This window comes from Streptomyces sp. SID5469 (assembly GCF_009862865.1).
Lineage (GTDB): Bacteria > Actinomycetota > Actinomycetes > Streptomycetales > Streptomycetaceae > Streptomyces > Streptomyces avermitilis.
In genome coordinates, this window is sequence record NZ_WWIN01000001.1 from 5,608,909 (window position 1) to 5,666,579 (window position 57,671).

Sequence of the window (57,671 nt, forward strand, 5' to 3'; positions counted from 1 at the left end):
CTGCACTACGCGGGCTGGGAGCGCCCCTGGGACCGCGACAAGCAGGTCCCGCTCGACTGGCGCGCATGACAGGGTGGCACCCGTGCTGTGTTTTCCCGGGGGACGCCGTGTCCTCTTGCCGCTGAGCGGCGGGCCGGGCCCCCGGCCGGACGGCGGGGACCGGAATGCGATGAGGCGAGGCTTGAAGCGGTGAACGTGCTGGACATCCTGTTGCTGGTCGCCGCAGTGTGGTTCGCGATCGTGGGCTATCGCCAGGGCTTCGTCGTCGGCATCCTGTCGGTGATCGGCTTCCTGGGCGGCGGCCTCGTCGCGGTCTACCTGCTCCCCCTCATCTGGGGCTGGGCGACCGACGGCACCAAGGTCACTACGACCGCCGCCGTCGTCGCGGTCATCGTGGTGATCGTCTGTGCCTCCGTCGGCCAGGCCCTCACCACCCACCTCGGCAACAAGCTGCGCCGGTACATCACCTGGTCGCCGGCCCGCGCCCTGGACGCGACCGGCGGCGCCCTCGTCAACGTCGTGGCGATGCTCCTGGTCGCCTGGCTGATCGGCTCGGCCCTCGCCGGTACGACGCTGCCGACGCTCGGCAAGGAGGTGCGGGGCTCCAAGGTCCTCCTCGGCGTGGCGCGGGCCCTGCCCAACCAGGCCGACACATGGTTCGCGGACTTCTCCTCGGTCCTCGCGCAGAACGGCTTCCCGCAGGTCTTCAGCCCGTTCGCGAATGAGCCGATCACCGACGTGCAGCCCCCCGACCCGGCGCTCGCGAAGAGCCCGGTCGCCACGCGCGCGCAGAAGTCCATCGTCAAGGTCATGGGCACCGCGCAGAGCTGCGGCAAGGTCCTCGAAGGCACCGGCTTCGTCTTCGGCAACCGCCGGGTGATGACCAACGCGCACGTGGTCGGCGGGGTCGACGAGCCCACCGTCCAGATCGGCGGCGAGGGCAGGAAGTACGACGCGAAGGTCGTCCTCTACGACTGGCGGCGCGACATCGCCGTACTCGACGTGCCGAACCTGAAGGCGCCCGCGCTGCAGTTCACTTCGACGGACGCGGCCAGCGGCAACGGCGCGATCGTCGCCGGCTTCCCGGAGAACGGGTCGTACAACGTCCAGCCCGCGCGCGTGCGCGGCCGCATCACGGCCAACGGCCCGGACATCTACCACCGCGGCACCGTGCGCCGCGACGTGTACTCGCTGTACGCGACCGTCCGTCAGGGCAACTCCGGCGGCCCGCTGCTCACCCCCGAAGGCAAGGTGTACGGCGTGGTCTTCGCGAAGTCGCTCGACGACGCCAACACGGGGTACGCGCTCACCGCGGACGAGGTCCAGAAGGACATCACCCAGGGGCGTAGGGCCAACCAGCAGGTGGACAGCGACAGCTGCGCGCTCTGAGTCTGGGGCAGCCGCCGGCAGGTGTCAGCCGCGAGGGTGGCGCAGACGAACCGAGACCCAGCGGGCCCGGCGGCGCAGAATGCGCGGGATCCCTACCCTGGGGTCCGTGCCCGGCAGCTGCGGAGCGCCCCTCTGGTGGGAGCTCGGACCAGTGGCCGAGCGGCGGTTGCGTGCTGCGTCACTGTAGTCGTGCGTCCAGCCCATACCCCGACGTCTGCCCCTGCCCCAAGGTCGATAACCGCGCTCACGGCCCCCAATTGGCCTATGCGGCAGGCAAGTGGCCGTTCGTAGGACAGGCGTTCGCGTCCCGGACGCCGGGCGTATCGGCGCGGTCACCGACCTGGCGCGGTCACCGGTCGGGTTCGGGGTCCTTCAGCCAGTTGATCAGCTCGGTGGAGAAGGCGACCGGGTCCTCTTCGTGCGGGAAGTGCCCCAGCCCGTCGAACAGCCGCCAGCGGTACGGGGCTTCGACGTACTCCCCGGAACCGGCCGCACTGCGCGTACGCATCACGGGGTCCAGCGAGCCGTGCAGATGGAGTGTCGGCACCCGCACCGGCCGCTTCATGCGCCGGTTGAACTGGATGCCGTCAGGGCGGGCCATCGAGCGGACCATCCAGCGGTACGGCTCGATCGAGCAGTGCGCCGTCGACGGGATGCACATCGCGCGCCGATACGTCTCGACGTCCTCGTCGTCCGGCAGACGCGGGCCCGACCAGTCCCGGATCAGACGGCCCACCAGGGCGCCGTCGTCCGCGGTGAGTTGGCGCTCGGGGATCCAGGGGCGCTGGAACCCCCAGATGTAGGAACCCGCGGTCGTCTGCTTGACGTCGGCGAGCATCGCCGAGCGCCAGCGCCGGGGGTGCGGCATCGAGGCGACCGCGAGGCGTCGTACGAGCTTGGGGCGCATCACGGCCGCCGTCCAGGCGAGATATCCGCCCAGGTCGTGCCCGACCAGCGCGGCGTCGGGCTCGCCGAGGGACCGTACGACCCCGGTGATGTCGAGTGCGAGGTTGGCGGGGTCGTAGCCGCGCGGGGTGCGGTCGCTGCCGCCGACGCCCCTCAGGTCCATCGCGACGGCGCGGAAGCCCGCGTCGGCGAGCGCGACCAGCTGGTGGCGCCAGGACCACCAGAACTGCGGGAAGCCGTGCAGCAGCAGGACCAGCGGTCCGTCGCCCAGTTCCGCGATGTGGAATCGCGCCCCGTTCGCCGCGACGTCCCGGTGGGTCACCTCGCGCCCGCCGGGGAGGTCGAGTCGTACGACCGAGGTGGATTGCGCCGAAGGGGTGGCCGGGTCCGTCATGAGGACGAGCGTGCCACAGCTTCGACCGCGTCACTCACCGGGGCGGTCCGGGGGTGCGGCTTGGCGTGCTGGAGGACGCCCGCCGTCTCCTTCATCGACGCGGCGACCTTCTGCGGGCCCTGGCTCTTCTTGGCCTTCTTCGCGAAGACCGTGCCGAGCAGCGCCAGCGCGCCGGCGACCAGCACGTTCGCGGCGAAGGACAGCAGGAAGCAGACCGCGAGATTCCAGTTGCTCCAGGTCCGGATGCCGTACGCCAGAGCGAAATTCAGCATCGGCAGGGAGAAGATCAGCACCGCGCCGGCCGCCGAGAAGGCCCCACCGGAGACCGCGCCGCGCTTCACGTCCTGTTTGAGCTGGGCCTTGGCCAGCGCGATCTCGTCGTGCACCAGTGCGGACATCTCGGTCGTCGCCGAGGCGACCAGCTGGCCGATGCTGCGTTCGGCGCCGACCGGGCTGCCGTCGGGTGCGCTCATCGCGGACTCCCTTTTCTGCATGTGTTTGTACCGTCTGGTCAGATCATGCCGGACCATCGTTCTCCGCGCCTGCCCCGCCCGTCACTTCGGCAAGCCTTCGGTGCTCGGCGGCCTTGCGCTCGTAGATCTCGGCCATGCGCAGGTGGTACGCCGGGTTGTCCTGCTCGTAGATGTCGGGGATGCCGTCGCTGTCCTCGTCGCGCTCCTCGTCCTCGCACAGGGCACGGTACTTGGCGTTGCGCAGCTTCAGCAGCGTCGTCGCGATCAGCGCCGCCAGAAGGGAACCGGTGAGGACGGCGGCCTTGACCTCGTCGGTCAGCACCGGATCACCGTCGAACGCGAGTTCGCCGATGAGCAGGGAGACGGTGAAGCCGATGCCGGCCAGCGACGCCACCGCGAAGACGTCGGGCCAGGCGAGGTCGTCGCTGAGCGACGCGCGGGTGAAGCGGGCCGTCAGCCACGTTCCGCCGAAGATGCCGATCGCCTTGCCGACGACGAGCCCGAGGACCACCCCGAGGGTCTCCGGCCTGGTGAACACGTCCCCGAGCGCACCCCCGGAGATCACGACACCCGCGCTGAACAGGGCGAACAGGGGCACGGCCAGGCCGGCCGACAGGGGGCGTACAAGATGCTCGATGTGCTCACCGGGAGCGTGCTCCTCACCCTGGTGGCGGTGGCAGCGCAGCATCAGTCCCATCGCCACACCGGCGATGGTGGCGTGGATGCCGCTGTTGTACATCAGCCCCCAGATGACGAGCGCGAGCGGCACGTACACGTACCAGCCGCGTACGCCCTTGCGCAGCAGCAGCCAGAAGACGGCGAGGCCGATCACGGCGCCGGCGAGGGCGGCGAAGTTCAGGTCGGCGGTGAAGAAGACCGCGATGATCAGGATCGCGAAGAGGTCGTCGACGACGGCGAGGGTGAGCAGGAAGGCGCGCAGCGCGGACGGGAGCGAGGTCCCGATGACCGCGAGGACGGCCAGCGCGAAGGCGATGTCGGTGGCCGTGGGTACCGCCCAGCCGCGGAGGGAGCCGCCACCGGTGAGGTTGGTGAGGGTGTAGACGAGCGCGGGTACGGCCATGCCGCACAGGGCGGCGGCCACGGGGAGCGCGGCCGCCTTGGGGTCCTTGAGGTCCCCTGCGACCAGCTCGCGCTTGAGTTCGATGCCGGCGACGAAGAAGAAGACCGCGAGCAGCCCGTCGGCGGCCCAGTGCTGGACGGAGAGGTCCAGGCCGAGGGGGGCGGGGCCGAAGTGGAAGTGGCTGACGCTCTCGTAGCTGTGGTGCAGCGCGGGTACGTTCGCCCAGATCAGCGCGGTGATCGCGGCGAGGAGGAGCAGGACGCCGCCGACGGTCTCGGTGCGCAGCGCCTCCGCGACGAAGTTCCGCTCGGGCAGCGAGAGCCGTCCGAGGAACTTGCGGGTGCTGGTGCGGGGGGCGGCCACGGCGGGAACCTCCGGGTCGGTACGGCTTGCTGACGGCCGTCGCGAAGGATCGCCGACGGCGTTGCCGACCAGACTTCCCGGCACACCCTGAGGTCGCCAGTTTAACCGATCATTACACGGGAAAATCTCGCTTCACGGAAAAAAGGGGCGCCCGGCGCACTGCCGGGCGCCCCTCGGGAACTCGGGTCCCTACTCAGTCCTGGCTACGGGAACTCAGAACTGAGGGCCGTACTCAGTCCTCGCTCGGCGCCGCCGGGAGCTTGGACTGGATCAGATCCATCACCGAGGAATCGGTCAGGGTGGTGACGTCTCCGAGGGCCCGGTTCTCGGCGACGTCGCGCAGCAGGCGCCGCATGATCTTGCCGGAGCGGGTCTTCGGCAGCTCGGCCACCGGGAGGATCCGCTTGGGCTTGGCGATCGGGCCGAGCGTGGTGCCGACGTGGTTGCGCAGGTCGGCGACCAGGTTGTCGTCCTCGGCGTTCGCCGTCCCGCGCAGGATCACGAAGGCGACGATGGCCTGCCCGGTCGTCTCGTCGGCGGCACCGACCACGGCCGCCTCGGCGACCGACGGGTGGGAGACGAGCGCCGACTCGACCTCGGTCGTCGAGATGTTGTGCCCGGACACGAGCATGACGTCGTCGACGCGGCCGAGCAGCCAGATGTCGCCGTCCTCGTCCTTCTTCGCGCCGTCACCGGCGAAGTACTTGCCCTCGAAGCGCGACCAGTACGTGTCGAGGAACCGCTGGTCGTCGCCCCAGATGGTGCGCAGCATCGACGGCCACGGTTCGGTGAGGACGAGATAGCCACCGCCCCCGTTGGGTACTTCCCGGGCCTCGTCGTCCACCACCGTCGCCGAGATGCCCGGCAGCGGGCGCTGGGCGGAGCCCGGCTTGGTCTCGGTGACGCCCGGCAGCGGCGAGATCATCATCGCGCCGGTCTCGGTCTGCCACCAGGTGTCCACGATCGGCGTGCGGTCGCCGCCGATGTGCTTGCGATACCAGATCCACGCCTCGGGGTTGATGGGCTCGCCGACGGACCCCAGAACCCGGAGGGAGGACAGATCGAACTTCGCGGGGATGTCGTCGCCCCACTTCATGAACGTACGGATCGCGGTGGGCGCGGTGTAGAGGATGGTGACGCCGTACTTCTGGACGATCTCCCAGAAGCGGCCCTGGTGCGGGGTGTCGGGCGTGCCCTCGTACATGACCTGCGTCGCGCCGTTCGAGAGCGGCCCGTACGTGATGTACGAGTGGCCGGTCACCCAGCCGATGTCGGCCGTGCACCAGTAGACGTCGGTCTCCGGCTTGAGGTCGAAGACGGCGTGGTGGGTGTACGACGTCTGGGTGAGGTAGCCGCCGGAGGTGTGCAGGATGCCCTTCGGCTTACCCGTGGTCCCGGACGTGTAGAGGATGAACAGGGGGTGCTCGGCGTCGAAGGCCTCGGGCGTGTGTTCGGCGGACTGCTTGGCCGTGATCTCGTGCCACCAGACGTCGCGGCCCTCGGTCCAGGCGACTTCCTGGCCCGTACGCCGCACGACGAGCACCTTCTCGACCCCGTCCCCGCGGCTGACGGCGTCGTCGACGGCGGGCTTGAGCGCGGAGGGCTTGCCGCGCCGGTAGCCACCGTCGGCGGTGATGACCAGCTTGGCGTCGGCGTCCTTGATACGGGCCGCGATCGCGTCGGCCGAGAATCCGCCGAAGACGACGGAGTGCGCGGCGCCGATGCGGGCGCACGCGAGCATCGCGACGACCGCCTCGGGGATCATCGGGAGGTAGACGGCGACCCGGTCGCCCTTCTGAACTCCCAGCTCGGTCAGGGCGTTGGCGGCCTTGGAGACCTCGTCCTTGAGCTCGGCGTAGGTGATGGCACGGCTGTCGCCGGGTTCGCCCTCGAAGTGGATCGCGACGCGGTCGCCGTGGCCCGCCTCGACGTGGCGGTCGACGCAGTTGTACGCGACATTGAGCTTGCCGTCCTTGAACCACTTGGCGAACGGCGGGTTCGACCAGTCCAGCGTTTCGGTCGGCTCGGTGGCCCAGGTCAGCCGGCGGGCCTGCTCGGCCCAGAAGCCGAGCCTGTCAGCCTTGGCCTGCTCATACGCCTCCGCGGTGACATTGGCGTTCGCCGCCAGGTCGGCGGGCGGCGCGAACCTGCGCTCTTCCTTCAGCAGGTTGGCCAGGCTTTCGTTGCTCACGACATCTCCCTTTCCCAGGGTGTCCGTTGTGTCCCAGGCCACAGCTCATCAGACCCGGGCCCCCGATGACAAGGGTCGGCCGGAAATTGGTTTAGACCTGTGGGTGGGGGTGGCCCCCGCGACGGGGGCCACACGTTCTCACGGACGGGGGAGGGGAGCGGTTCAGGCTCGCGGGGTCGCGAGGCCGGTCGGGCTGGTGGGCCGACCTCGAGGATCAGGCCGCGCCTGGCTGCGATGGGGGCAGGGGCAGGGGCGCGGGCGGGGGCCGCCGGGACGCTGGGTGCGGTTCCGGCGGCCGAGTGCGGTCCGGGCGGCCCGGAGGCCGTTCACGCCGGCATGTCGTCCCGGGCCGTCTCGGTGACCCGGGCGAAGACCCCGTCGGCGGCCGGGTCCTCCGACAGGAGGTACGCCTGTGCCTCGCCCACGTGGAAGTACATCCCGTGCAGTTCGAGCGCACCCTCGCGCAGGGCCCGCGCCACGGACTCGTGCGCCCGCAGATGCGCCAACTGCTGCACCACGTTGGTCAGACACAGCTCCTCGACGGCGTCGGCCGCCGCGCGCCCGGCGAGTCGGGCCCGGTCCTCGGCGGCCATCCGCTCCAGGCTCGGCAGCCCGTACCGCAGCCACCGCTTGAGCGGCGTCTGTGAGCTACCGGGATCGCTGCTCAGCAGGGCCTGCATCGCCCCGCACCCGGAGTGCCCGCACACCGTGATGGACCGCACCTCGAGCACGTCGACCGCGTACTCGATCGCCGCCGCCACGGAGTCGTCCCCGCTCTCCTCGCCCGGCGGCGGCACGAGGTTGCCGACATTGCGCACGACGAAGAGGTCGCCGGGACCACTGGAGGTGATCATCGACGTGACGAGCCGGGAGTCGGCGCAGGTCAGGAAGAGCTGCGACGGCCGCTGCCCCTCGCGCGCCAGCCGGGCCAGCTCGCCCCGCACCAGGGGAGCGGTGTTGCGCTGGAACGCACTGATGCCACGTGCCAGTTGATGTCCGCTCGGCCCGGTCGCGGCCGACTCATCCGGGTCTTCGCCGGGTGGCGCTGGCTGCGGGCGCGCGCACTGGTGGTTGCGCCAGGGCGTCCAGGGGCGGCAGCGGCAGGCGGAGGCCTCCCCGAGCCCGGTGCTCCGCTCGGCCGCCGGAGCTTCCATGGCCGGCAGGGAGATACGGGTGCCCGCCCGCCCGGTGAACTCGACGGAGCCGCCCTGCGCGGTGTGCGCGGTCTGCCAGTCCTGCAACGACTCGTACGCCGCGTGGTCCATGAACGACCCGTCCAACTCCACGACGGCGTCCGCCCCATGGGGCACCAGATGCAGCGCACGGCTCAGCCGCGGCACGGCGAGGAACGTCAACTGTCCTCGTACTTGTACGTAATGGACTCCTTCCTGTTCGTCGTGGGTGATGCGGGTGCGGGCGAGGCGGTTCAGAGCGACGGCGACGGCCACGGCGACCCCCAGCGTCACGCCTTCCAGGACGCCGAGCAGGACGACGCCGAGCGTGGTGACGGCGTAGACCAGCACCTCTCGGTGGCGGGTGACCGTGCGGATGTGGTGCAGGGACACCATCTGGATGCCGACGGCCATCACCAGGGCGGCGAGCGATGCGAGGGGGATCAGCTCGAGGATCGGGACCATCAGCAGCGCGGCAACTACTACCCAAACGCCGTGCAGCATCGTGGAGTTCCGACTGACGGCACCGGCTCGCACATTCGCCGAGGTCCGTACGGCCACGCCCGCCACGGGAAGTCCGCCGAGCGCGCCGGAGACGATGTTGGCGGTGCCCTGGCCGAGCAGCTCCCGGTCGAGGTCGGAGCGCCTGTTCGGGAGGGGGCGCCCGGCGGTCAGCTTGTCCACGGCGACGGCGCCGAGCAGCGACTGCACGCTGCACACCAGCGTGGTGGTGAGCACGGCGGCGGCAATACCGAGCACCGGGCCCTCGGGCAGTGAGGCCAGCGCATGGCTGCGCCAGGACGGCAGGTCGACCTTGGGCAGGGACAGTGCGGCGAGCGAGGCGGCCGTGGTGGCCCCGGCGACGGCGACGAGTGCGGCCGGGATCGTGCGCAGGAGTCGCCCGACGCGCCCCGGGAGCCGCGGCCAGGCCAGCAGCAGGGCCAGTGTCAGCGCGCTCATCGACACCGCGGCGGGCTGTAGGTGCGCCAACTGGGCGGGCAGCGCGTGGAGGTTTGCGAGAACGGAGCTCTGCGGGGTGCCGCCGAGCACGATGTGCAGCTGGGCGACGGCGATGGTGACGCCGATCCCGGCGAGCATGCCGTGCACGATCGCGGGGCTGACCGCGAGCGCCGTACGTGCCACGCGCAGACAGCCGAGGCCGAGCTGGGCGACGCCGGCGAGCACCGTGATGGCGCAGGTCGTGCGCCATCCGTAGCGGTGGATGAGTTCGGCGGTGACGACGGTGAGTCCGGCGGCGGGGCCGCTGACCTGGAGCGGGGAGCCGCCGAGGCGGCCGGCGAGGAGCCCGCCGACGGCGGCGGCGACCAGGCCGGACTGGAGTGGCGCGCCGGTGGCGAGGGCGATGCCGAGGGACAGGGGGAGGGCGATCAGGAAGACCGCGATGGAGGCCGACCAGTCGGCGCCCGCGATGCGGAAGCGCCGGGGCTGGGGCGGCGGGGGGCTGTGGGGCTGGTGGATGCGCTTCGTCCGATTCGAGTCGGCGGCGCGGGTGGGGACGCAGGCGGACATGTTTCCCGTCTTCCTCCGGGGCAGCGCGGTCGCGGAACAGGTGGTCCCCCGGCTCGATGGCCGGGGGTCGGGTCGCGGCCGTGGGTCACGGCGTGCAGCGGCGGGATATCTCAACACTCGGTAAATGGATCGTAATGCAGCGTAAAGGATGAATGCGAATAATAACGGCATTTAGGTCAATAAATCACTCTCGCGAGTGAACGGGTATTTTTATCGGCTTGTCATACAAATTCCTTCCGAGGTCGCGTGCAACGTAGACGGCGCTGTCGGCGCCCTGAGCGGCGTTGCCCCGACTGAAGGAAGAAGGTGGGCGGAAGATGGCCGCCACCCACAAGATCGCCGCGGGCGTCGCACTCGCCGCGGCCTGCGCCACCGCGCTCGCCGGTTGCGCGAGCGACACCACTGGCTCCAAGGAAGGCGCGTACGGCCCCGAGAAGGCGGGTGCCCCCGCACCGAAGAGCGCCGTCCGCCTGATCGGCGACGGCTCCACCTCGTACACGGGCGCGCAGCCGCATCTGCCCAGGCCCGAGCGGCTCAAGCCCGGCCAGAAGCCCCCGCAGTTCGTCGTCTTCTCCTGGGACGGCGCCGGAGAGGACAGCCAGAAGCTGTTCTCGCACTTCCGCAAGGTGGCCAAGGCCAACAACGCCTCGATGACGTACTTCCTGAGCGGGGTGTACCTGCTGCCGGAGGAGAAGCGGGACCTGTACAAGCCGCCTGAGCACTCGCCGGGCCGTTCGGACATCGGCTTCAACGACCAGCACGGAATCAAGGAGACCGCGAAGCAGCTGCGTCTGGCGTGGCTGGAGGGCAACGAGATCGGCACCCACTTCAACGGCCACTTCTGCGGCAAGGGCGGCGGCGTCGGCGAGTGGTCGGTCGAGGAGTGGAAGGACGAGATCGCCCAGGCGAAGTCGTTCGTGAAGTCCTGGAAGACCAACGCGGACCTGGCGAAGGCGGCGCCACTGCCCTTCGACTACGACAAGGAGCTCATCGGCGCCCGCACGCCCTGCCTGGAGGGGCAGGAGAACTTCGTGAAGGCGGCCCGTGACCTGGGCTTCCGCTATGACACCTCGGGCGTCAACAATCAGGTCTGGCCCAAGAAGAGGGAGGGCCTGTGGGATCTGTCGATGCAGCTCGTGCCCTTCCCCGGGCACTCCTACGAGCAGCTCACCATGGACTACAACTTCATGGTCAACCAGTCCGGCACCCAGACCCAGGGCGACCCCGCCAAGCGGCAGCTCTGGGGTGACCAGATGCGTGACGGACTGCTCGAAGGCTTCCGCCGCGCCTACGACGGCAACCGTGCGCCGCTGATCATCGGCAACCACTTCGAGTCCTGGAACGGCGGCACGTACATGCGCGCCGTCCAGGAGGTCATCGAGAGCGTCTGCACCATGGACGAGGTGCGCTGCGTGTCGTTCCACCAGCTCGTCGACTGGCTGGACGCGCAGGACCCGCAGGTTCTTCAGAAGCTGCGCAAGCTGACGGTCGGCGAGGCCCCGAGGCAGGGCTGGGCGGCCTTCCTCCCGGGCCGGCCGCCTGCTCCGGCCCCGAAGGGGGTCCCGGGCGCGCCGGCGTTCAAGCCGTAGCCACGAGACCCTCGCTGAGCACGAAACCGGGGTCGACCTGCGCCGCCAGGTCGGTCCCGGTGCGCTCGTTGCCCCAGTTGCCGGCGTTCTTCAGGTGGAAGTGCACCATCTGGCGGGTGTAGGACTCCCAGTCCCGCAGCTCGTACGTGGCGTCGGCGGCGCTTTGCAGCGTGCGCAGCGCGCGGTGGTTGGCGTCCTCCAGAAGCTCGAAGCGGGGCGGGCGCCCCTTCTCCATGGCGCGCACCCAGTTCGAGTGCCCGACCGTCACGAGCAGGTCCTCGCCGACCTCGGCGCGCAGGAAGTCGAGGTCGTCCTGGCCCTGCACCTTGTTGCCGACGACCTTCAGGGCGACCCCGAAGTCACGGGCGTACTCCTTGTACTGGCGATAGACGGAGACTCCCTTCCGGGTCGGCTCGGCGACGAGGAACGTGATGTCGAAGCGGGTGAACATGCCGGACGCGAAGGAGTCCGAGCCCGCCGTCATGTCGACCACCACGTATTCACCCGGGCCGTCGACCAGATGGTTCAGGCACAGCTCCACCGCTCCCGTCTTGGAGTGGTAGCAGGCGACCCCGAGGTCGGCGTCGGTGAAGGGGCCGGTGACCATCAAACGGACGGCGCCGCCGTCGAGTTCCACGGTGCGCGCGCATGCCTCGTACACGGGATTGCTCTCGCGCACCCGCAGCAGCCGGGAGCCCTCGCCGGGCGGGGTGGTCTTGATCATCGTGTCGGCGGACGCGATACGCGGGTTGGAGCCGCGCAGATAGTCCTTGATCAGGCCCAGTCGCTCACCCATGGCGGGCAGCCCGGCGGCCTCGGCCTCGTCGAGGCCGAGCGCGGCCCCCAGGTGCTGGTTGATGTCGGCGTCGACGGCGACGACGGGCGCCGCGGTGGCGGCGAGATGGCGGATGAACAGGGAGGACAGCGTGGTCTTGCCGCTGCCGCCCTTCCCGACGAAAGCAATTTTCATGTTCACCAAGGGTAGTGGGATGATTGCTCTTCGTGCTCGTCCGACGTGAAGAAGACCACTCCTTCGTGAGGGGCGCGGGCGGGTTGCGTAGTGTCGTACTCATGAGTACGACAGGTGCGGCCGCCGATCCGCTCGCGGCCCTGGGGGCGCTGCCCGGTGTGGCCGAGTCCGTGGAGTCCGTGCGCAAGGCCGTGGACCGGGTCTACGGACACCGGGTCATGCGGCGCCGCAGCAACGAGATCACCTCCGAGGCGGCGCTGCGTGGCGCCCGTGGCTCTGCGGCGCTGTCCGGTGCCGACTGGGCCCTGGAGGAGGTGCGCCGGCGTACCGACTTCAGCGGTGACGACGAGGCCCGTACGGTCGGCGCGGCCCTCAGGCTGACGGCCGAGGCGGGGCAGCTCCTGTCCATCTGGCGGCAGTCGCCCCTGCGGGTGCTGGCTCGGCTGCACCTGGTGGCGGCCGCGGGCAAGGAGGACGAGGTCGGCCGGCCCCGGCAGGACGGTGAGCCGGTCGACGAGCCGCTCGTCGAACTGCCGCTGCCGGACGCGCGGGAGGTCGCGGGCCGGCTCGAAGGGCTCTCGCAGCTGATCATCGCGGGCGGCTCGGCGCCGGCCCTGGTGACGGCGGCCGTCGTGCACGGCGAACTGCTCGCGCTGCGCCCCTTCGGCTCCCACAACGGCCTGGTCGCGCGCACGGCCGAACGCATCGTCCTGATCGGCAGCGGCCTCGACCCGAAGTCCATCTGTCCGGCCGAGGTCGGTCACGCCGAACTCGGCCGTGCGGCCTATGCGGCGGCCCTCGACGGCTATGTCTCCGGCACGCCCGAGGGCATGGCGGCGTGGATCGCCCATTGCGGCAAGGCGATCGAGCTGGGGGTCCGGGAGTCGACGGCGGTGTGCGAGGCGCTTCAGCGCGGCGCCGCGTAGGGGGTGTAACGCCCTACAGGCGTTGAGAAAAGGGTTGCGGCGGTACGAGGTCTCGTACCGCCGCTGGCATGTCCACCGGGTTACCAAGCGTCCTCGAATGTTGCCCATCAGGTCGGGAACTGCTGCCCGTGGCCTGGTGCGGCTGGCCCGTAATCGACGGGTCGACGTCGCGTGGGTGCCTGGTGTTCATGCGCGGTCCGTGTGGCCAAATGCGTTTAAAAGGTAATCCTCTCGGATGTCCTTGGTCTCGCGGGCCGTTAACCCCTTTGTACTCCAGGTGCCGAGTAAGCGGAAGCCCTGGATGCACTTCTTTACTTTTGCATTCAAATAGAGGCGAATCGGGCGAGGGGGTGCTCGAATCCGGCCGGGAGGGTCCCTGTGCGCGCGGCGGGATCACATCGCTGTCGCGCGCCGCCGGTTCGTGTACCAGACAAGGCCGGCGGTGGCCGCCGCGGCGCCTATCGCGGCCGCCGCGACCAGCGCCGGGCGCGGCGGCACCGACAGTGCGGGCAGCCGCTGCTTCAGCCGGACCGGCCGGTGGAAGTCCAGAATGGGCCACTGCCGGGCGATCGCCTCGCGGCGCAGCGCGCGGTCCGGATTCACGGCGTGCGGATGGCCGACGGACTCCAGCATCGGGAGGTCGGTCGCCGAATCGCTGTACGCGTAGCAGCGTGCGAGGTCGTACCCCTCGGACGCGGCCAGCTCCTTGATCGCCTCGGCCTTCGTCGGCCCGTACGCGTAGTACTCCACCTCGCCCGTGAAGCAGCCGTCGTCGCCCACGATCATGCGGGTGGCCACCACTCGGTCAGCGCCCAGCAGTTCGCCGATCGGCTCCACGACCTCGGCGCCGGACGTGGAGACGATCACGACGTCCCGTCCGGCGGTGTGGTGCTCCTCGATGAGGGACGCGGCCTCGTCGTAGATGATCGGGTCGATCAGGTCGTGCAGCGTCTCGGCGACGATCTCCTTGACCTGTCGGACGTTCCAGCCGCGGCACAGTGCGGAGAGGTACTCGCGCATCCGTTCCATCTGGTCGTGGTCGGCGCCGCCCGCGAGGAACACGAACTGGGCATATGCGGTACGCAACACGGCTCTGCGGTTGATCAGGCCGCCTTGGTAGAACGACTTGCTGAACGTGAGTGTGCTCGACTTCGCAATGACCGTCTTGTCCAGGTCAAAGAAGGCTGCTGTGCGAGGCAAGGAGTGGTTTTCCACGGGCCCGAGCATAGGCGCCCACCATTCGGCGTAAGGTGTGGCGCGTGGGTTTGCCTGAGAGGGCTCTCGGGTACACCATGGAAGTCACGGATCGTTCGCGACCGTGCTAACCCGGTCCGACTCCTCCCCCCCCGAGTCGGCCGTGGGGACGACCCCCGCTCTCCCCCCCGGCGGGGGTCGTCGCATGTCCGGATGGGTTTTCCTCCTTCTTTCAACGGTTTTTGAGCCTCGTCGCGGCCTCCCGGGCCGCTCTTTTTTATTCCCGTGATCCGTCACTGTGTGTAGCCGTAGCGCTGCGCTCCGGGAGTCGTACAGGGGTCACCCGTATGGGTGAGGGCGATATTCACAACCACTGGGTTGTCCACAGTTTTCGACCAAGATCCACACGATTTCCGGGATCGCTGCACCGTGATTCCCACGCGTCGGCTCGCGGCGAGTTCATGGCCGGGTCCGTTTGCCGGGCGTTATGGCCGGTTCGCATCGGCCGTTCATATGGAGACCGGTTGCCGGTTCTTCACACGAGAGGGAATCGCGGGTCTGCAGAGAGCTCTGCTGACTTCGCGGAAGAAGCAGCGAAGGGGGCTGGAGATCATGGCGGGAGCCATCACCCACGACCACGCGGCCGCCGCCCAGGGGCGGCAGGGCGGACCGCTGATCGTCACCGAGGACGTTGAACTCCTCGACGACCTGCTGCGCCTGTGCGCGGCCGCGGGCGCCAGACCGGAAGTCCACCACACCGTGCCCGACGGCAGGGGCACCTGGGAGGCCGCACCGCTGGTGCTCGTCGGAGACGACGCCGCGCGGCGCGTCCGCGGGGCCGCGCGGCGACGCGGAGTCGTGCTGGTGGGGCGGGATCAGGACGACTCCGGGGTCTGGCGGCGGGCCGTGGAGATCGGCGCGGACCATGTCCTGCTGCTGCCGGATGGCGAGCAATGGCTGGTCGACCGCATCGCCGACGTGGCCGAAGGAGTCGGCCGGCCCGCGCTCACCGTGGGCGTGATCGGCGGTCGCGGCGGGGCCGGCGCGTCCACGCTGGCCTGCGCGCTCGCCGTCACCTCGGCGCGCCAGGGCAGGCGCACCCTGCTCGTGGACGCGGATCCGCTGGGCGGCGGACTCGACGTACTCCTCGGCGGCGAGACAGCCGAAGGGCTGCGCTGGCCGGCGTTCGCCGCCTCCCGTGGCCGGGTCGGCGGCGGCGCCCTGGAGGAGTCCCTGCCCGAACTGCACGCGTTACGGGTGCTGAGCTGGGACCGGGGTGACGCGGTGGCTGTCCCGCCCCAGGCCGTCCGTGCGGTCCTGGCCGCGGCCAGGCGGCGCGGCGGAGCCGTCGTCGTCGACCTCCCGCGCCGCGTCGACGAGGGAGCCGCCGAAGCGCTCGCCCAGGTGGACCTCGGCGTGCTGGTTGTCCCCGCCGAGCTGCGCGCGATCGCGGCGGCGGCACGGGTGGCGTCGGCCGCCGGCATGGTCCTGGGTGATCTGCGGGTCGCGGTACGCGGGCCGTACGCGCCCGGGCTCGACGACCGCGAGGTGGCTCGGCTGCTCGGGCTGCCGCTGCTCGGTGAGGTACCGGCCGAGCCACCGGTGCCGGACGGCGGCGTGCCGCCCGGGGGAGCGGCGCGGGGGCCGCTCGCCCGGTTCTGCGCGGTCTTTTGGGACCGGGCGCTGGTCGAGGCGGGTGGCGTATGAGCGGGGGATGGGACGCGGGGGCCGGCCTGGACCGCGCGGCGGGCCTGGACGGCGCCACGGGGTCGGTTTTCGGTGGGGGCGCGGGAGGCGTCGTCGGACGGGGTGCGCCGGCCGGCGGGGGATCCGGTGCCCGGGACGATCTGAGCGCGGGGCTGCTGGAGGGGGTGCGGCAGTGGCTGGCCGAGAGCGGGGCCGAGCCGACGCCCGCGCGCGTGGCGCAGGCCCTGCGGGAGCGGGGAAGGGTGCTGGGGGACGCCGAAGTCCTCGGCGCGGCCGAGCGGTTTCGCTCGGAACTGGTGGGCAGCGGGCCCCTGGAGCCGCTGCTCGCCGACCCCTCGGTCACCGATGTGCTGGTGTCGGCGCCGGACCGGGTGTGGGTGGACCGAGGCGGCGGGCTGGAGCTGACAGCGGTGTCCTTCCCGGATGCTGCGGCCGTACGACGCCTGGCGCAGCGGCTGGCCGCCGTGGCCGGGCGGCGCCTCGACGACGCCCGGCCGTGGGCCGACGCGAGGCTGCCGGACGGCACCCGCCTGCACGCGGTGCTCGAACCGGTCGCGGTCGGCTCCGCCTGTCTGTCGCTGCGGGTCGTACGGCCACGGGCGTTCACCCTCGCCGAGTTGGTGGCGGCGGGGACGGTGCCGCCCGGCGGGGACCGGGTCCTGCGGGCGCTGCTGGAGGCCAGGCTGTCGTTTTTGATCAGCGGCGGGACGGGATCGGGCAAGACGACCTTGCTGAGTGCGCTCCTTGGCCTGGTCGGGCCGGGGGAGCGGATCGTGCTGGCGGAGGACTCGGCGGAGCTGCGGCCCGACCATCCGCATGTGGTGCGCCTCGAGGGCCGGCCCGCCAACCAGGAGGGCGTCGGGCTGGTGACACTTCAGGAACTCGTGCGCCAGGCCCTGCGGATGAGACCCGACCGGCTCGTCGTCGGAGAGGTGCGCGGTCCCGAGGTCGTGTCCCTGCTGGCCGCGCTGAACACGGGACATGACGGCGGGTGCGGCACCGTCCACGCGAACGCGGCGGCCCAGGTGCCGGCCCGGCTGGAGGCGCTGGGCACGGCCGCCGGCCTGGACCGGGCCGCGCTGCACAGCCAGTTGGCGGCCGCGCTGTCGGTGGTCCTGCATCTTGTGCGCGACCGGGCCGGGCGGCGGCGCATCGCCGAGGTGCATGTGCTGGAGCGGGACGCGTCGGGGCTGGTGGTGACGGTGCCCGCGCTGCGGTGGGGCGCGGAGACGTTCACGTACGAGCGGGGCTGGGAGCGGCTGCGGGGGCTGCTTCGGGAAGGAGGCGAACCGCTGTGAGGACGGTCGTGGGCCGCTGTGAGGGCTGTTTCAGGAGGGGAGTCGGGCGCTGTGACCGGGATCGATGAGCTGTCGATGGGCGCGGGCCTGGCATGTGCCGGAGCCGCCGCCTGGCTGATGGGCGGGCGCGACGTGGGGATACGGCGGGCACGGTTGCTCTTCGCGGAAGGCGGGGTGGCCGGGGGCGGGCCGCCGCCGTGGGAGCGGGCGTTGGCCGGGCTGCGGCGGCTGCGGGCCGAGTGGTGGTCGGTGGTGGCCGGGCTGGTCATCGCGGTGCTGGGTGCGTCCGTGCTGCCACTGGCGGCCGGGGCCGTCGGGGTGCCACTGCTGCGCCGGGTGCGGGCTGGCCGCGGAGGCGCGGCGGGCACGGGAGCGGCGGGGAGAGGCGGTGATCGGGCTGTGCGGGGCGCTCGCCGGAGAGGTGCGCGCCGGACGGCAGCCGGGCGAGGCGCTGCTCCACGCGGCGGGTGACTCGGGCGGGCTGGGCGACGCGCAGGCGGCGGTGCTGGCGGCGGCGCGGTTCGGCGGGGATGTGCCCGGGGCGCTCGCCGACGCGGCCGGTCAGCCCGGTGCCGAGGGGCTGCTGGGGCTCGGGGCGTGCTGGCGGGTGGCCGTGGACCGGGGCGCGGGCCTGGCGGCCGGGCTGGACCGGTTGGAGGCGGCGCTGCGCGCCGAGCGGGACCAACGGGCCGAACTGCGCGCCCAGTTGGCGGGCGCGCGCTCCACGGCGGTGATGCTCGCCGCCCTGCCGGTCCTGGGTCTCCTGCTGGGCACGGCACTGGGCGCCGACCCGCTGCACGTCGTGCTCCACACCGGCGCGGGCCTGGCCTGTCTGCTGGCCGGCGCGGTGCTGGAAGGCGCGGGTCTGTGGTGGGCGCTGCGGATCGTACGGGGAGCGGAGGCGGCATGAGCGCGGAAGTTGTCCACAGGCTGGGGGTTGTGTGGGGAGCGTCGGCGCTGTGGTGGCTGGCGCGGGCGCTCGCCGCCGCTCGGCGAGAGCGGCGGATGCGCCGGCGGCTGGGTGTGCTGCTGGTCCTGCACGGTGCGCCTGCACGACGGCGGTTCGAGGTGCGGGGGACGGTGCTGCGGTGGCTTCCGGGGGCGGGGGCGCTGTGCTCCGGTTGGGTGCTGTTCGGCGGCCTGGGCGGAGTGGTGGTGGGGCTGATCGCGGGAGCCGGGGTGTCGTGGTGGCGGCTTCGGCGGGAGAGCGGCAGCGCTGTCCCCGCGGAGGAGTACGACCCTGCCGTGGCCGCCCGTCAACTCCCGCTGGCGGCCGATCTGCTGGCGGCGTGCATCGCGGCGGGCGCGAGTCCGGTCACGGCGGCCCAGCGCGGTCGGAGAGGCGCTGCAGGGGCCCGTCGGGGAGCGGCTGGCGACGGGGGCCGCCGAGGTGCGGCTCGGGGGTGAGCCGGCGGACGCGTGGCGGAGGCTGGCGTCGGTGCCGCGCGCCGGGGCGCTGGCCCTGCTCCTGGAACGGGCGGGTGAGTCGGGCGTACCGGCGGCAGGACCGGTCGGGCGCCTCGCGGCGGAGGCCCGCGCCGAATGGGGGCGTACGGCCACGGCACGGGCGCGCCGGGCGGGTGTGCTGATCACTGCTCCGGTGGGGCTGTGCTTCCTGCCCGCGTTCATCACGGTCGGCGTACTGCCCGTGGTGATCGGACTGGCGGGCGGGCTGCTGGAGGGAGGGAGCGGATGACGTCGTACGAAGCGTGCTGAACACGGCGAGGGACCGACAGAAATTGACCGATAGGCGTGGGCCGACGACGTGGGCCGACAAGTGCGGGCCGACAGGGCCTGAAATTCACGGGGGTTGAGATGGGCAGGACAGTACGAGTACGGGTGGGTGTGCTGGTGCGCAGGGTGCGGGCAGCGGTGCATGGCGTACGAGGCAGGGCGCGTGAGGACGCGGGAATGGTCACGTCCGAGTACGCGATGGGGATCATCGCGGCGGTGGCGTTCGCGGCGGTGCTCTACAAGGTGCTGACGAGCGGGCAGGTCAGCGCGGAGTTGCAGGACATCGTGGGGCGGGCGCTCGATGTCCGGATGTGAACGGGGAGCGGCGGGCGCGGCCTGCGGCCCGTGCGGTGAGCGCCGTGGGGCTCGCGGGATGCCTGGCCGGGACGGTGGGTTTGTCACGGCGGAGGCCGCGGTCGTCCTGCCCGCTCTGGTGCTCTTCGCGATGGCTCTCGTCTGGGCGCTGCTGGCCGCGTCCGCGCAGATTCAGTGTGTGGACGCGGCGCGAGCGGGGGCGCGAGCGGCGGCGCGGCAGGATCCGCCCGATGCGGTCACGGCGGTGGCCCGGCAGGCGGCGCCACGCGGGGCGAGGGTCACGGTGAGCCGGGAGGGCGACATGGTGCGCGTGGTGGTCGTGGCGCATCCGCCCGGGCCAAGAGCGCTGACTCCCGAACTCGGCGACGCGGCGGTCGCGTTGGCGGAGGAGACCGTGGAGGTGGACACGGTGGGGGTGCAGCCGTGAGGGACCGGGGCTCGGTGAGGGACCGGGGCTCGGCCAGCGTCTGGGTCGTCTGCGCGATCGCCGGCCTGTGCGTCGTCTTCGGCGCCGTCCTCGCGATGAGCCAGGCGGTGGTGACCCGCCATCGGGCGGCGTCCGCGGCCGACCTGGCGGCGCTCGCGGCCGCGGACCACTGGGCGGACGCCGGCGGGGGGGCGTGCGCCATGGCGGACCGGGTTGCGCGAGCGCAGGGCGGCAGGCTGGTGCGGTGCGCGGTCGAGGGAGAGATCTCGGACGTGACGGCGACGTCGGGGCGAGGGCCTTTCACGGCGGAGGTGAGGGCGAGAGCGGGACCGGCTGGGCCGGCCGACGCGGTGGTGCCGCCCGGTCCGGCAGGACCAGTCGTCCCGGTGCCCCCGGGCGCCGTCTCCCGGACGTCCGCTCGTCCCGGAAGGGAGGCGATGCCTTAGTCCGCGGACGATTCCGCCGCCCGTGCGGGCTCCTTCGGCAGACCCGCCTTCTCCTGCTCCGCCGCCCCTCGCAACAGCACCGACAGCAGCCGCACGGCCCCCCGTTTGTGGAGCGGATCGTTTCCGTTGCCGCACTTGGGGGACTGGATGCAGGACGGGCAGCCGGCGTCGCACTCGCAGGATGCGATGGCCTGGCGGGTGGCGGTGAGCCAGTCGCGGGCCGTGTGGAAGGCGCGCTCCGCGAATCCCGCGCCACCCGGATGGCCGTCGTAGACGAAGACCGTCGGCAGGAGCGTGTCCGGGTGCAGTGGGACCGAGACGCCGCCGATGTCCCAGCGGTCGCACGTGGCGAACAGCGGGAGCATGCCGATCGACGCGTGCTCGGCGGCGTGCAGGGCGCCGCCGAGGATCTCCGGGGTGATCCGCGCCGCGTCCAGCTGATCCTCGGTGACCGTCCACCACACGGCGCGAGTGCGGAGCGTACGTGGCGGAAGGTCGAGTTTGGTCTCGCCGAGCACTTCGCCGGTGATGAGTCTGCGACGCAGGAAGGAGACGACTTGGTTGGTGACCTCGACGGAGCCGTAGCACAACCGGCCTTCGCCCCAGGGAACTTCGACGTCCGTCTCCAGGACCGAGATGGCGGTCGTGTCCCGGGCGACCGTCGAATACGACGGATTGGCCTCCTCGACCAGGGCGACGGAATCCTCCAGGTCCAGCTCACGCACCAGGTAGGTACGGCCCTGGTGCAGATGGACCGCGCCCTCGTGCACGGTGGTGTGCGCGGCGCCCGCGTCGACCGTGCCGAGCAGCCGCCCGGTGCCGGCCTCGACGATCTGCACGGGCCGCCCGCCCTCCCCGCGGATGTCCGTGAGGTCCGCGGCTCGCTCCCGGCGTGTCCAGTGCCACGCCTTGGTGCGGCGGCGCAGCAGCTTCGCGGCCTCCAGCTGTGGCAGCAGGTCTGCGGTGGACGGGCCGAACAGTGCCAGGTCCTCTTCCACCAAAGGCAGTTCCTCGGCCGCAGCGCACAGGTGCGGCGCGAGGACGTACGGGTTGTCGGGGTCGAGGACCGTGGACTCCACCGGCTGGTCGAACAGGGCCTCGGGGTGGTGGACGAGGAACGTGTCCAGCGGGTCGTCGCGCGCGACCAGGATCGCCAGCGCCCCCTGCCCCGAGCGTCCGGCGCGGCCGGCCTGCTGCCAGAGGGATGCCCGAGTCCCCGGGTAGCCGGCGATGACGACGGCGTCCAGCCCCGACACGTCGACGCCGAGTTCGAGGGCGGTGGTGGCGGCGAGGCCGAGGAGTTCGCCGGAGTGCAGGGCGCGTTCGAGGGCGCGGCGTTCCTCCGGTAGGTAGCCGCCGCGGTAGGCGGCCACTCGCCGGGCGAGTGAGCGGTCGATCTCGGCGAGGCGTTCCTGGGCGATCACCGCGATCAGCTCGGCGCCACGCCGGGAGCGTACGAAGGCGACCGAGCGCACGCCTTGCAGGGTCAGGTCGGTCAGGAGGTCGGCGGTCTCGGCGGTGGCGGTGCGGCGGACGGGCGCGCCCTTCTCGCCGTGCAGCTCGGTGAGCGGGGGCTCCCAGAGGGCGAACACCAGTTCCCCCCGTGGGGAGGCGTCGTCCGCGACCTCCACGACCCGCAGGCCCGTGAGACGGGACGCGGCGACCGAGGGCTCGGCGGCGGTGGCGGAGGCCAGCAGGAACACCGGCGACGCGCCGTACCGCGCGCACAGACGGCGCAATCGGCGCAGTACCTGGGCGACGTGGGAGCCGAAGACGCCCCGGTAGGTGTGGCACTCGTCGATGACGACATAGCGCAGGGCACGCAGGAAGGAGGACCAGCGCGGGTGTGCGGGCAATATGCCGCGGTGCAGCATGTCGGGGTTGGTCAGGACGTAGTTGGCGTACTGACGTACCCATTCGCGTTCCTCGACGGGCGTGTCGCCGTCGTAGACCGCGGGGCGCACGGCGGTGCCCAGAGGTTGTGAAAGTTCCTTCACAGAGCGGCACTGATCCGCTGCCAGGGCCTTCGTCGGGGCGAGGTACAGGGCCGTCGCGCCACGCCCATTGGGGGCCTCGGAGCCGTCCAGGAGGGCCGACAGGGCCGGTACGAGGTACGCCAGGGACTTGCCGGAGGCGGTGCCTGTGGCGACGACCACCGACTCGCCGTCCAGGGCGTGCTCGGCCGCCCGTGCCTGGTGGGCCCAGGGGTGTTCGATGCCCGCGGCCTGCACCGCGGCGATGACCTCCGAACGGATCCGGTCGGGCCACACGGCATGGCGACCCTCACGCGGGGGCAAGTGCTCCGTATGAGTGATGCGCGAAGCTCGGCTCGGCCCCGAGGCGAGCCGGTCCAGGACCGTGCCCGGCGAGGGGCTGGATGCGGTGTCCGACGAGGATCGATCGGGTCGGTGATTCTTGGCCATCGGCAACGAGTGTGTCACTGGCATGACGGACAATGGACCCAAGGCGTCGTGCACGCCTGCCGGTAAGTGATTGAATGCCATCGCGGCTGGCGAACCGTCCCGGGGGCTCCGCCGAGGTGTCCCGAGGGGCGACCGCTCGATAGCAAGGTGCTGGAGGATCCGTGGACCTGTCCCTGTCGACCCGTACCGTCGGCGATCGTACGGTCGTCGAGGTCGGTGGCGAAATCGATGTATATACCGCGCCCAAGCTGCGCGAGCAGTTGGTCGAGCTGGTGAACGACGGCAATTTCCATCTTGTCGTCGACATGGAGGGCGTGGATTTCCTCGACTCCACCGGTCTCGGCGTGCTGGTCGGCGGCCTGAAGCGGGTGCGTGCCCATGAGGGCTCGCTGCGACTGGTCTGCAACCAGGAGCGCATTCTGAAGATCTTCCGCATCACCGGTCTCACCAAGGTGTTCCCGATCCACACCTCGGTCGAGGAAGCGGTGGCGGCCACCGACTGACCCCGCCTCGGGCCCCTGTGCCCGGGCGGCAGAAGTCACGCGCCCAAAACGGCAGAAGCAAAAGGACGGGGGGACCGGGCCTCGGCGGCCCGGCCCTCTGACAGCACGCCCGTAGTTTGAGGGGGATGCATGGCCACCGTTGAGCTCCGCTTCAGCGCGCTGCCCGAGCACGTCAGGACCGCCCGACTGGTGGCGGCAGCGGTGGCGCGCAGGGCCGGAGTGGACGAGGCCGTACTCGACGAGGTCAGACTCGCCGTGGGCGAGGCCTGCACCCGAGCCGTCGGACTGCACCAGAGCAGCGGTGTCTCGTCCCCGGTGCGGGTGACGCTGATCGAGGAGGAGAAGCAGTTCTCCATCGAGGTCGGCGACGAAGCGCCACGTTCGGCGCCCGGAGAGAGGGTGCCGGGCACGCGCGCCGCCGAGGATCCCGACGCGGACGGCGACGAGGACGACATGGGCCTCGCGGTCATCAGCGGCCTCGTCGACGATGTCGAGGTCACTGCTGGAGAAAACGGTGGACTGATCAGGATGAGCTGGCCAACCATGCCGCCGGCCACGCTCCTTCCCTGACGCCCCCTCGCGCAGTACCCGTAGTACTTGTAGTACCCGCGGTACCTGAAGGGCCCTGCTCAGCAGGGCCCTTTTTGCATGCGTGGCGCGCCGGACCCCTTTTCGTGAATTGATTCACGATCAATCAGGTGATAATTCGATCAAGCGTCAATGCCTTTGAGGCGTTACCTCTTTTGGGCCCCCTGTGTGCTCGACGATCATTTGCTGAAGAGCATGTGAAGGCTGATTCCGTTTACCGCCCACTGTTTTGATCAGGTTCCGCTACCTACAATCCGTCCACATCTTGAGCTCAGCCCAAGCGTCAAGGAGGACGAATGGCGGGGCTTTCTACCCCTCATCAGTTTGACCACCCCACTGCTCTCGCAGCCGCGGTACTGACCGACGACAATCGTGTGATCGTGATGGTCATCGGGGTCGTCGCGCTCGCGGCGCTCGTGGTCGCCGGGATCCTGGTGCGCCAGGTACTCGCGGCCGGCGAGGGCACCGACAGCATGAAGAAGATCGCAGCGGCGGTCCAGGAAGGTGCGAACGCCTATCTCGGACGGCAGATGCGCACGCTCGGCGTATTCGCCGTCGTCGTGTTCTTCCTGCTCATGCTGCTGCCCGCGGACGACTGGAATCAGCGCGCCGGACGATCGGTCTTCTTCTTGATCGGCGCGTTGTTCTCGGCGACCACCGGTTATACCGGCATGTGGCTCGCGGTACGGAGCAACGTGCGTGTGGCCGCCGCGGCACGAGAAGCGACTCCGGCGGAGGGTGAGCCGGAAAAGGATCTCACCGCCGTATCGCACAAAGCAATGAAGATCGCTTTCCGCACGGGCGGCGTCGTCGGCATGTTCACGGTGGGGCTCGGTCTGCTGGGCGCCTCCTGTGTGGTGCTGGTCTACGCGGCCGACGCGCCGAAGGTGCTCGAGGGCTTCGGCCTCGGGGCTGCCCTGATCGCCATGTTCATGCGTGTCGGCGGCGGCATCTTCACCAAGGCCGCCGACGTCGGCGCCGACCTGGTCGGCAAGGTCGAGCAGGGCATTCCGGAGGACGACCCGCGCAATGCCGCGACCATCGCCGACAATGTGGGCGACAACGTCGGCGACTGCGCGGGCATGGCGGCCGACCTCTTCGAGTCGTACGCCGTGACCCTCGTCGCCGCGCTGATCCTCGGCAAGGCGGCGTTCGGTGACTCCGGGCTCGCCTTCCCGCTGATCGTGCCCGCGATCGGCGTACTCACCGCGATGATCGGCATCTTCGCCGTGGCCCCGCGCCGCGCCGACCGCAGCGGCATGTCCGCGATCAACCGTGGTTTCTTCGTCTCCGCGGTGTTCTCGCTGGCCCTGGTGGCCGTGGCCGTCTACGTCTATCTGCCGGGGAAGTACGCCGACCTCGACGGAGTCACGGACGTGGCGATCCGGGCCAAGGACGGCGATCCGCGGATCCTCGCGATGGTCGCGGTGGCGATCGGCATCGTGCTGGCCGCCCTGATCCAGCAGCTGACCGGCTACTTCACCGAGACGACCCGACGACCCGTACGGGACATCGGCAAGAGCTCGCTCACCGGCGCCGCCACCGTCGTCCTCGCCGGTATCTCCGTCGGTCTGGAGTCGGCCGTCTACACCGCCCTGCTGATCGGCCTCGGCGTGTACGGGGCGTTTCTGCTCGGCGGTACGTCGATCATGCTGGCGCTGTTCGCGGTGGCGCTGGCCGGCACCGGTCTGCTCACCACGGTCGGCGTGATCGTCGCGATGGACACCTTCGGTCCGGTCTCCGACAACGCGCAGGGCATCGCCGAGATGTCCGGTGACGTCACGGGCGCGGGCGCGCAGGTGCTCACCGACCTGGACGCCGTGGGCAACACCACCAAGGCCATCACCAAGGGCATCGCCATCGCCACGGCCGTCCTCGCGGCCTCGGCGCTCTTCGGCTCGTACCGGGACGCGATCACCACGGCGGCGAACGACGTGGGCGAGAAGGTCTCGGGCGCGGGTGCTCCGATGAACCTGATGATGGACATCTCTCAGCCCAACAACCTGGTCGGCCTCATCGCGGGCGCCGCGGTCGTCTTCCTCTTCTCGGGGCTGGCGATCAACGCGGTCTCGCGGTCCGCGGGGGCCGTGGTCTACGAGGTGCGGCGGCAGTTCCGCGAGCACCCCGGGATCATGGACTACACGGAGCAGCCCGAGTACGGCAGGGTTGTCGACATCTGCACCAAGGACGCGTTGCGCGAGCTGGCCACTCCGGGTCTGCTCGCCGTGCTGGCGCCCATCGCCATCGGGTTCACGCTCGGTGTCGGAGCGCTCGGCGCGTATCTGGCGGGCGCGATCGGCACCGGCACGCTGATGGCGGTCTTCCTCGCCAACTCCGGCGGTGCCTGGGACAACGCGAAGAAGCTCGTGGAGGACGGCCACCACGGCGGCAAGGGCAGCGAGGCCCACGCCGCGACGGTGATCGGCGACACGGTCGGCGACCCGTTCAAGGACACCGCGGGACCCGCGATCAACCCGCTCCTGAAGGTGATGAACCTGGTCGCGCTGCTCATCGCGCCCGCGGTCGTCAAGTTCTCGTACGGCGAGGACAAGAACCTCGGCGTGCGGATCGCCATCGCCGTGCTCTCGATCCTTGTGATCGTGGGCGCGGTGTACATCTCCAAGCGGCGTGGGATCGCCGTGGGTGACGAAGGCAACGCGGAGCGGGTGACCAAGTCGGCTGACCCAGCGGTGGTTTCGTAGGCCGTCTTACGACACCTGGCCTCATGCCTGGTCAGATACGGGCCAACGGGCGGGCAGGCGGCGCGCACTGACGCGCCGTCCGCTCGCCCTGCTCATGTTCGCGCCCTTTCCGTGAGCCTTCTCTCGCTTGGTGCAAATGGCTTCAATAGGTTATTAAGCGGACGTTCGACATACGGTCGTCGCCCACTTGGCGTGTATGTTCCGGGGCCGAGAGCCATGGAAGGGACCAATCCGGTGAACAAGAAGCTCGCGGCCGCGCTGTCCGGCGGTGCGGTACTGGTACTGGCGCTGTCGGGATGCAGTAGTAGCGACGACGGTGGCAGCGACAAGCTGAACTCCTGGGCCAAGCAGGTCTGTGACGCGGTGCAGCCACAGGCGAAGAAGATCGAGGCCGCGAATACCGCGATCCAGAAGGAGACCTCGGACAACAGCGCGCCCGCCGACGTCCAGAAGACCGACTCGCAGGCCTTCCAGGACATCTCCGACGCCTACAAGGCGATGGCGAACGCCGTCGACAAGGCCGGGGCCCCCGATGTCGAGAACGGCAAGACCAAGCAGGCGAACGCGGTCAAGGAACTCGACGACCTGTCCTCCGCCTACGCCGACCTGAAGAAGCAGACGGACGAGCTCGACACCAAGAACCAGGCGAAGTTCGCCGACGGTCTCAAGGGTGTCGCCACCCAGCTGGAGAAGCTGAGCAAGAGCGGCAGCGACGCCCTCAACAACCTCGAGGAGGGCGACGTCGGCAAGGCGATGGCCCAGCAGGCGAGCTGCAAGTCCGCGTCGGCGCCGGCCTCGGCGACGAAGGGCTGACCCGAAGAGGGCGCAGGGCTGAGGAGAGCCGGCCTGAAGGGGACGCAGGGCTGAGGAGAGCCGGCCTGAAGAGGGCGATCGTCCGGACAGCCGAAGGAGGTGCCGGTACGCGTGCGTGCCCACACCGCCTTCGGTTGTCCACAGGAGGGCGTGCGATGTCGGCAGGAACGGACACAATGGGGGCGTGAGTAACTCCGCCCTGTCGCCCCTGCCCTCCGCCGACCGTCCCGACGTCGCCGCCCGGCTGCGGGACGCCCTGCTCGGCGCCTCCTTCACCGCCGACGGGCTGCTCGAGCTGCTCGGCGCTCCCGCGTACGCGGCGCTCGCCCGCAGCGAGGTCGTGCCCGCCCTGCGGGCCACCCGTGGCGACACGCCGCTGGAAACGCTCGTGCGGCTGTTTCTGTTGCAGCAGCCCGTGCCGCACGCGCGCGTGGCGGACGTCCTGCCCGTCGACGCCTGCCTGGAAGCCGGCTGGCTGACCGGCGTCGGCGGGGACGAGGTCGCCGCCGCCGTCGACATCCGGCCGTACGGGGGGCCCGACGGCGAGGACTGGTTCATCGTCTCCGACCTGGGGTGCGCGGTCGGCGGGGCGGGCGGGATCGGCAGCCGGGACGAGGGCGTCGTCCTCGGCGTCGGCGGGGCGTCCACCACGCTCGCCGGGATCACCGTGCGTACCCCCGTCGCCGCCGCCCTCGACCTCGGCACCGGCTCCGGGATCCAGGCACTGCACGCCGCACGGCACGCCACGCGCGTGACCGCGACCGACCTCAACCCGCGCGCGCTGCACACCACCGCGCTCACCCTCGCGCTCTCCGGCGCACCGGCCGCCGACCTGCGTGAGGGCTCCCTCTTCGAGCCGATCGCCGCCGACGAGACATACGACCTGATCGTGTCGAACCCGCCCTTCGTGATCTCTCCGGGCGCCCGGCTCACGTACCGCGACGGCGGGATGGGCGGGGACGACCTGTGCCGCACACTCGTCCAGCAGGCGGGCGACCGGCTGACCGAGGGCGGGTACGCGCAGTTCCTCGCCAACTGGCAGCACGTTGAGGGCGAGGACTGGCAGGACCGGCTGCGCTCGTGGGTGCCGCGCGGCTGCGACGCCTGGATCGTGCAGCGCGAGGTGCAGGACGTCACGCAGTACGCCGAGTTGTGGCTCCGGGACGCGGGCGACCATCGCAGCGACCCGGTCGAGTACCAGGCGCGGTACGACGCGTGGCTCGACGAGTTCGAGGCGCGCAAGGTCAAGTCGGTGGGCTTCGGCTGGATCACCCTGCGGAAGACGGGCGCGGTCGAGCCCTCGGTGACGGTCGAGGAATGGCCGCACTCCATCGAACAGCCGCTCGGTGAGGCCGTGCGCGCGCACTTCGACCGCGTCGACTATCTGCGGGCGACGGACGACGCGGCCCTGCTCGCCGGGCACTTCAAGCTCGCCGCCGAGGTCGTCCAGGAACAGGTCGGCCTGCCCGGTGCCGAGGACCCCGAGCACGTGGTGCTGCGCCAGCACCGCGGGATGCGCCGGGCCACCAAGGTGGACACGGTCGGGGCGGGCTTCGCCGGTGTGTGCGACGGCACCCTGAGCGCCGGGCGCATCCTCGACGCCATCGCCCAACTGGTCGGCGAGGACCCCGTGCTGCTGCGCGACCGCACGCCCGCCCAGATCCGGCTGCTGGTGGAGCAGGGGTTCCTGGATCCGGTGGAGTGACCCCGGGCCGGGGCGCGTCGGCACTGCCGTGCGAAGCCGCTGGGGCGGGTCCGCACCACTGAGCCGCATGCGCCCGCTTTGACGGGATTGGTCCGCAAAAGGGCTCCTGTCAGTGGTGCGTGCGAAGCTACCTTCAAGAGACAGAATCCACGCGTCCTCGGGGGAGGCGCGCTGTCTCGGGGGAGGCGCGATGGCGGGGGAGACGCCGGAGCAGGGCGAAGGCCGGATCATCAGCGGGCGGTACCGCCTGCTGCGGACGCTCGGCGCGGGCGGCATGGGCCGGGTCTGGCTCGCGTACGACGCGGAGCTGGCCTGCGAAGTCGCGGTGAAGGAGATCGCGCTGCCGGACCTGCCGATCGACGCGAGCGAGCCCGTGCAGCGCATCGCGCGGGCGCGGAGCGAGGCCCGCAACGCGGCGCGGCTGCGCGGCCACCCGCACGTGGCGACGGTGCACGACGTGGTGGTGCACGAGGGGCTGCCGTGGATCGTCATGGAGCACGTGCCGGACGCGATCGACCTTCAGGCGGTCGTACGGCGGTCGGGACCCCTCACCCCCGCGCGGACCGCACGGATCGGGGTCGCCGTCCTCGACGCGCTCACCGCGGGACACCGGATCGGCATCCTCCACCGGGATGTGAAACCGGCCAACATCCTTCTGGCGCCGGACGCGTCGGGCGACCCCTACGCGCGCGTCCTGCTCACCGACTACGGCATCGCGCTCCAGCCCGAGTCCCGCGAGCCCCGGCTGACCGCCACCGCCGGCATTCTCGGCACCCCCGGCTATCTCGCCCCCGAGCGGGCCCGCGGCGAGCCGCCCACCCCGGCCGCCGACCTGTTCTCCCTGGGTGCCACGCTCTACGCGACGGTGGAGGGACGCGGTCCCTTCGACCGGCACGGCGAGTACGCGACTCTGACGGCCCTCCTCGGCGAGGAGCCCACCCCACCGGTCCGCGCCGGTGAACTGGGCGCCGTACTGCACGGGCTGCTGATCAAGGATCCGGTACGGCGTCTGGCACCCGAGGCCGTCGCGCGGGGCCTGGAGGCGGTGGCGCGGGCAGCGCCGGGGGAGGGATTCGGGCCACCGCCGGGGTGGGGGTCCGCGCCCTCTGTGGGGCAGGGCTTCGGTCCGCCTCCGCAGGGTTTCGGTCCGCCCCCGGACGGCTTCGGCCCGCCGTCCGGCACGCCGTCCGTGAGTCCGCCCTCGGCCGAGGGCGCGACCACGGCACCGGGGGCACCAGGAGCACCGCAGGTTTCGGCTCCCGGGACGCCGCAGACACCGGGTGCGCCGCGGACCCCGCATACCCCGCACACACCACAGACACCGGCGGGCGGTCCTGGTACGCCTCCGGGCAGCCCGTCGGCGTACAACCCCTGGCGGCCGACGCCTCCGAGTGGCCCGTACGACCCCGGGAATCCGTACGCGAGCAGCCCCTCGTCGCCCTACGCGGGGACGGGTGCCCCCGCGGCGTACGAGGGTGGTCCGGCGTACTTCCCACCCCGGCCGTCACCCCGCAGGAAGTCGGCGGCCGCCCTCGTGGCCCTCGTTGTGGCCGCCGCCCTCGTGGTCACCGGTGGCATCTGGGCCGCGCTCTCGCTGACCGGCGGGCCGACGGGCGACGGGGGCGGCACGACGGGCCAGCGGGCCAAGAAGTCACCACCGGTGTCGGGGCCGCAGTCCACGAAGCCGGCGGGACCGGTGCTGCCGTACGGCGAACAGGTCGGTCTCACGGAGCCGTTGCAGGCCGGTGACTGCGTCCGGGCGGTGTGGTCGGGGGCGGCCTTCAAGTCCGTGCCCAACCTCGGCGTCGTGGACTGCGCCGACGACTGGCCGGACGGTCAAGTGGTCGCGGTCGACACGGCCACCGACTACGCCGACGCCCGCGACCGGGGTGCCCGGCGCTGCGCCGGCCAGAGCCAGGCCACCGCCGACGCGCTGCCCGACGCGGGTGTCTACGCCGTTGCGCCGACCAAGGAGGGCTTCACCGCGGCCAGCGGCGGTACGGCATGTCTCGTACTCGGCCGCCATGCCGCGATAGGCGGCGAGGTGGGCCGTTTCCGCGACACGGGCACGGACTTGTGGGTCGGTCAGATGAGCATCGGCGACTGCTGGATCTACAAGGAGGAGAAGGACAGTTACAAGGCGCCGCTCAGCGACTGCGCCCAGCCGCACACCGACCAGGTCATCGGTGCCGTGTCCGCGCCGAAGAACATGGACTACAAGAAGGGCGTCGACAACGGCAACAAGCTCTGCGGCAACAAGTTCGAGTCGAGTTGGGCGCCGGGTCCCGCGCGTCAGGTGTTCGGCTGGGTCGCCGACAAGGAGGACTGGAACGACGGATTCGACAAGGTGGTGTGCACGGTGCGTCGTTCCGACGGTGCCGAGACGAGCGGGAAGATATCCGCGCCCGGCGCGGTATGAGCCGTGACACGGTGCGTCCGCCCTGCGTTCACCCGGGGTTCGCGCGTCCGCTTCCCGCCCGTGCCAGCCTCCCGTTCCTGGGCCGGGTTTCTCCGGGGGACAGCTCACGGAGAGCCGGCCGGGACGGGAGGAAGTGGGGCATGGAGAGCGGACCGGCGATCTTCGCGGGGACGGTATTCGCCCTGTTCGGCGGCGGGCTGCTGACCTGGACCGTGAGCCGGGTCCGGCATCGCGCCCCTGTCGCCCACGATGTGAACCCCGTCGCATCGGCCACCCTCGCGGGTCTCGCCGCGGTGTCCGCCCTCGTCCTCGGCGCGTGGTGCTTCACGCACCTCTGACAGGCCGGTCGTTCAGGGCTTCGGGCCGGGTCCGGGCCGCCGGACGGCCGCCGCTCCAGTAACTGGGAAGTCACCCTCCGGATAGGGGCGACAGGGCTGGTGGCGACGCCGGGCGGCAGGAATGGCGGTAGTCGGGTTACCGTTCGAGTGGCCGTTGCGGGCTTTTCCCGTTTGACACGGGGGCGGGATGTACCGTCACACTCCGCAGCGTCAGCACGACCCGACCCCCGGGATCAAGGCCTGGGGAGAGACCCCCTGCGTCGACCGGAGAGAAGAGCGAAGTTGTCCCCGACCAGCGACACCGCACACGGCGGCCGCCGACTCGTCATCGTCGAGTCGCCTGCCAAGGCGAAGACGATCAAGGGCTACCTCGGCCCCGGCTATGTCGTCGAAGCGAGCGTCGGGCACATCCGCGACCTCCCCAACGGTGCCGCGGAGGTGCCGGAGAAGTACACCGGCGAGGTGCGCCGCCTCGGCGTGGACGTCGAGCACGACTTCCAGCCCATCTATGTGGTCAACGCCGACAAGAAGGCCCAGGTCAAGAAGCTCAAGGACCTGCTGAAGGATTCCGACGAGCTCTTCCTCGCCACCGATGAGGACCGCGAGGGCGAAGCCATCGCGTGGCACCTCCTCGAGGTCCTGAAGCCCAAGGTCCCGGTCCACCGGATGGTCTTCCACGAGATCACCAAGGACGCGATCCGCAGCGCCGTCGCCAACCCGCGCGAGCTCAACCAGCGCATGGTCGACGCCCAGGAAACCCGCCGCATCCTCGACCGTCTCTACGGCTACGAGGTCTCGCCGGTCCTGTGGAAGAAGGTCATGCCGCGCCTGTCGGCAGGCCGGGTCCAGTCCGTGGCGACCCGCCTGGTCGTCGAGCGGGAGCGCGAGCGCATCGCCTTCCGCTCCGCCGAGTACTGGGACCTGACCGGCACCTTCGGCACCGGCCGCGCCGGCGACGCCAGTGACCCCTCGTCCCTGGTCGCCCGCCTGGCCACGGTCGACGGCAAGCGGGTCGCCCAGGGCCGCGACTTCGACTCGCTGGGGCAGCTGAAGAGCGCCAACACGCTCCACCTGGACGAGACCAACGCCCGTGCGCTGGCCACCGCCCTGGAGAACACGAACTTCGCGGTCCGCTCGGTCGAGTCCAAGCCGTACCGCCGCTCGCCGTACGCCCCGTTCCGTACGACGACGCTCCAGCAGGAGGCCTCCCGCAAGCTCGGCTTCGGGGCGAAGGCGACCATGCAGGTGGCGCAGAAGCTGTACGAGAACGGCTTCATCACCTACATGCGTACGGACTCCACGACCCTCTCGGACACGGCGGTCGCCGCGGCCCGTGCCCAGGTCACGCAGCTGTACGGCGCCGACTACCTGCCGGCGCAGCCGCGCACGTACGCCGGGAAGGTCAAGAACGCGCAGGAGGCGCACGAGGCGATCCGCCCCTCGGGTGATCGTTTCCGCACCCCGGCCGAGACGGGCCTGACCGGCGACCAGTTCAAGCTCTACGAGCTGATCTGGAAGCGGACCGTCGCCTCCCAGATGAAGGACGCGACCGGAAACTCGGTCACGGTGAAGATCGCTGGCACGGCGGCCGACGGCCGTGACGTCGAGTTCAGCGCGTCCGGCAAGACGATCACCTTCCATGGCTTCCTGAAGGCATACGTCGAGGGCGCGGACGACCCGAACGCCGAGCTCGACGACCGCGAGCGCCGGCTGCCGCAGGTCGGCGAAGGCGACCCGCTGTCTGCCGAGGAGATCTCGGTCGACGGGCACGCCACCAAGCCCCCGGCCCGCTACACCGAGGCGTCGTTGGTCAAGGAGCTGGAAGAGCGCGAGATCGGCCGCCCGTCGACGTACGCGTCGATCATCGGCACGATCCTCGACCGCGGTTACGTCTTCAAGAAGGGCACGGCCCTGGTGCCGTCCTTCCTGTCGTTCGCCGTGGTCAACCTCCTGGAGAAGCACTTCGGGCGGCTCGTCGACTACGACTTCACCGCCAGGATGGAGGACGACCTCGACCGCATCGCGCGCGGCGAGGCGCAGGCCGTGCCGTGGCTGAAGCGGTTCTACTTCGGCGAGGGCGCGGGCACGGGCGGTGCCGCGGACGCCGGCAACGGCGACGGGGACCACCTCGGCGGCCTCAAGGAACTGGTGACCGACCTGGGCGCGATCGACGCCCGCGAGGTGTCGTCGTTCCCCGTGGGCAACGACATCGTGCTGCGGGTCGGGCGCTACGGGCCCTACATCGAGCGCGGCGAGAAGGACTCCGAGAACCACCAGCGCGCGGATGTGCCCGAGGACCTCGCGCCCGACGAGCTGACCGTCGACCTCGCGGAGGAACTGCTCGCCAAGCCGAGCGGCGACTTCGAGCTGGGCACCGACCCGGCGACGGGCCACCAGATCATCGCCAGGGACGGCCGCTACGGCCCGTACGTCACCGAGGTGCTCCCCGAGGGCACCCCGAAGACCGGCAAGAACGCGGTCAAGCCGCGTACCGCCTCGCTGTTCAAGTCGATGTCCCTGGACACGGTGACGCTGGACGACGCGCTCAAGCTGATGTCCCTGCCGCGCGTCGTCGGCAAGGACGCCGAGGGCGTGGAGATCACCGCGCAGAACGGGCGCTACGGGCCGTACCTGAAGAAGGGCACGGACTCGCGTTCGCTGCAGTCCGAGGACCAGCTCTTCACCATCACCCTCCAAGAGGCGCTGGAGATCTACTCCCAGCCCAAGCAGCGTGGCCGTGCGGCCGCCAAGCCGCCGCTGAAGGAGCTGGGCGAGGACCCGGTCAGCGGGAAGCCCGTCGTCGTCAAGGACGGCCGTTTCGGGCCGTACGTCACCGACGGCGAGACCAACGCGACACTGCGGTCCGGCGACAGCGTCGAGGAGATCACTCCGGAGCGCGGCTACGAGCTGCTCGCCGAGAAGCGGGCCAAGGCCCCCGCCAAGAAGACGGCGAAGAAGGCACCGGCCAAGAAGGCGCCGGCGAAGAAGGCACCGGCCAAGAAGACGGCCGCCAAGACGACCGCGGCGAAGAAGACGGCCGCCAAGAAGACGACGGCCAAGAAGACGGTCGCCAAGAAGACGACGGCTTCCAAGGCCGCGGCCGAGGACTGAGTCCGACGGAGGGCTGAGCGCCGGTGAGGGCGCCCACAGGGGTGCGAGTGCCCCTGGGTGATCCCTCACGGCGAGCACTCACGGCGAGCCCTCATGGTGGGCCCGCACGGTGGGCACGCTTCTGTGAATTGTGGACGCCTCCACACCTTCTGGTGTGGAGGCGTCCACATGTTCGGCCGCCCCTCCGGGGAGGCCCCGCCGCCGGATAGGCTGTCAGGATGACGCGAGCCGAGCAGCCAACGGCCCACCATCCCGCCCCCGACGACGCCCTGGTCGCAGACTCCCGCGAGCGTGCCGTCCGCTCCCTGCTGCGCCGGCCGCAGCTGAAGCGGCTATGGAGCGCGCAACTCGTGGGAGGAGTCGGCGACGCACTGGCGTTGCTCACCCTGGTCGTCCTCGCCCTTCAGGCGGCGATCGTCGAGGGCTCCTTCGGCGGCGACTACCGGGGAGTCGCCCTGGCCGTGTCCGCCGTCTTCGGGGCACGCGTGCTGGCCACCCTGCTCTTCGGGGCCGTACTGCTCGGCCCGCTCAGTTCGCTGACCTCGCAGGAGGGCCCGCTCGACCGCCGCTGGACGATGATCGGCGCGGACGGGGTGCGCGCCGCGCTCCTGATCGTCGCCCCCCTGTGGATCGACTGGACGCCGGACGACGCGCTCGCCGTCCTCCTGGTGACCGCCTTCGTGACCGGAGTCGCCGAGCGCTTCTGGACGGTGTGCCGCGAGAGCGCGGCGCCCGCGCTGCTGCCCGCGCCCCCGCTCGAGGGCGCCACGGTGCGCCCGCTGCCGGACCACATGGACGCGCTGCGCCGCCTGTCGCTGCGCACGGGATTCGTCGCGGTGCCGCTCGCGGCCGCCACGCTCGTCGTCGTGTCGCTGCTCAACAATCTGCTGGGCGCCGGGATCGACTGGTTCGCCCAGCACCAGGCGGCGCTCGCTTCGTATGTCGCCGCCGGCCTGTTCGCGGCCTCGCTCTCGGTGATCACCTTCGTCGAGCTGCCGGACGTACGCACCCCGCGCGCGCGGTCGCCGCTCGAGGGCCTGCGCCGCCCCAAGACGGGCACCGGCATCGACAAGGGGCGCACCGGAGCGATCCCGCATCTGGTCCTGGCCTGCGCGGCCGTCGCCGCGGCGATCGCGGCCGCCGTCGCCGTCTCCGTGCTGCAGGCCAAGGACCTGGGCGGCGGGCCGGTGACCTACGGGCTGCTGGTGCTCGCGCTGACCGGCGGTGTCGTCATCGGTATCCGCACCGCGCCCTCGGTGCTCCCGTCGCTGTCCCGGCGCCGGCTGCTCGCCCTGGCGATCGCCTTCACCGGGATCGCGCTGCTCGCCGCCGGACTCGTCCCGGACGTCACCACCGTGCTGCTGATCGTGGGCCTCGCCGGTGTCGGCGCGGGTGTCGCCGCGAACACCGGGCACACCCTGCTCGACCAGGAGGCCGAGGAATACCGGCGCGCGCGGACCACCGAACACCTCCACGCGGTCGTACGGGTCTTCGTGGCGGTCGCCGCCCTGGTCGCGCCCGTTGTGGCGGCGGCGATCGGGCCGCATCGGCTGGAGAACGGCAAGTTCGTGTTCGCGCACGGCGGCGCCGCCTTCACGCTGATGCTGGTCGGCGCGCTGCTGCTGCCGGTCGCCGCGCTCGTGCTGGCCAAGGTCGACGACCGCTCCGGGGTGCCGCTGCGGCACGATCTGCGGGACGCGCTGCGCGGCGGTGACGACCCGGTGCAGACCTCGGCCGCTTCCGGTTTCTTCATCGCCCTGGAGGGCGGCGACGGGGCCGGGAAGTCGACGCAGGCCGAGGCCCTCGCCGAGTGGATCAGGGCCAAGGGGCACGAGGTCGTGGTGACCCGTGAGCCGGGCGCGACGCCGGTGGGCAAGCGGCTGCGGTCGATCCTGCTGGATGTGTCCTCCGCCGGGCTCTCGCACCGGGCCGAGGCGCTGCTGTACGCGGCCGACCGCGCCGAGCACGTGGACACGGTGGTGCGGCCGGCGCTGGAGCGGGGCGCGGTCGTGATCTCCGACCGGTACATCGACTCCTCGGTGGCGTACCAGGGTGCGGGCCGCGATCTCTCCCCGACCGAGGTCGCGCGGATCTCACGATGGGCGACGAACGGTCTCGTACCGCATCTGACGGTGCTGCTCGACGTCGCGCCGGAGACCGCGCGGGAGCGCTTCACGGAGGCGCCGGACCGGCTGGAGTCGGAGCCCGCCGAGTTCCACGCGCGCGTGCGGTCCGGGTTCCTCACGCTGGCCGCCGCCGACCTCGGGCGCTATCTGATCGTCGACGCCGGGCAGGAGCCCGAGGCGGTCACCACGGTCATCCGGCACCGGCTCGACACGCTGCTGCCTCTCTCCGAGGCCGAGGTGCGGGCCCAGGAGGAGGCCCGGCGCAAGGCGGAGGAGGAAGCCCGGCGCAAGGCCGAGGAGGAGGCCGCGCGCAAGGCCGAGGAGGAGCGGCTGGAGCGCGAGCGCCTGGAGCAGCTCGCCAAGCTCAGGGCCGAGGAGGAGGAGCGCAAGCAGCGCGAGCTGGAGGAAGCGCAGCGGCGCGAGGCCGAACGGCAGGCGGAGGAGGCCCGGCAGCGGGCTGAGGAAGCGCGCCGGCGTGCCGAGGAGGAGCGGGTGCGGCTCCTCGCGGAGGAGCAGGCGCGGGCCGCCGAGGAGGAGCGCAGGCGCGTCGCGGAGGAACGGCGGCGCAAGCAGGCCGCGGAGGAGGAGCGGCTGCGGGCCGAGGCCGAGGAACGCCGACTGGAGAAGCAGCGCAAGGCCGAGGAGGCGCTGCTGCGGGCGGAGGAGGCCCGGAGGGCCGCGGCGGAGGCGGCGGCTGCCGCCACGACGGCCGCGGCTTCCGCGTCCACCGGGGTCGCGCCTGGTAGGCCCGATGCGCCGAAGGTCGCCGGTGCCGGGGTTTCGCCGTCCAGGCCGTCCAGGCCGTCCGAGAACGAGACGACCGTTCCGACGCCGGTGGTGACGCCGTCGAACGCGACGGGTGGGCCGGTGGACGAGACCGCCGTGCTGCCGCCGGTGCGGCCGGGTGCGGCGGACTCGGAGACGACGGCCACGCTGCCGAAGCCTCCGGAGCCTCAGGGCGCGGCCGATGAGACCACGGTGCTGCCGCCGGTGCCGTCGGGCGCCGCCGATGAGACGGCCGTGCTTCCTCCCGTCCGGGACGCGGGGCCGGGCGGGCGTGCGGGTGACCCGTCGGACCGGGTGCCGCCGGGCTTCTTCCGCGACGAGCGTCCGGCCGGGCGGCCCGACGCGGGCGACGACCGTACGCGCGAGCTTCCGCAGGTCGACAGTGAGGGCGTGGCGCGGCGGCGGCCCCGCTCGGACTGGGCGGAGGAGACCCCGCTGGACGATCTGCCCACGCTGGCGGACGAGCTGCTGGGCCCGCGCGACGACGACACGGACGACGAGCGCGGGCCGGGCGGCCGTCGGGGCTGAGGCGTACGGGGTGTGCCGGCTTGTATGCCGGTTTGTATGGGGTCGTACGGATATGTACGGCCCCATACGTATGACAGGCCCGTATGACAGGCCCGTGGCCGGGTCGGCCGGGGCTGAGCGCGGTCGGCGGACGCGTTGTCAGTGGCTACCCGCACAATGGGTGAGGTAGGGCGAAGTGCGACGGACGTGCGACGGAACGGTGGTGCCCCATGCCCGTGTGGGACGACCTGGTGGGCCAGGAGAAGCTGAGCGAGCAGCTCGCCGCGGCTGCCCGTGACGCCGACGCCCTGGTCACCGCGGCCACCGCCGGCACTCCGCCGCCCGAGGCGTCGAAGATGACGCACGCCTGGCTGTTCACGGGCCCGCCCGGCGCGGGCCGCACCACGGCCGCGCGTGCCTTCGCCGCGGCGCTCCAGTGCGTGAGCCCCGACCGCGCGCTGGGCGGCATCCCCGGCTGCGGCTTCTGCGACGGCTGCCATACGGCCCTGCTCGGCACCCACGCCGACGTCAGCACGGTCGCCGCCGTGGGCACGCAGATCCTCGCCGACGACATGCGGGACACCGTGCGCAAGTCGTTCACGTCTCCGGCCAACGGACGCTGGCAGGTGATCCTCGTGGAGGACGCCGAGCGGCTGAACGAGAAGTCGGCCAACGCGGTCCTGAAGGCAGTGGAGGAGCCCGCCCCCCGCACGGTCTGGCTGCTGTGCGCCCCCTCCGTGGAGGACGTCCTGCCGACGATCCGCTCCCGCTGCCGCCACCTGAACCTGCTCACACCTTCCGTGGACGCCGTCGCGGACATGCTCGTACGCCGGGACGGCATCGAGCCGGAGGCCGCGTACGCCGCGGCCCGCGCCACGCAGGGCCATGTCGACCGTGCCCGCCGCCTGGCCACCGACCCGCGCGCGCGGGAGCGCAGGGCCGCCGTGCTGAAAATGCCGTTGCGGGTCGAGGACATCGGCGGCTGCCTCAAGGCGGCCCAGGAGCTGGTCGACGCCGCCACGGCCGACTCCAAGCAGCTCGCCGAGGAAGTCGACGTGAAGGAGACCGAGGAGATGAGGGCGGCGCTCGGCGGGGCACAGGGCGGTCGGATGCCGCGCGGCACCGCGGGCGTGATGAAGGACCTGGAAGACAAGCAGAAGCGCCGGAGAACGCGTACGCAGCGCGACAGCCTGGACCTGGCCCTGACCGAGCTGACGGGCTTCTATCGCGACGTCCTCGCCCTCCAGCTCGGCTCCCGCCTGGCCCTCGCCAACACGGACGCCGAGGACGCCCTGGAGCGCCTCGCCCGCGGCAGCTCACCGGAGGCCACACTCCGCCGCATCGACGCGATCGCCGCGTGCCGGGACGCCCTGGACCGCAATGTGGCCCCTCTGCTGGCGGTGGAGGCGATGACGATGGCACTGCGGGCGGGGTGAGGGCCGTGGCGTCCTCGGGACCTCAGGGGGGACGACAGCGGGTCGAGGGAGTTGGACGCGTTGACGCCATCACTCGTACGAAGTTCATCCGCCACCGATAGCGATCAATCCATCGCTCAGGGTTACGCTCACGAGATGGACACCAGGCGCACTTCCGGGCAGTCCCGCCTCCTCCGGTCCCGGTCCCTACGTTCGACGCGGACGGGGGGCGTGTTCCTCGCCGCCGCCGCGCTGCTCCTTTCCGCCTGCTCCTCCGGGAGTTCGACCGGGACGACGGCCGAGGCGGCGCTGGCCGCGTTGCCCCGGTCCACGCCGTCGACGCTGGCGCCGTACTACGGGCAGAAGCTGACCTGGCGCAGCTGCGGTGTCCCCGGTTTCGAGTGCGCCACGATGAAGGCGCCCCTCGACTACGCCAAGCCGGCCTCGGGCGACGTCAGCCTGGCCGTCGCCCGCAAGAAGGCCACGGGACCGGGCGAGCGCCTCGGCTCGCTGCTGGTCAACCCGGGCGGCCCGGGCGGCTCGGCGGTCGGCTACCTCCAGCAGTACGCGGGCATCGGCTACCCCGCTGAGGTGCGCGCTCGTTACGACATGGTGGCCGTCGACCCGCGGGGCGTGGCCCGCAGCGAGCCGGTGGAATGCCTCACCGGCCGCCAGATGGACACGTTCACGCAGACGGACATGACCCCGGACGACCAGCGGGAGACGAACCAACTGGTCGACGCGTACCAGCACTTCGCGGAGGGGTGCGGCCGGCGCTCGCCGGAGCTGCTGCGCCATGTGTCCACGGTCGAGGCGGCCCGCGACATGGACATCCTGCGCGCGGCGCTGGGCGACCAGAAGCTGACGTACGTAGGGGCGTCGTACGGGACGTTCCTCGGGGCGACGTACGCGGGACTGTTCCCGGAGCGCGTGGGTCGGATGGTCCTGGACGGTGCGATGGACCCCTCCCTGTCCGCCCGCAAGCTGAACGAGGACCAGACGGCGGGCTTCGAAACGGCGTTCCAGTCCTTCGCGAAGGACTGCGTACGGCGCACGGACTGTCCGCTCGGTGGTGCGCACACCACTCCCGAGCAGGCCGGCGACAACCTCAAGGCGTTCTTCCGGCAGCTGGACGCGCATCCCATCGCGACGGGCGACGCGGACGGCCGCAAGCTGGGCGAGTCCCTGGCGACGACGGGCGTGATCGCGGCGATGTACGACGAGGGGGCCTGGGAGCAGCTTCGCGAGGCGCTCACCTCGGCGATGAAGGACAAGGACGGGGCGGGTCTGCTCGCCCTCTCGGACAGCTACTACGAGCGGGACCCGGACGGTAAATACACCAACCTGATGTTCGCGAACGCGGCGGTGAACTGCCTGGACCTGCCGGCGGCGTTCTCGACGCCCGACCAGGTGGAGAAGGCGCTCCCGTCGTTCGGGAAGGCGTCGCCGGTCTTCGGCGACGGGCTGGCCTGGGCCTCGCTGAACTGCGCGTACTGGCCGGTGAAGCCGACGGGGGCACCGCATCGCATCGAGGCGAAGGGGGCGGCGCCGATCGTGGTGGTCGGCACGACCCGGGACCCGGCGACCCCCTACCGCTGGGCGCAGTCGCTGGCCTCCCAGCTGTCCTCCGCGAGGCTGCTCACGTACGACGGCGACGGCCACACGGCGTACGGCCGCGGCAGCACGTGCATCGACTCCGCGATCGACGCGTACCTGCTCCGGGGCACCCCGCCGACAGAGGGAAAGCGCTGCTCATAGGCCCTGCCGCAGCCCCCGGAGGGGCCGCCTCCGGGGGGTGTGCGGAGCACCCCACGAAACTGTGTAGACTTACCGACGTTGCTGATCGCACCATAGTGCGGACAGCGCGCCGCCTTAGCTCAGATGGCCAGAGCAACGCACTCGTAATGCGTAGGTCTCGGGTTCGAATCCCGAAGGCGGCTCTGTGGAAGCCCCAGAACTCACTCGCCGTGATCTGGGGCTTTTGCTTTTGGCGGACGCGGCGCCGACGTCGGGCGCGGGCTGCCTTGCTGTCTAGGGTCTCAGTTCTGGTCTCAGTAGTGGGTTCCGGCTCGGGCAGGAAGACGTCGCCGATGCGACGCATGGCGTCCTTCGAGAGGGTGGACCGACCCTTCACGTAGCGGCGTGTCTGGCTGATCTGCGTGTGCCGGAGGATCTCCATGATCGTAGGCATGTCCACCCCCAACTCGTTCAGGATCGTGCCCGCAGTGTGGCGACTCCCGTCGTACAGGCGCCGATCGCTGATGCCCGCCTCTTCGAGCAGTTCCTTGAATTCCTCCCAGTCGGCGCGGGGGTCGAGTGGTCGGCCGTCCGGGCGTGTGAATACCGCGTCGTTCTCTTGCCGCAACTCACCCGCAGCGCCCCTTGCTCCGCCCTGTTGAGCCTTGTGCTCAAGCAGGTAGGGGATGAACGGCGGCGGGATCGGCACCTCGTTCCGGCTCTTCTTGGTCTTGGGGCGGGTGAAGGCGAGGCCTCCGCCCTTGCGTTCCGGGCACGCGCTCGCGTGCCGCGTGCAGTCCTTTGTGCAGGGCTGCGGGCACCCTCGCGTGTAGTTCCGGTGCGTCGTGCACGTCGGCGGGCACGGCTCGAACCGGTGCAGGAAGGTGACCCTGCGCGGAGCAGACCGTGTCCTGCGTTCACGCACCGTGGACGGCGTCGAGCAGGAACTCTATGCACTTGCTGGTGCTCTACCAGGCCAGCCAGCAGGCCATCGCCGAAGCCGCCACCACCGCTCACCTCGACCCGGACCGGCTGTCGTTGACCACAGCCCTGCACACCGTCCGTCTGACTGTAATCACCGCCAGAACCCCGGACCCGGCCGACCTCGTCTCAGCCCTGGTCCACGTCCGCAACCTCGCACCCGTCAGGCGCCGTTCACGCACCAGCCCACGCTGCGTCAAACGAACCCTGTCGCCCTACGCCTACAACAAGACCAAGGGCAGCGTCGGGCACAAAACAACCGTGACCACCGACGTCACCCTGCTGACCAGCACCGCCAGCCCCTAACTTCCCGGTCTTGGGCTTCAGGCAGCCACCATGGGGCGAGCCTCGAAGATCGGGGCCCACACCGGGCTATTGCGGGCAGGTCCAGAGACTGCCCGATTCGCGACCAGCGTACGGGCCCCGATCTCTCGCCCCATGGCGGCTCCAGCCCAAAGCCGCTCCCGCCGACCTCATCGGGCCCGTGTGCGATCGTCACGCCTCCCAGGTACGTTGAGCCGTCAGCCGAGGGGGAACGCTCGCGAGGGAGCGCCCCGCAACGCGTGGCTGTGGGGCGCCGATCCACTTTCACAACGGGCCCTAGTGGGGTTTAGTCGACCGTCTGCCCGTTGTACATACCGCCTCTGCAGGTCGGGAGCACGGGCGTCGACCGATCGATCGTTCCGCCGCCGTCCGTGCACTCACCCGGGGTGACGCTGGCCGGGGTGACGCTGGCCGGGGTGACGCTGGCGGTGGCGGTGGCGGCGCCTGTGAGGCCGAGTCCGGCGAGGGCTGCCGTGGCGAAGACTGCGGCGAGGATTCGTCGAATGCGCATTTGGTTCGCCTTTCACAGATTGCCTCGGTTGGGACGCTACTCAGCCAATTGTTCATCCATGTGGGCGACACGTCATGTTGGGCCGTTCGGTTGACATTGCTGTCGGGTGCGGGGTCGGTGACGCGACCCGTCAGAGCGGATGGAAGCCCGTGCCACATCCGTGCCAGAAAGAGCGGATCCCAGCGGTCGAGAGCAGTCAAGCGCGACGCCTCGCGATTAATCACCAGAGGCCGTTTGCGCTGGTCAGCGTCAACCCCCTCCGTGACGGCCCGGTGATTCCCAAGCTCAGGGCTCTTCGTTGCCGCGGCGGACAGATCCCGGGTACTGCTCCCCCTCGTCGCCGATCAGCTTCGCGGACAGTCCGGCTGCGAGGTCAGCCAAGCCGACCAGGTCCGCACCAGGTGCGTGGGCCCCGGACAGAATCACTCGTCCCTCGCACCAATGGAGCCCGACCGCGACGCTGTCAAGGCTGCCCCATGTGAACACCGGCTGCCGGCCTACGCTGTGCAGGTCGAGGTGGCCTTCTTGCCGAAGTGCCGCGCTGTTGTGTGCAAACTCAAGCCAGTCGTGCAGCGAGATGGGGCGTTCCTCGCTGTCCAACCAGTCCGAGGCGCGCGTCATGTGCAGTTCGTATCCCATACCCGGGATCATTCACCGCAGGCCTGACACGTCTCCTGCCCTGTCGACGAGGCCTCTGACATCCACGGCTGACTGTGAGTCAAGCGGTTGCGTGTGTCCATGACGGACGGGTTCGTGTGTGGCCGTGGGGTGCCGGGGGGCGTTGGTTCGGCGGGCTTTGGGCGGCGGTCAGGAACCCAGGCCGGTGAGGGGCTCGGAGTTGTCGATGAAGGCGCGGGCCACGTCGGACAACCGGCGGTTGTGGGCGCGGGCGTAGGTGCGCAGTGCGGTGAAGGCCCGTTCCATGTCTACGCCCTGGCGTTCGGCCAGCTTTCCCTTGGCCTGTTCGATCAGCACGCGGCTGTTCAGCGCCGTCTGAAGCTGCTCGTTGAGGACGGTGCTGCGGTGTGCGGTGCGCTGTTGCAGCAGGCTGATGGTGGCGACGTCGGCCAGGGCCTGGGCGAGGGGTGTGGCGGCCGGGTCGAAGGGGCCCGGGGTGGCGCGGAAGAGGTTCAGGGCGCCGACGACCTCGTCCCGCAGGCGCATCGGCAGGGCCTGGACCGCCCCGAACCCGCTGCGGCGGGCCTGTACGGCGAAGCGCGGCCAGCGTGCGGTGACGGCGCTCAGGTCGGGGACTGTCACGGGCGCGCCGGTGCGGAAGCAGTCGAGACAGGGACCTTCGTCGTTCTGGAGCTGGAAGAGTTCCAGGAGGCGTACCTGTTCGTCGGAGGCGGCCATGACGCGGAGTTCGCCGTTCCGGTCCGCGAGCAGCACGCCGGCCGCACTCGCGTCGAGCATGCCGACACAGCGGTCGGTCAGCAGGCGAAGGAAGTCGATCAGGTCGAAGTCGGCGACCAGGTTGTCCGCCAACTCGACGAAGGTTTTGGCCAGGAGTTGCTGATTCATCGTGTGGCACCTCTGTTGAGACTGTTCCCGCCGGGATGGGGCGGGAAGGGCGGCGCATTGCGTCCGCGCAGCGTGTGAGGGCGTCAAGCACTGTCACGGGGATCGTCGTCGTCGCGGGGATCGTCGTCGTCATGCGGATCGGCATCATGCGGATCGGCGTCGCCATGGGGGTCGGGGGCGCGGGGATCGGGGTCGTCGAACGGTTCGTCGTCGCCATGGGGATCGGCGGGGTCCTGGACCGGCTCGGTGCCGGGGGAGAAGCGGAGGCGACGGGCGACCAGGTCGGCGGCCACCTCGGCGAGGCGGCGTTCGTGGGCGTAGGCGTGGGCGCGGAGGCGGACGAAGGCCTCTTCGATGCCGACGCCGAGCTGGACGGTGAGCATGCCGGTGGCCTGGTCGATCTCCGCCCGGTAGGCACCGAGGTCCTCGATGGGTCCGCCGGGTGGCCCGCCCGTCTCGTCGATCCGCGCGTCGAGCAGCACCAGGGTCGCGAGATCGGCGAACGCCAGCGCGTCGGCCAGCTCTTCCGCGTCCAACCGCACTGGGACCTGGGCGTACAGGTCCAGAACTCCGGGGCTGATCGCCCCCACCTGAAGGGGGAGCGCGAAGACGGCGAGTGCTCCGGCGCTCAGGGCGGCGTCGACGAACAAGGGCCAGCGGTTCTGGAGTTCCCCGGTCCGCAGATCAGGTGTCAGGACGGCCGAGCCCTGCGTGAACGCATCCACGCAGGGCCCTTCGCCCAGCGTGAGCTGTAGCTCCTCCAGTTGTTCGCTGATGTGGTCGGTGCTGCACAACGGGTGGCTCGCCCTGCCCCTGGACATCGCGGACAGTCCGGCCCCGCCGATCGGCAGCGCGACCACCGCCGCGGTGCACACGTCCACCACGCCGACCCGCGCACCACGTACGGCCGCCTGCTCGGCGACCAGCAGCCGGATATGGGCTGAACGGCTGTCGGGCATCAGTCGGGCCACCTCGTCCAGGCATGGCGGGCGAGTCCGTCCGGCCGTGCGAGCGTCTGTTCCCCGAAGGGGAGGATCAGTACGCGGAACACCGTGGGGCCGGCCGGCCTCCAGACGTCTCCGGCGTCCAGCCATCCCCACGAGCGGAGGACGGCGAGGGTCGTGACATCCGCTTGATCCACCGATGTCACGCCGAGCGACGCCCGGTGGTCGGTCAGCAGCCGTTTCTGTAATCGACGGGCCAGCTCCCGGCCTTGCGGCGGCGGCCGGACCAGAATGTCGGTGAACGCGAAAGCGCGGCCGGACCGGGTGAGTTGTTCCATGCCGAGCGGCAGCGCGTCGTCGGAATCGAGCCACCATGAGCCGTCGCCGCGTACCGGAAATCCGTAGGCGCATCCCACCAGTCCGTTCACCTCCGCGAGCACCATGGCGAACCCGGGCCGGCGCATGTCCGCGGTGAGACGGGTCAGGAAGCGTGAGCGATCGGGCCGGCGGTATGCGCCCCTGGGTGATTTCTCTCCGGGCGATTTCTCTCCCGGTGTTCTCTCTCCGGGTGTTCTCTCTCCGGGCGATTCCGCGGTGGCCGCCGTTGCGCAGCACTGCATATACAGATCCGCCAGCTCCTCGCGCAGCCCCTCCACCAGCCGGCGGTTCACCCGGCGCAAGCGCACCGCGCCCCCGCCGGACGGCTCGCTGTCACCGGGCTCCTGGGTACGCCTCCGCCGGGCCGTCACCGCGCACCTCCCGAGGCAGCGGTGAGGAGGACCATGAGGTCGACGTTCAACTGCGGTAGGGGCATGACGCCTCGGTTCTGGAGACCGTCCCGGACAGCGAAGACAGGGGGCGCCGGGCTTCCGGCCCCTCTTGGCGCGCTTCCGCTACGGTCGGGCGTACGTTCGGCGGAGGCGGGCGGAGCGGCGGCCGGTCCGGCACCTTCCGCGCCGGACGTGGAAACGGTCCGGTTTCCTCCGGGGCGATGCGCCGGGTGACCGGACCAAGAGCCCGTTGCCCGCAGCCATCTGTGTGGAGCAACCACATGCCGCCGGGGTCTGGGACGTCGCCACCCAGCATAGCTCTCGGCCACGCCGGATCGCCGTCCGTGGACGGTCGGGATCTGGTCGTCCGATCGCGGTACGGCTCGACGGGATCGGGACAGCCGTCTGTTGCGGACCCTGCCGGGCCGCCGCTGTTCCGGACCGCTGCTGTTCCGCACCGTTGCTGTTCCGGGCCGCCGCTGTTTCGCACCGCTACTGTTCCCGGCCGCCGCTGTTTCGCACCGTCCTCGGCCGGACGGTTTGGGATGCGCGAGGCGGGCAACCCAGGAGAGGCGTCCGGCAGTCGGCCCGGGCGAAGGCACCGGAGAGTTGAGCTCACAGCTCCCGGTGCCGCCCGCAGGGCGCGCGCTTCGTCATCTCCGGTCTGCTGTATGAAGGCGCCGCAGTGCCCGGCCGAGCTCCCGCTGGACCTGGTCCGGGAGCACCTCGCCCTTCGTCGTGGCGACCAGGGCGGCAGCCACGTACCGGAGCTTGAGGTTGCAGCGTTGCGAAACGTCCACCAGCAGGTCCCAGGCCCGCTCACTGGAACACGGCGCCAGGGCCATCACCATGCCCCGCGCCTGGTCGATGACCGGCCGACTCGCCAGCGCCCGGCCCAACTGCGTGTTTCTGGCGCGCAGTTCGGCGACCTCGGCCACCAAAGCCGTATCTCCCGCCGAGACCGCGGCTGGTATCGCCTGCTGTTCTTCGCGGTACGTGGTCCCTTGGTGCATGTGCCTACCCCACAACGCAGTCGTAGTTGTAGTCGTAGTCGCTTGTCCGTGAGCGGTCGGCGGCGCGCCGACTGCTCCCCCCCCCGGCCACCCGGCTACCCGGCCACCGCATTGATCACCTACGGTCTTCGCGCGCCCGCCGGTTCTCACGCGCCCGCTGGTTCTCACGCGCCCGCCGGTCCTCACTGTCCCGTCGATCCTCGCGGTTCCAGCGTGCCCGGTGCCGGCGGCTGTAGCGACGGTCCCAGCGGTCCTGACGCTCCCTGTGGTCCCGGTACTCCCGGTATTCCCCGTACTCCCGGTACTCCCCTGAACCGGAATTGCCGCCAGGACTCCGGTTGCTTCCTCGGCCGGACCGGCCGAAGCCGAAGACCAACACGGCCGCGACGACCCACCAGATGGGATTGAGGAAACCGAACAAGATCACGACGAGGATGAGAAGCAGGACGAACACGGTGGGCCTCCCCGGAACGGAACACGTCATCGGTACCGGGGACTGGGGCCTTGTCCGACAGCGTAGCCCTGCCCGAGGGGCACGGACAGCGGGCCACGTCACGCGAACTGTCCGGCGTGGACGGCCGCTTGAAACGGAACCTCGCACGGTGCGCTCCCTGGGGGGCGATGGAACTGGGCGCGGCCCGATGTGCCCCATGAGCCACATGTACCGTGTATGCCCCATGAGTCGCATGCTCCCTATGCGTCTTATGAGTCTTATGAGTCTTATACGGGCAACGGTCCGCCGTCGGCCGTGTCGCAGGCCGCGTTGACACGGGACGTTGTCGGGCGTTGACTGACGACACGGTGTAGGGCCATGCCACTCCGCATTATTCGGGCGACGTATTCCATCTTCCCGCTTCGCCCTGGCCTCGCGGAATCAAGAAGATCCCCGCGATCTGGCGGCCCGGAAATGTTATGGATCCTTCTTCTTTTGCTGATCCTGGTGGTGTTCGGATTCGGCTTCACGACGCAGACCCTGTGGTGGGCCGCGGCCGTACTGCCGGCTTTCCGGATCGATCGTCGGCTTCGCCACGTGGACCACACATCGCACGACGAAAGCGGCACACGATGATGTACGACCAGACACGCGCTCAGCAGCCCGCGGACAGCGTCACCGGCTCCGCCGGACGCCGTACCCCGGGTCCGGAGCCGCTGCTCCCGTCCGATGAACGGGCCAAGCTCGCCCTGCGCCTCCAGCAGGCCCTCAACAACTTCGCCGACAGCCCGCGGCAGTCGTTGGAAGAGGCCGAGGGCGCATTCGACGAAGCCGTCGCCCACCTCACGAACACCCTCGCGGAACGGCGGCGTGCCCTCCATGAGGGCTGGCAGGACCACGACCCCGAAACACAGTCGGACGCACTCCGGCTCGCACTGAGGGAGTACCGGGAGATCACGCAACGGCTGCTGCGCGTGTAAGCGGCCACGGATCCAGCTCACCGGCGTATCTGCCAGGAGTGGAATCGGGTGCCGAATTCGTTCGATCAATTCGACCGGAACCGGATGCCAGTAGTTCGGTACTCCCCTGTTCTGGAATGCCGGAAATGGGGAACGGCTCGCTGAATGCATATGGTCCGAGCCGCACCAGCCGCAGTATCATGGATTGTGGGTCGGCGCACTCTCACGTGCAGCCGCCCGGAAGGGCGACTCCGGCGCGTTTGCGCCGGAGTCGTTGTCAAGATCCCCACCCGCTGAGCGACGGCCCCACTCCCATGGAGGTGTTCGAGTCGTGACGTTCTTCCTGCTGCTGGTCCTCGTGGCCGTCGTCCTGGGGATCATCGGCGTGGCAGCCAAGGGTCTGGGCTATCTGCTGATCATCGGCATCGCGGTTCTCGTGGTCGATGTGGCCGTCGCCGCCGTGCGGTTGTCCCGACGTGCCCGGCGGCGCCCCCTCCGCTGACGGTGGTTGTGGCGGTGGCGGTGACAGCGCGGGATCACTGGCGCCGGGGCGCCGAATCGGAGCCGCTCCGAAATGCACTGAGTCGCTCAGAGCTGCTCAGCGCCGCTTCGAAATGCGTACGGCGCAGGCAGAACCGGAGTACGCGGGGCGCCCTCTTGGTGAACGGCTAGCATCGCGGAAATGATTGTCGGCCGGGATGGGGTGGGTGTGGTGGAGCACGCGGAGCAAGGCCCGCGGATCGCCGTCGCCGTGGTGACCATGGGGAATCGGCCCGCCGAGGTCGACGCGCTGCTCGCGTCCGTGGCCAAGCAGGACCTCCCGCCCGCGCGGATCGTCATCGTGGGCAACGGATGCCCGCTGCCCGAATTCGCCCGGCGCCTGGACCTGCCCGGCGAGGTCACCGGGATCGAGGTGGACGAGAACCTCGGCTGCCCGGGCGGGCGGAACGTGGCCCTGGCGAAGCTGCGGGAGTTCGGGGACGTCGACGTGGTCGTCGAACTCGACGACGACGGGCTGCTCGTCGACGCCGACGTACTGCGGCGCGTACGGGATCTGTACGCCGCAGACCCGCGGCTCGGCATCGTCGGATTCCGTATCGCCGACGAGAACGGCGAGACGCAGCGGCGCCACGTGCCCAGGGTCGGGAAGTCCGACCCCCTGCGCGGTGGGCCCGTGACGGGATTCCTCGGCGGTGGACACGCCCTGTCCATGGCGATGCTCGCCCGGACCGGCGACTGGCCCGCCGAGTTCTTCTTCGCGCACGAGGAGACCGACCTCGCCTGGCGGGCCACCGACGCCGGATGGACCATCCTCTACGCGCCCGAACTGCTCCTTCAGCACCCCAAGACCTCACCCGCCCGGCACGCCATCTACCACCGCGTGACCGCCCGCAACCGGGTCTGGCTCGCCCGCCGCCGGCTGCCGCTGCCGCTCATCCCCGTACACCTGGGCATCTGGATCGCCGTCACGCTCGTACGAACCCGGTCGGCCGGCGGACTGCGCGCCTGGTTCGGCGGTTTCATGGAAGGCGTGCGGACGTCCGGTGGGGAGCGGCGGCCCATGCGGTGGCGCACGGTGTGGCGGCTCACGCGGCTGGGACGACCGCCCGTCATCTGACCGACGGCCCCGGACCCACCTCGGCGGCAACACGAAGGCCCCGGTCGTTCACCTCTGACGACCAGGGCCTCTCGCATCTCCGGATCCGGCCACGGCGGCGACACTCCCCCGAGCTACGCGTGTACGCGCGTACCGTCGGGCCGGACCCGATGAGGTGATCACATCAGGCCACGCCAACGGATCGCTAACATGTGGCCAACGGTTTCAAAGGGGGCCGTGAGTCTCTCGGCGAGAAGTCGCCGAAACTCGGCGCAAAACCGAGGTGAGGCGGGGCAGTTCGCTGCCGCGCGGGAAGGCAGCGGGCGGCATATGCGGTACGGGCTGCGGTACGAACTGCGGTTCGGTCTCCTGGGCCCGCCGGTGCTGTACGACGCCGACGGCGAGGTCCGGCCGATCGGCAGCGGCAAGATGCGTGCCCTGCTGGCCGCGCTGCTGCTGGAGCCCGGACGGGTCGTCTCGGTCGACGCGCTCAAGGACGCCCTGTGGGGCGGTGCGCCGCCGGCGTCCGCGCAGGCGTCCCTGCAGAACCATGTGACCCGCCTGCGCCGCCTCCTCGGCGACGACCCCGAGCGGCTGCGTGCGGTACCGCCCGGCTATCTGCTGCGCGTCGGCGAGGGTGAGCTGGACGTCCGCGTCTTCGAGGACCATGTCGCCGCCGCGCGCGCCGCGCACGCCGGTGGTGACTGGGAGCGGACGGCGCGTGAGTGTGCGGCGGCGCTCGCGCTGTGGCGCGGCACCCCGCTGAGCGGCCTGCCGCCGGAGACGGGCGGGCACGCGCTGGTGCAACGTCTGGAGGAGGCGCGGCTGCTCGCCCGGGAGTGGGGCTTCGACGCCGAGCTGCACCTCGGCGGGGCACGCCTGGCCGCCCTCGTACCGGAGTTGGCCGCACTCGTCGCCGAATACCCGCTGCGGGAGGCCTTCCACCGGCTGCTGATGCTCGTCCTGCACGGCACCGGCCGGCAGGCCGAGGCGCTGGCCGTCCACCGGGACCTGCGGGCACGGCTCATCGAGGAACTCGGGGTCGAGCCGGGCTCCGCGGTGCGCGAGGCGCATCTGAAGATCCTTCGGGAGGGTGCCTGCGGCGCCGGGGAGACCCAGGGGTGCTCGGGCGGGGGCGCGGCCCTGGGCGGGCCTGCCGTGGTCCCGGACCCGGGCGAGGCGGGCAAGGACGCGGGCGCCTACGAGGCGGGGGAGGGCTCGGGTGAGGGCTCGGACGAGGCGGGGAAGGGTGCGGGGGAGGACTCCGACGGGGGTACCGCCCGGGCGGCCGTCCCAGCCGTCCCAGCCGTCCCAGCCGTGGCGACCCCGCCCCGGCCCGCCCAACTTCCCCCCGCGCCCGCCCACTTCACCGGCCGTGGCGACGTACGCGCGGAACTGCTGCGGGCTCTCGACCCAGAGCGCGGCTCGTGCGCCGTCGCCGTGCTCAGCGGCATGGCCGGGGTCGGCAAGAGCGCGCTCGCGCTGCACGCGGCGCATGGTCTGCGGAAACGTTTCACTGATGGGCAGTTGTACGTCAACCTGCACGGCGCCACGCCCGGCATGGCCCCGCTCGCGCCGGGGCAGGCACTCGCCTCGCTCCTGCGGGACCTCGGCGTCGAGGCCCGGCGCATCCCCGAACATCCGGACGCGGCGGCCGCGCTGCTGCGCTCGCTGCTCGCACCGACCCGCACCCTGATGGTGCTGGACGACGCCGCGAACGCCGCACAGATACGGCAACTGCTGCCCGGCGGCCCGGAGTGCGCGGTGATCGTGACCAGCCGTTCGCCGCTCACCGCGCTCGACGGCGCCCGCCGCTTCCCGCTCGCGCCGCTGTCGGAGGAGGAGAGCGCACAGCTGCTGCGTGCGGTCTCCGGGCGGGGGGACGGGCTCGACGGCGCGCACCGTCTCGTCGAACTCGCGGGCCGGCTGCCGCTCGCCCTGCGTATCGTCGCCGCGCGGCTCGCGGCCCGGCGGGCCCTCACCCCCGACGACCTCGCCGGTCAACTCGCCGCCACCGACGGGCGCTTGCATCACCTCGAGTACGACGACCTGAGCGTGCGCAGATCACTGGCCGTCGCGCACGACGCGCTGAGCGCCTCCGACCGGGAGGCCGACCGGGACGCGGCGCTCGCGCTGTGCCGCATCGGCGCGCTCGACCTCCCCGAGTACGGGGCGCCCCTCCTCGCCCGCCTCACCGGCACGGACGAACGCCGCGCGGAAGCCGCCCTCGACCGCCTCGTCGACGTCGCGCTCCTGGAGGAGACGGCGTTCGGGCGCTACGCCCCCCACGACCTCGTGCGGGACTTCGCACGGGAGATCGCGGGGACGGCCGGGACAGCTGTGACGGCCGGGACGGCGGCATCCGTCACGGATTCATACGCCCGGGGTACCGGCCCCGCCGCTCCGGGCGCTCCGGGCTCTGCGGTTTCCGCGGATTCCGCGGATTCCGCGGCCTCTGCGGGTTCCACAGGCTCCACGGATGCCGGTCCCGGTGAGGGCGACGCCGTCCCTGACCTGGCCCTGCGCTGGTACGCCGCCACGGCTGCCCGCTCCTATCAGGCGATCGTCGAGCCGAGCGCCGTCCGGTCGGACCGGCTGCGGACGACGCCGTCGGAGCCGGACGCGCACGCGGCGGACGTGGCGGCCGCGGCCGACTTCGGCTCTGCCGACGAGGCCCACGCCTGGATCGGCCTGGAACTGGCGAACGCGGTCGCGCTGGTCGAGCGGTACGCGCAGGCGTCCGCCTATGTCCCCCTTCTCGCGCGCTATCTCGCCGTGTCCCTCCAACGCGGTGGCCGGCTGGGCGAGTTGGAGGTGCTCGGCGAGGCCGCCCTGGGCGCGGCGCGCCGGCTCGGGGACGAGCCCGCCGAGGCGTTCGCCCTGCTGGACCTGGCGGGGCTGCACTTTCTGAAGGGGCGGGCGAACGACTCGCTCGCCCTGCTCGACCGCGCCCTGGAGATCTGGCGCCGGCTCGACTTCCTCTCGTGCCTGTGCCGGGGGCTCGGCAACCGCGGGCTGCTGCTCGAAGGGCTCGGCCGCTACGAGGAGTCCGGCGAGACCCTGCGGCAGTGCCTGGAGTACGCGCGTGTACTGAACGACCCGCACAGCGAGGCCATCACGTACAGCAATCTCGGCAACCTCTACGAGCACACGGACCCGCGCGCCGCCATCGAGCAGCACCGGCGCAGCCTGGAGATCGGCGAGGCCATCGGGGATGTGGTCGTCCGCCACTCCGCGCACTGCAACATCGGCTACGCCCACCTCACCCTCGGCGAACCGGACGCCGCCGTACCGCACTTCGAGGAGAGCCTGCGCATCCTCGGCGGCCATGACAACCGGCACTGGCAGGGGGAGCGGCAGACCCGGCTCGGTCTGGTGCGCGCGCTGCGGGGGCAGGGGGACGTGGCGCGGGCCGCGCGCGAGTGCGACAAGCTGCTGACCCTCGCGGGCCGCCGCAGCGACCGCTACTCCGAGGGGCTCGCCCGCCACCAGCGGGGGCTGCTGCGGCTCGCGGCGGGCGACACGGACGAGGCGCTCCGTCAGTGGAAGTCGGCACTGGACGCCCTGGACGGGACGGACACGCCGGTGGTGGCGGAGCTGCGGGAACTCCTCATTTGGCGTCGGCATAGCACTCCACCACCGCCGTCGTGAACGAGAACCGCACCGGCGTCTCGCCGAACGTCAGCCGGCCCGCCAGGTCCGCCGCCTCCCGGATCGCCGCGACCACCGTGTCCGCCTCCTCGGCCGGGCAGTGCACGATCACCTCGTCGTGCTGGAAGAAGACCAGCTCGGCCGCCAGGCCGGCGCAGGCGCGCCGGAGCGCGGCGAGCAGCAGCAGGGCCCAGTCCGCCGCGCTGCCCTGCACCACGAAGTTGCGTGCGAAGCGGCCGCGGGCCCGCGAGTTCGTGGAGGCGTAGCCCGGCATCCACTCCTGCGCGGCGCCCGAGGACGGCGCCGGTTCGTCCTGCGGGATGCCCGCCTCCTCCGCGCTGTCCTCGGACGCTCCGGCCGCCGGTGGGCTCGTACGCCCCAGCCAGGTCCGTACGAGGCGGCCCTCCTCGCCCGCGCGGGCCGCGTCGTCGACGTACGCGACGGCCTTGGGGAAGCGGCGGCGCAGCGCGGCGAGGTTCTTGAGGCCGTCCCCGGACGTCTGTCCGTAGATCGCGCCGAGCACCGCCAGTTTCGCCTGGGCGCGGTCGCCGGAGAACGCGCGGTCCGACACCGACTGGTACAGGTCGCTCTCGCGGCCAGCGACCTCCATCAGGCCGGGGTCCCGGGAGATCGCGGCCAGCACGCGGGGCTCCATCTGGTCGGCGTCGGCCACGACCAGCCGCCAGCCCGGGTCGGCGACCACGGCGCGCCGGATGACCTTGGGGATCTGCAGCGCGCCGCCCCCGTTGGTCACCCACCGTCCGGTGACCGTGCCGCCCGGCAGGTACTCGGGCCTGAAGCGGCCGTCGCGCACCCAGTCCTGGAGCCACGACCAGCCGTGGGCGACCCAGATCCGGTACAGCTTCTTGTACTCGAGGAGTGGCTTCACGGCCGGGTGGTCGACGGACTCGATCTCCCACCGGCGCGTGGACCTGACCTTGATCCCGGCCTGGGCGAACGCCTTGACGACGTCGGTGGGGAGATCGGGCCGGACGCGGCGGCCGAAGGCGGCCGACACCTCGTCGGTGAGCTCGGCCAGCCGCCGGGGCTCGCCCCCGCCCGCGTACCGCTCGCCGAGCAGTTCGTTCAGCAGGTCGCGGTGCACGTCCGCGCGCCAGGGCAGCCCCGCGGCGTTCATCTCGGCGGCCACGAGCATGCCCGCCGACTCGGTGGCGGTCAGAAGGCGCATGCGGTCCGGGTGCGCGGTCGCGTCGTGCCGGCGCTGCTGGTCCGCGTACACCTCGATGAGGTCGTCCACGGGTAGGTGGACCGGGCGCGGTTCGAAGAGGGAGGACTGCGATCCGGGCACGGCGGCGCGCTGCGGCGGATCGGGCGGTACGGGGCCGCCGCGCAGTCTGGCCAGCGCGGCGGCGGCCGACCGGGGCTCGCCGAGCCGGCCCTCGTGGCCGAGGAGCAGGGTCTCGGCGGCCTCGATGTCGTAGCACCGCTCGACTCGCACCCCCGCGGCGAGCAGGCGCGGTGCCATGTCGGCCGTGGACCGCCAGACCCACCGGGTCGCCTCGGGCCGCGACCGCACGGCCTCGACGAGATCCGGTTCCCTGCGCACGGGCCCGGAGGGCAGCCCGCCGTCGCCGAGGGCGACGACCTCCGCGCCACCGTCCTCGGCCGGTGCGAGAGCCCAGCGCCCGGTCATGCTGCGAGTGTGGCAGGAGGGTCTGACAACGCCCGCGGTTCACCGCGGGGCAGGCGGCGGGCCCGCGCTGCCGCCCGGTCATCCCTCTTGCCTTGCCCGAGCTGCCCGCTCATCCCTCTTGCCTTGCCCGAGTCGCCCGCTCACTCCCCGCGCTCGTGCGCCTTCGCCAGTTCCTCCAGTGCCTTCGACACATGGGCCTCCGCCGCCTTGTCGACCCAGGCCGGTCAGGACGCCCTTGCCGTTCTCCAGCTCCAGCAAGGCCAGGAGGATGCGCTCGGTGCCGATGTAGTTGTGGCCGAGGCGCAGGGCCTCGCGGAAGGTGAGTTCGAGGGCCTTCTTCGCGGCCGGGCCGTACGGGATCAGCTCGGGGACCGTGTCCGCCGACGGCGGCAGCGCCGCGGTCGCCGCCCGGCGTACGGAGTCCGGCGGGGCCCCCTGCGCGGTGACCGCCTTCGCCGCGAGCGCCTCCGGCTCCGCCAGCAGGCCCAGGACCAGGTGCTCGGGCAGGCTCTCGGCGTTGCCCGCGGCCTTGGCCTCGTTGTGCGCGGCCAAGACCACGTTGCGGGCGCGTTCGGTGTAGCGGCTGAAGCCCTGGCTGGGGTCGAGGTCCACCTCCGCCTTGGGCACGAACCGCTTCTGCGCCGCCTGCCGGGTCACGCCCATGCTCTTGCCGATGTCCGTCCAGGACGCGCCCGAACGGCGGGCCTGGTCCACGAAGTGCCCGATCAGATGGTCGGCCACGTCGCCCAGGTGGTCCGCGGCGATCACCGCGTCTGGAGCTGGTCGAGTGCGTCGGTGTGCACCTTCTTGATGGCGTCGATGAGGTCGTCGAGACGTACGGATGCCGTGTCGAGTGGGTTCGTCGTCATGTGTCAACCGCAGGTCGACACTTGCCGTGCGTCAACTTGAAGTTGACGCTGAACGCTGTCCACGCGCGCGTACCCCCCGTTCCGCCTCCCGCCCGGCGTGTCACGATCGACGCGTGAGTACGACGACCACCGTGGACCGTGCCTTCGAGGCCGCCCTGTACGCCGACACCGACGCCACCCTCGACGCCGGCGCCTCGCTGCTCGCCGCCGACCCCGCGGCCGACGCCGAACTGGCTCGGCGCGGCGAGGAGTTCGTCGCCACGGCGTGGCGGCGCGGCTGGCAGCCCGCCGACCTCGTACGCGTCGTGCGCCGCGAGCTGGACGACGTACACATACGTCTGGTGTCGGCGCTGATCCTCGCCCAGGCGCCACGGCACCCGAACCCGGGACCCCGCTGGGCCGCGCAGCTCGGCGAACTCGACGGCGCCGAGGCCCCGCGCACCGACCGCTTCTCGTACGCGACCGCCGTACTGGAGCTGTACCGGCTCCTCCTGCGCCTCCCCGCCATCGAGCCGGTCGAGCCGCTGGAGCCCCCGGCCGGACGGGCCGCGCCCCGGGACTCGGACTCCCGCATGCTCGCCAGGATCCGCGCCCTGCTCGCGAAGGCGGAGGCGACCGGGTTCCCTCAGGAGGCTGAGGCGCTCAGCGCCAAGGCGCAGGAGCTGATGACGCGGCACAGCATCGACGAGGCGCTGCTCGCGTCCCGCGCGCCCGGCAAGGGCGCGCCCGGCGCCTGCCGGATCGGGGTGGACCCGCCCTACGAGACGGCCAAGGCGGTGCTCCTGGACGCGGTGGCCGGCGCGAACCGCTGCCGGGCCGTGTGGAACGACTCCCTCGGCTTCTCCACCGTCGTCGGCTTCGAACCCGACCTCGAGGCGGTCGAACTCCTCTACACCTCGCTGCTCGTCCAGGCCACGGCCGCGATGACGAAGGCGGAGGCGGCCCAGCGGGCGGGCGGCCGGAAGCGTACGAAGACGTTCCGGCAGTCGTTCCTGGCCGCGTACGCGCACCGGATCGGCGACCGCCTTGCGGACGTGGCCCAGGGGCAGGCCACGCAGGCCGAGGGGGAGCTGCTGCCGGTGCTCGCGGCCCGCGACGTGGCGGTCGCCGACCACCTGGAGCAGATGTTCCCCGAGACCGTGACCACCCGGCTGCGCGGGGTC

At 71.3% G+C, this 57,671-nt stretch carries 43 protein-coding genes, 1 tRNA gene and 4 pseudogenes (2 of these 48 only partly in view); 29 read left to right on the top strand and 19 right to left on the bottom strand.

Annotation, left to right across the window (positions count from 1 at the left end; genetic code table 11):
* Both GTY58_RS24045 and GTY58_RS24050 read left to right on the top strand, forming a co-directional pair.
* Positions 1-69 carry the 3' end of a CoA pyrophosphatase gene (locus GTY58_RS24045; RefSeq protein ID WP_171033224.1) on the top strand. Its footprint begins 573 nt before the window's first position, so 69 of the gene's 642 nt are visible here — the last part of the coding sequence; its start codon lies beyond the left edge, outside the window; it ends in the stop codon at positions 67-69.
* Positions 70-189: 120 nt separating this feature from the next.
* Complete coding sequence (locus GTY58_RS24050) at positions 190-1,389, top strand: MarP family serine protease (protein ID WP_010986019.1); 1,200 nt, start codon at positions 190-192, stop codon at positions 1,387-1,389.
* Positions 1,390-1,413: 24 nt separating this feature from the next.
* On the opposite strand, the gene GTY58_RS40845 is transcribed toward GTY58_RS24050, so the two are convergent.
* The 6 genes from GTY58_RS40845 to GTY58_RS24080 all read right to left on the bottom strand — a co-directional run bounded on the left by GTY58_RS40845 (position 1,414) and on the right by GTY58_RS24080 (position 9,499).
* Complete coding sequence (locus tag GTY58_RS40845; RefSeq protein ID WP_078234372.1) at positions 1,414-1,593, bottom strand: hypothetical protein; 180 nt, start codon at positions 1,591-1,593, stop codon at positions 1,414-1,416.
* 145 nt (positions 1,594-1,738) lie between these two features.
* Entirely contained in the window at positions 1,739-2,689 is a 951-nt protein-coding gene (locus GTY58_RS24060; RefSeq protein ID WP_010986020.1) for an alpha/beta hydrolase, read from the bottom strand.
* Positions 2,686-3,162 carry a phage holin family protein gene (locus GTY58_RS24065; protein WP_010986021.1) on the bottom strand — a complete coding sequence of 159 codons (477 nt, stop codon included), beginning with the start codon at positions 3,160-3,162 and terminating at the stop codon, positions 2,686-2,688. Before GTY58_RS24065 ends, GTY58_RS24060 begins: the two co-directional genes overlap by 4 nt.
* A 43-nt stretch (positions 3,163-3,205) precedes the next feature.
* Entirely contained in the window at positions 3,206-4,606 is a 1,401-nt protein-coding gene (nhaA, locus tag GTY58_RS24070; protein ID WP_010986022.1) for a Na+/H+ antiporter NhaA, read from the bottom strand.
* A 232-nt stretch (positions 4,607-4,838) separates the two neighbouring features.
* Complete coding sequence (acs, locus tag GTY58_RS24075) at positions 4,839-6,839, bottom strand: acetate--CoA ligase (protein WP_171033165.1); 2,001 nt, start codon at positions 6,837-6,839, stop codon at positions 4,839-4,841.
* A gap of 284 nt (positions 6,840-7,123) precedes the next feature.
* Complete coding sequence (locus GTY58_RS24080; protein WP_010986024.1) at positions 7,124-9,499, bottom strand: SulP family inorganic anion transporter; 2,376 nt, start codon at positions 9,497-9,499, stop codon at positions 7,124-7,126.
* Positions 9,500-9,816: 317 nt separating this feature from the next.
* Between GTY58_RS24080 and GTY58_RS24085 the strand changes: the two genes are divergently transcribed.
* Entirely contained in the window at positions 9,817-11,088 is a 1,272-nt protein-coding gene (locus GTY58_RS24085) for a hypothetical protein (protein WP_010986025.1), read from the top strand.
* On the opposite strand, the gene GTY58_RS24090 is transcribed toward GTY58_RS24085, so the two are convergent.
* Positions 11,078-12,058 (bottom strand): ATP-binding protein, encoded by a 981-nt coding sequence (locus GTY58_RS24090; protein WP_037649123.1) that lies wholly within the window; start codon positions 12,056-12,058, stop codon positions 11,078-11,080. The two genes, GTY58_RS24085 and GTY58_RS24090, sit on opposite strands and share 11 nt — an antisense overlap.
* 101 nt (positions 12,059-12,159) lie before the next feature.
* Here GTY58_RS24090 and GTY58_RS24095 point away from each other — a divergent pair, with 101 nt between their 5' ends.
* Positions 12,160-12,984: a hypothetical protein gene (locus GTY58_RS24095; RefSeq protein WP_010986027.1), complete on the top strand. Its 825-nt coding sequence runs from the start codon at positions 12,160-12,162 to the stop codon at positions 12,982-12,984.
* Between the two features lie 393 nt (positions 12,985-13,377).
* Here the strand turns inward: GTY58_RS24095 and GTY58_RS24100 are convergent, their stop codons facing one another.
* Entirely contained in the window at positions 13,378-14,211 is an 834-nt protein-coding gene (locus GTY58_RS24100) for an HAD-IB family hydrolase (RefSeq protein ID WP_010986028.1), read from the bottom strand.
* 579 nt (positions 14,212-14,790) lie between these two features.
* Between GTY58_RS24100 and ssd the strand changes: the two genes are divergently transcribed.
* The 7 genes and pseudogenes from ssd to GTY58_RS40855 all read left to right on the top strand — a co-directional run bounded on the left by ssd (position 14,791) and on the right by GTY58_RS40855 (position 20,105).
* Positions 14,791-15,885, top strand: coding sequence for a septum site-determining protein Ssd (gene ssd, locus GTY58_RS24105; RefSeq protein WP_010986029.1), 1,095 nt, complete (start codon positions 14,791-14,793; stop codon positions 15,883-15,885).
* Positions 15,882-17,183, top strand: coding sequence for a TadA family conjugal transfer-associated ATPase (locus GTY58_RS24110; RefSeq protein ID WP_010986030.1), 1,302 nt, complete (start codon positions 15,882-15,884; stop codon positions 17,181-17,183). Before ssd ends, GTY58_RS24110 begins: the two co-directional genes overlap by 4 nt.
* Positions 17,184-17,258: 75 nt before the next feature.
* Positions 17,259-18,093, top strand: a pseudogene (locus GTY58_RS24115) (type II secretion system F family protein).
* Positions 18,090-18,879 (top strand): annotated as a pseudogene (locus tag GTY58_RS24120) (type II secretion system F family protein). The pseudogenes GTY58_RS24115 and GTY58_RS24120 overlap by 4 nt, the downstream one beginning before the upstream one ends.
* A gap of 119 nt (positions 18,880-18,998) precedes the next feature.
* A complete protein-coding gene (locus GTY58_RS24125) occupies positions 18,999-19,232 on the top strand; it encodes a DUF4244 domain-containing protein (protein ID WP_010986034.1) in 234 nt (77 codons plus the stop codon).
* 58 nt (positions 19,233-19,290) lie between these two features.
* Positions 19,291-19,659 carry a TadE family type IV pilus minor pilin gene (locus tag GTY58_RS40850; protein ID WP_037649131.1) on the top strand — a complete coding sequence of 123 codons (369 nt, stop codon included), beginning with the start codon at positions 19,291-19,293 and terminating at the stop codon, positions 19,657-19,659.
* Positions 19,656-20,105, top strand: a complete 450-nt coding sequence (locus tag GTY58_RS40855; protein WP_078234371.1) for an Rv3654c family TadE-like protein — start codon at positions 19,656-19,658, stop codon at positions 20,103-20,105. The genes GTY58_RS40850 and GTY58_RS40855 overlap by 4 nt, the downstream gene beginning before the upstream one ends.
* Here the strand turns inward: GTY58_RS40855 and GTY58_RS24140 are convergent.
* Positions 20,102-22,609, bottom strand: coding sequence for a DEAD/DEAH box helicase (locus GTY58_RS24140; protein WP_010986037.1), 2,508 nt, complete (start codon positions 22,607-22,609; stop codon positions 20,102-20,104). The two genes, GTY58_RS40855 and GTY58_RS24140, sit on opposite strands and share 4 nt — an antisense overlap.
* 80 nt (positions 22,610-22,689) lie before the next feature.
* Between GTY58_RS24140 and bldG the strand changes: the two genes are divergently transcribed.
* The 12 genes from bldG (at position 22,690) to GTY58_RS24200 (ending at position 41,481) form a co-directional block, all read left to right on the top strand.
* A complete protein-coding gene (bldG, locus tag GTY58_RS24145) occupies positions 22,690-23,031 on the top strand; it encodes an anti-sigma factor antagonist BldG (protein WP_010986038.1) in 342 nt (113 codons plus the stop codon).
* 129 nt (positions 23,032-23,160) lie between these two features.
* Positions 23,161-23,601, top strand: coding sequence for an ATP-binding protein (locus GTY58_RS24150; RefSeq protein WP_010986039.1), 441 nt, complete (start codon positions 23,161-23,163; stop codon positions 23,599-23,601).
* Between the two features lie 314 nt (positions 23,602-23,915).
* Positions 23,916-26,321, top strand: a complete 2,406-nt coding sequence (locus GTY58_RS24155) for a sodium-translocating pyrophosphatase (RefSeq protein ID WP_010986040.1) — start codon at positions 23,916-23,918, stop codon at positions 26,319-26,321.
* A gap of 216 nt (positions 26,322-26,537) precedes the next feature.
* Positions 26,538-27,134 (top strand): hypothetical protein, encoded by a 597-nt coding sequence (locus tag GTY58_RS24160; RefSeq protein ID WP_010986041.1) that lies wholly within the window; start codon positions 26,538-26,540, stop codon positions 27,132-27,134.
* Positions 27,135-27,318: 184 nt separating this feature from the next.
* Positions 27,319-28,839, top strand: a complete 1,521-nt coding sequence (locus tag GTY58_RS24165) for a class I SAM-dependent methyltransferase (RefSeq protein ID WP_037649132.1) — start codon at positions 27,319-27,321, stop codon at positions 28,837-28,839.
* A gap of 190 nt (positions 28,840-29,029) precedes the next feature.
* Complete coding sequence (locus tag GTY58_RS24170) at positions 29,030-31,258, top strand: serine/threonine-protein kinase (protein ID WP_010986043.1); 2,229 nt, start codon at positions 29,030-29,032, stop codon at positions 31,256-31,258.
* Positions 31,259-31,398: 140 nt separating this feature from the next.
* A complete protein-coding gene (locus tag GTY58_RS24175) occupies positions 31,399-31,596 on the top strand; it encodes a hypothetical protein (RefSeq protein ID WP_037649134.1) in 198 nt (65 codons plus the stop codon).
* Between the two features lie 282 nt (positions 31,597-31,878).
* Positions 31,879-34,707 (top strand): type I DNA topoisomerase, encoded by a 2,829-nt coding sequence (gene topA / locus GTY58_RS24180; protein WP_010986045.1) that lies wholly within the window; start codon positions 31,879-31,881, stop codon positions 34,705-34,707.
* Between the two features lie 218 nt (positions 34,708-34,925).
* Entirely contained in the window at positions 34,926-38,147 is a 3,222-nt protein-coding gene (gene tmk, locus GTY58_RS24185; protein ID WP_010986046.1) for a dTMP kinase, read from the top strand.
* A gap of 209 nt (positions 38,148-38,356) precedes the next feature.
* Positions 38,357-39,562, top strand: coding sequence for a DNA polymerase III subunit delta' (locus tag GTY58_RS24190; RefSeq protein ID WP_010986047.1), 1,206 nt, complete (start codon positions 38,357-38,359; stop codon positions 39,560-39,562).
* 135 nt (positions 39,563-39,697) lie between these two features.
* Positions 39,698-41,299 (top strand): alpha/beta hydrolase, encoded by a 1,602-nt coding sequence (locus GTY58_RS24195; RefSeq protein ID WP_010986048.1) that lies wholly within the window; start codon positions 39,698-39,700, stop codon positions 41,297-41,299.
* Between the two features lie 108 nt (positions 41,300-41,407).
* A tRNA-Thr gene (locus GTY58_RS24200) sits at positions 41,408-41,481 on the top strand.
* Between the two features lie 50 nt (positions 41,482-41,531).
* On the opposite strand, the pseudogene GTY58_RS24205 reads toward GTY58_RS24200, so the two are convergent.
* Positions 41,532-42,158, bottom strand: a pseudogene (locus tag GTY58_RS24205) (tyrosine-type recombinase/integrase); the annotation flags it as partial.
* A 71-nt stretch (positions 42,159-42,229) separates the two neighbouring features.
* On the opposite strand from GTY58_RS24205, the gene GTY58_RS24210 reads away from it, so the two are divergent.
* Positions 42,230-42,565 carry a hypothetical protein gene (locus tag GTY58_RS24210; protein WP_048894226.1) on the top strand — a complete coding sequence of 112 codons (336 nt, stop codon included), beginning with the start codon at positions 42,230-42,232 and terminating at the stop codon, positions 42,563-42,565.
* A 304-nt stretch (positions 42,566-42,869) separates the two neighbouring features.
* Here the strand turns inward: GTY58_RS24210 and GTY58_RS24215 are convergent, their stop codons facing one another.
* The 7 genes from GTY58_RS24215 to GTY58_RS24245 form a co-directional block, all read right to left on the bottom strand.
* Entirely contained in the window at positions 42,870-43,094 is a 225-nt protein-coding gene (locus GTY58_RS24215; RefSeq protein WP_010986051.1) for a hypothetical protein, read from the bottom strand.
* A gap of 285 nt (positions 43,095-43,379) precedes the next feature.
* Positions 43,380-43,733 (bottom strand): hypothetical protein, encoded by a 354-nt coding sequence (locus GTY58_RS24220; protein ID WP_048894225.1) that lies wholly within the window; start codon positions 43,731-43,733, stop codon positions 43,380-43,382.
* Positions 43,734-43,901: 168 nt separating this feature from the next.
* Entirely contained in the window at positions 43,902-44,618 is a 717-nt protein-coding gene (locus GTY58_RS24225) for a GAF and ANTAR domain-containing protein (RefSeq protein ID WP_010986052.1), read from the bottom strand.
* Between the two features lie 83 nt (positions 44,619-44,701).
* Complete coding sequence (locus GTY58_RS24230; RefSeq protein WP_010986053.1) at positions 44,702-45,577, bottom strand: ANTAR domain-containing protein; 876 nt, start codon at positions 45,575-45,577, stop codon at positions 44,702-44,704.
* Positions 45,577-46,233: a hypothetical protein gene (locus tag GTY58_RS24235; protein ID WP_244905201.1), complete on the bottom strand. Its 657-nt coding sequence runs from the start codon at positions 46,231-46,233 to the stop codon at positions 45,577-45,579. The genes GTY58_RS24230 and GTY58_RS24235 overlap by 1 nt, the downstream gene beginning before the upstream one ends.
* Positions 46,234-46,985: 752 nt before the next feature.
* Positions 46,986-47,345 carry an ANTAR domain-containing protein gene (locus tag GTY58_RS24240; RefSeq protein ID WP_037649140.1) on the bottom strand — a complete coding sequence of 120 codons (360 nt, stop codon included), beginning with the start codon at positions 47,343-47,345 and terminating at the stop codon, positions 46,986-46,988.
* A gap of 115 nt (positions 47,346-47,460) precedes the next feature.
* Positions 47,461-47,799, bottom strand: coding sequence for a hypothetical protein (locus GTY58_RS24245; RefSeq protein WP_010986056.1), 339 nt, complete (start codon positions 47,797-47,799; stop codon positions 47,461-47,463).
* 611 nt (positions 47,800-48,410) lie between these two features.
* Between GTY58_RS24245 and GTY58_RS24250 the strand changes: the two genes are divergently transcribed.
* The 4 genes from GTY58_RS24250 to GTY58_RS24260 all read left to right on the top strand — a co-directional run bounded on the left by GTY58_RS24250 (position 48,411) and on the right by GTY58_RS24260 (position 53,985).
* Positions 48,411-48,758, top strand: a complete 348-nt coding sequence (locus GTY58_RS24250) for a hypothetical protein (RefSeq protein WP_037649141.1) — start codon at positions 48,411-48,413, stop codon at positions 48,756-48,758.
* Positions 48,759-49,068: 310 nt separating this feature from the next.
* Entirely contained in the window at positions 49,069-49,239 is a 171-nt protein-coding gene (locus GTY58_RS39775; RefSeq protein WP_167544199.1) for a hypothetical protein, read from the top strand.
* Positions 49,240-49,419: 180 nt separating this feature from the next.
* The gene (locus GTY58_RS24255; RefSeq protein WP_010986058.1) at positions 49,420-50,355 is read left to right on the top strand and encodes a glycosyltransferase; all 936 of its coding nucleotides are present in this window, start codon (positions 49,420-49,422) and stop codon (positions 50,353-50,355) included.
* A 309-nt stretch (positions 50,356-50,664) separates the two neighbouring features.
* The gene (locus GTY58_RS24260) at positions 50,665-53,985 is read left to right on the top strand and encodes a BTAD domain-containing putative transcriptional regulator (RefSeq protein WP_042493486.1); all 3,321 of its coding nucleotides are present in this window, start codon (positions 50,665-50,667) and stop codon (positions 53,983-53,985) included.
* Here the strand turns inward: GTY58_RS24260 and GTY58_RS24265 are convergent.
* Both GTY58_RS24265 and GTY58_RS24270 read right to left on the bottom strand, forming a co-directional pair.
* Complete coding sequence (locus tag GTY58_RS24265; protein ID WP_010986060.1) at positions 53,945-55,639, bottom strand: bifunctional 3'-5' exonuclease/DNA polymerase; 1,695 nt, start codon at positions 55,637-55,639, stop codon at positions 53,945-53,947. The two genes, GTY58_RS24260 and GTY58_RS24265, sit on opposite strands and share 41 nt — an antisense overlap.
* A gap of 140 nt (positions 55,640-55,779) precedes the next feature.
* A pseudogene (locus GTY58_RS24270) lies at positions 55,780-56,508 on the bottom strand (Clp protease N-terminal domain-containing protein).
* Between the two features lie 113 nt (positions 56,509-56,621).
* On the opposite strand from GTY58_RS24270, the gene GTY58_RS24275 reads away from it, so the two are divergent.
* Positions 56,622-57,671, top strand: the 5' portion of a protein-coding gene (locus GTY58_RS24275) for a DUF2786 domain-containing protein (protein ID WP_010986062.1). Its footprint extends 78 nt past the window's final position; the window shows 1,050 of its 1,128 coding nt (coding positions 1-1,050); the start codon lies at positions 56,622-56,624; the stop codon falls past the right edge of the window.

Excerpts from the sequence above, each read along its gene's own strand:
- GTY58_RS40845 (WP_078234372.1), bottom strand. The coding sequence starts at position 1,593 with ATGGGCTGGACGCACGACTACAGTGACGCAGCACGCAACCGCCGCTCG.
- GTY58_RS24060 (WP_010986020.1), bottom strand. The coding sequence starts at position 2,689 with ATGACGGACCCGGCCACCCCTTCGGCGCAATCCACCTCGGTCGTACGA.
- GTY58_RS24065 (WP_010986021.1), bottom strand. The coding sequence starts at position 3,162 with ATGAGCGCACCCGACGGCAGCCCGGTCGGCGCCGAACGCAGCATCGGC.
- GTY58_RS24080 (WP_010986024.1), bottom strand. The coding sequence starts at position 9,499 with ATGTCCGCCTGCGTCCCCACCCGCGCCGCCGACTCGAATCGGACGAAG.
- GTY58_RS24085 (WP_010986025.1), top strand. The coding sequence starts at position 9,817 with ATGGCCGCCACCCACAAGATCGCCGCGGGCGTCGCACTCGCCGCGGCC.
- GTY58_RS24090 (WP_037649123.1), bottom strand. The coding sequence starts at position 12,058 with ATGAAAATTGCTTTCGTCGGGAAGGGCGGCAGCGGCAAGACCACGCTG.
- GTY58_RS24095 (WP_010986027.1), top strand. The coding sequence starts at position 12,160 with ATGAGTACGACAGGTGCGGCCGCCGATCCGCTCGCGGCCCTGGGGGCG.
- GTY58_RS24100 (WP_010986028.1), bottom strand. The coding sequence starts at position 14,211 with ATGCTCGGGCCCGTGGAAAACCACTCCTTGCCTCGCACAGCAGCCTTC.
- ssd (WP_010986029.1), top strand. The coding sequence starts at position 14,791 with ATGGCGGGAGCCATCACCCACGACCACGCGGCCGCCGCCCAGGGGCGG.
- GTY58_RS24110 (WP_010986030.1), top strand. The coding sequence starts at position 15,882 with ATGAGCGGGGGATGGGACGCGGGGGCCGGCCTGGACCGCGCGGCGGGC.
- GTY58_RS24125 (WP_010986034.1), top strand. The coding sequence starts at position 18,999 with ATGGGCAGGACAGTACGAGTACGGGTGGGTGTGCTGGTGCGCAGGGTG.
- GTY58_RS40850 (WP_037649131.1), top strand. The coding sequence starts at position 19,291 with ATGCCTGGCCGGGACGGTGGGTTTGTCACGGCGGAGGCCGCGGTCGTC.
- GTY58_RS24140 (WP_010986037.1), bottom strand. The coding sequence starts at position 22,609 with ATGGCATTCAATCACTTACCGGCAGGCGTGCACGACGCCTTGGGTCCA.
- GTY58_RS24150 (WP_010986039.1), top strand. The coding sequence starts at position 23,161 with ATGGCCACCGTTGAGCTCCGCTTCAGCGCGCTGCCCGAGCACGTCAGG.
- GTY58_RS24155 (WP_010986040.1), top strand. The coding sequence starts at position 23,916 with ATGGCGGGGCTTTCTACCCCTCATCAGTTTGACCACCCCACTGCTCTC.
- GTY58_RS24160 (WP_010986041.1), top strand. The coding sequence starts at position 26,538 with ATGGAAGGGACCAATCCGGTGAACAAGAAGCTCGCGGCCGCGCTGTCC.
- GTY58_RS24170 (WP_010986043.1), top strand. The coding sequence starts at position 29,030 with ATGGCGGGGGAGACGCCGGAGCAGGGCGAAGGCCGGATCATCAGCGGG.
- GTY58_RS24175 (WP_037649134.1), top strand. The coding sequence starts at position 31,399 with ATGGAGAGCGGACCGGCGATCTTCGCGGGGACGGTATTCGCCCTGTTC.
- tmk (WP_010986046.1), top strand. The coding sequence starts at position 34,926 with ATGACGCGAGCCGAGCAGCCAACGGCCCACCATCCCGCCCCCGACGAC.
- GTY58_RS24190 (WP_010986047.1), top strand. The coding sequence starts at position 38,357 with ATGCCCGTGTGGGACGACCTGGTGGGCCAGGAGAAGCTGAGCGAGCAG.
- GTY58_RS24195 (WP_010986048.1), top strand. The coding sequence starts at position 39,698 with ATGGACACCAGGCGCACTTCCGGGCAGTCCCGCCTCCTCCGGTCCCGG.
- GTY58_RS24210 (WP_048894226.1), top strand. The coding sequence starts at position 42,230 with ATGCACTTGCTGGTGCTCTACCAGGCCAGCCAGCAGGCCATCGCCGAA.
- GTY58_RS24215 (WP_010986051.1), bottom strand. The coding sequence starts at position 43,094 with ATGCGCATTCGACGAATCCTCGCCGCAGTCTTCGCCACGGCAGCCCTC.
- GTY58_RS24220 (WP_048894225.1), bottom strand. The coding sequence starts at position 43,733 with ATGGGATACGAACTGCACATGACGCGCGCCTCGGACTGGTTGGACAGC.
- GTY58_RS24225 (WP_010986052.1), bottom strand. The coding sequence starts at position 44,618 with ATGAATCAGCAACTCCTGGCCAAAACCTTCGTCGAGTTGGCGGACAAC.
- GTY58_RS24230 (WP_010986053.1), bottom strand. The coding sequence starts at position 45,577 with ATGCCCGACAGCCGTTCAGCCCATATCCGGCTGCTGGTCGCCGAGCAG.
- GTY58_RS24240 (WP_037649140.1), bottom strand. The coding sequence starts at position 47,345 with ATGCACCAAGGGACCACGTACCGCGAAGAACAGCAGGCGATACCAGCC.
- GTY58_RS24250 (WP_037649141.1), top strand. The coding sequence starts at position 48,411 with ATGATGTACGACCAGACACGCGCTCAGCAGCCCGCGGACAGCGTCACC.
- GTY58_RS24255 (WP_010986058.1), top strand. The coding sequence starts at position 49,420 with ATGATTGTCGGCCGGGATGGGGTGGGTGTGGTGGAGCACGCGGAGCAA.
- GTY58_RS24260 (WP_042493486.1), top strand. The coding sequence starts at position 50,665 with ATGCGGTACGGGCTGCGGTACGAACTGCGGTTCGGTCTCCTGGGCCCG.
- GTY58_RS24265 (WP_010986060.1), bottom strand. The coding sequence starts at position 55,639 with ATGACCGGGCGCTGGGCTCTCGCACCGGCCGAGGACGGTGGCGCGGAG.